We start from the raw sequence: 53,785 nt of genomic DNA, 5'->3' as shown, positions 1-53,785 counted from the left end.
CGCCCCAACCAGCGGGTTGTAGCCCGCATTATGTGTAATGATCGTGCCCATCTGGTCAGCCTCAAGCTCAAAATCCTTCACATAAGCCTGAACACCAACCTGCGCCCCAACTTTCTGGGCCTCTTCTATGTCGGCGGCGTCGCCCCCGCGCAGCTTTTCCGCCTTTCCGAACTCAGTTGCGCTTGCGCTGGCATTTTCGCTTTGCCGTGCGATGTGCCCCAGCACGTGATGGGCCGCCTCGTGCCCCATGACAAAAGCCAGTTCGTCTGCATTTTGTGTGGAGCGGATCATCGCAAGTGTAAAGATTATGGTGGGTTGCTTCTGGTCGTCCAATGTCTGAAACGCATTGGCCGGCGCACGTGGGTTCAGATCAACGAGAATCCGGAAATCGCATTTCTGAAGCCTTGATTGTTTCAAACACTGGCTGCGAGCCTCGGCCCCAATGTTCTGGCTGACTTCGCGAAAGGTCTGAGCCATGGTTTCGGACTCCGGCCCTTCACCCAGCCAATCCGCGGCGGGTTGCACGCGCAATGCACCTTCCGCACAGGCCGCAAGCAGCAGGGGAAGCACCAAAACAAAGCGTCTGCGCATGTTACATCCTTCGGCTCGGTCTGACCGTGATTTCAACATAGTACGTGCTGTTCAGAGTGACCACACAATGCTTTGAAACGAACGTCTTGCATTGCGCGTCGACGGCTTGCACTCTGTCCTTATGTTTTCGATTGAGCATGAATTCGACTCGACGGTCATAACGCTTGTGGACGAAGGTGAAAAACCTTTGCAAGAGGATGTTGTGATCAACAATTTCGCCGAATGCGTCACGCTGGAACAGTTTGATCCGCGAACCGATCAGGTGCAAAAGATCACCTTGTCGCCCGAACAGGTCCGCGATCTGGCCGCAGCGCTGGACCTGCCCGAGGGGGTTTACCAGATCCGTGAAACGGGGCCTTAGGGCACATAGACAAACACCTTGTTGCGCGCGGTTTGCCCCTGCTTGAGTGTCAGTGTCGAAGGGGCAACGCCAAGACATTTCGCAAGGATCACCTGAACCGCATGGTTGGCTTTGCCGCTGTCAGGCGGTGCCGTGACAAATACCCTGATCTGCCCGTCTTTCACGACCACCCGGTCGCACGCGGCCTTGGGTGTAACTTTCAGATGAAACGTTGCCCCGGCGTGCGCCTGCGCGCTGAGATCCGGCAGATCTCGTAGTTTGGATTTCGCCATTGTCGCCCTTTCCCTCAATAGTCTTGCATGATGGGCGGTGGAATGAAATTGATCCACGCGATCCGTCGCCGCGCCCTTGAAACCCTCGGCATGCCGACCAAGATACAGAGACGTGATGTAAAGGAAGTTAACATATGTCCATGAAAAACCCCGCTGCTCTGGAGTTTTTGCAGTCGCGCCGGTCCCGACCCGCCAAGACACTGGTTGCCCCGGCTCCGACACGGGACGAATTGCGCCCCCTGCTGACCGCCGCCGCACGCAGCCCCGATCACGGAAAACTGGAACCCTGGCGATTTATCGTTCTGGAACAGGGGGCCATGGCACGGTTGGCAACCCTGACCGAGGCCTGCGGGCAACGGCTGAACAAAAGTCCGGAAGACATTGCAAAAGCGCGCAGCCAGTTCGACATGGGGCATCTGGCCGTAGCCGTGATCGAAGTACAAAAACCGTCCGAGAAAATACCCGCGATCGAACAAACCTATTCTGCGGGCGCGGTCTGTCTGGCCCTGCTGAATGCCGCGCTGGCCGCAGGCTGGGGCGCAAACTGGCTATCGGGTTGGCAAACCCATGACCACGACTTCTGCGTTGACGCCTTTGGGCTTGCCGACAACGAACGTGTCGCCGGGCTGATACATATCGCCACCGAGGGAACAGCACCACCCGAACGCCCGCGGCCCAATGTGGCAGCCTTGACGGAATGGATCACAGAATGATCATCCTGAACGCCTTTTTCAGCGCGCTCGGCCAGATCGGAGACCCCAAATTCCGCGCCGTTCTGCTGCGCGGTGTAGGTTTGACCATCCTGTTGCTGGGTCTCGCCTGTGCGGGTGCGATCAGGTTGATCAACTGGTTGTCGGGCAGTGAAATCTCGCTGCCATTTGTCGGAGCTGTCCCGTGGCTGAACGACGTTCTGAACTATTCAGGTATCGTTCTCGTCCTGATCCTGCCTGTTTTCCTGATGGTACCGGTGGCGTCAGCCATCACATCGATCTTTCTGGACGAGGTGGCACAGGCGGTCGAGGACAAGCACTTTCCAGACTTGCCACCTGCACGACGCATCCCGGTGTCAGAAGCCCTGTTGGACGGCCTCAGCTTTCTTGGCGTGCTGATTGTCGCAAACCTGCTGGCGCTGATCCTTTATGCGATCTTCACTCCGTTTGCGCCCTTCATCTTCTGGGCCATGAACGGGTTCATGTTGGGGCGGGAATACTTCACGCTGGCTGCAATGCGCCGGATCGGGCGGGATGGCGCACGCCAACTGCGGGCCAGGCATTCGACCACGATCTGGGTCGCCGGAACGCTGATGGCCATTCCGCTGTCGATACCGCTGTTGAATCTGGTGATCCCGATCCTTGGCGCGGCGACATTCACCCATATTTTTCATGCTGTGTCAGGCCAAAAGGTCTGACACAGATTAGCGCGGCTCCAGTTGGTTCAGCCAGTCGAAGTCCCGCACTGAAATCACACCAGATATGATGATCCCGGCAATGATAGCCCACAAAACCACAGCAATGGCGGTGGTGATCCACATCTTTGCCTTCAGATGATGGACTTCCGGCGCACCTGCATGGGTGCCCGGAACGATATCGTTAAGGTCACCCTGAGTTTTGATGCGAATGGGCAAAACCACTAGCAACGTCATGAACCAGATGACGGCAAACAGCACCAATGCAGCAGTAATGGTCACTTCAGCCCCTCCGGGTTTTGCGGATCATACCTGTTCCAGCTCGACAAGGCAGCCGTTGAAGTCCTTGGGATGCAAGAACAACACCGGCTTGCCATGCGCGCCGATCTTGGGCTCCCCCGACCCCAGAACACGGGCACCGGTCGCTTTCAAATGATCACGGGCGGCGATGATGTCTTCGACCTCATAGCATACGTGATGAATACCGCCTGCCGGGTTCTTTTCCAGAAACCCGTTGATCGGGCTGTCGTCGCCCAGCGGGTACAAAAGTTCGATCTTGGTGTTGGGCAGTTCGATGAACACAACCGTGACGCCATGATCCGGCTCGTCCTGCGGCGTGCCGACCTTGGCGCCCAGCGCATTGCGGTACTGTTCGGATGCCGCCTCAAGGTCGGGTACGGCGATGGCAACGTGGTTCAGACGCCCAATCATGTCTCACTCCTGATGTCCTGCGTTGCGTGGGTTATGGGGGCTGCTCTGCAAAAGGACAAGTGCGCCAAATCGCGCGTTAACGTCGTATTAGCCAGAAGTTCCTAGCGTGAAGCATCTGCTGGATAGGAGAGCTGCCATGGACGATTCGGGCCTCATTGCCACCACCGCCGCCACGCCCACCGCAACGCGGCCCTTGCTGGGACAGACAATTCTGGTTGTTGAAGACAGCCGATATGCCTGCGACGCGATCCGCCTGATGTGCCTGCATAGCGGCGCACGTATCCGACGCGCTGACTGCCTGAAATCGGCGCGGCGACACCTGCAGATCTATCGCCCCTCGGTCATTCTGGTCGATATGGGCTTGCCCGACGGGTCCGGAGCTGACCTGATCGCCGAACTGGCCGAAGCTTCACCACGGATCAGCGTGATCATGGGCCTGTCGGGCGATGACGCTACCGAAGGTCTGGCGTACGCAGCCGGAGCGGATGGATTTCTGTCCAAGCCGATAAAATCATTGTCTTATTTTCAAAAGTCCATTCTGGAGCGCCTGCCCGAAGATCGACGCCCAAGCGGGCTCCACTCGGTTCGAGACGAAGTCATCCGCCCCGACCCGATGGCTTATCAGGACGACATGGCCCATATCGCCGATGTCCTTACCGGGCCCAACGATCATCGCACATGGGATTACGCTGCCCAGTTCCTGCAAGGGGTCGCACGAGAAGCCGATGACAGACCGTTGGCAGAAGCCACCCGAAAGCTGGCGCTGTCACGGGCGAACGGCGCACCGATCACAGCGCAGGCAGCGCAGGTCGCCGGCATGGTGCAGAACCGCCTGGAACAGAGAAAGGCGATTTGACGTGATTGCAGCTTATTTCATCACTGCAACACTTCTGTGCATCTGGGCCTATCGCCAAACACGGCAGACTGCACGCTCAATTCGTGTCAACCGAGGCGATTTGAACAACCCACTGGACTGACCCGCGAATACGCACCGGCACCAAAATGAAACCGCCCGCTGAATGCGGGCGGCCGTTGTTCAGTCCTGCGGGATGAGGCGCAAGCCCAGTTCCATCAGCTGATCTGACGTCGGGTCTGACGGCGCATGCATCATCAGATCTTCGGCCCGCTGGTTCATAGGGAACATCATGACCTCGCGGATATTGGCCTCATCCGCCAACAACATCACGATCCGGTCGATCCCAGCAGCGCAGCCACCGTGCGGCGGCGCACCGTAGTGGAAGGCGTTGAACAGAGCGCCAAAGCGGGATTTCACTTCATCCTCGCCATAGCCTGCCAGTTCAAAGGCTTTCAACATGATCTCCGGCTTGTGGTTCCGGATCGCACCCGACACCAGCTCATATCCATTGCACGCCAGGTCATACTGATACCCGCGCACATCCAGCGGGTTGCCCTGTAGCGCTTCCATGCCGCCCTGCGGCATCGAGAACGGGTTGTGCTCAAAGTCGATCGCGCCGGTTTCTTCGTCTTGCTCGTAGATCGGGAAATCAACGATCCAGGCAAAGGCAAAGCGGTCTTTCTCGGTCAGGCCAAGCTCGTCGCCGATCACATCGCGCGCCTTGCCTGCAACCTTTTCAAAGGCTTTCGGCTTGCCGCCCAGGAAAAACGCCGCATCGCCGACACCCAGACCCAGTTGCTGACGGATAGCCTCGGTCCGCTCGGGGCCGATGTTCTTGGCCAGCGGGCCCGCAGCCTCCATCCCTTCGCCCTGATCGCGCCAGAAGATGTAGCCCATACCGGGCAGACCCTCTTTCTGGGCAAAGGCGTTCATGCGGTCACAGAACTTGCGGCTGCCACCGGTTGGCGCGGGGATAGCGCGAATTTCGGTGCCTTCCTGTTCGAGCAGCTTTGCGAAAATCGCAAAACCAGACCCACGGAAGTGGTCAGAGACCACCTGCATTTTGATAGGGTTCCGAAGGTCGGGCTTGTCCGTGCCGTACCACAGAGCCGAATCCTTGTAGGAAATCTGCGGCCAGTCCTGATCGACCTTGCGGCCACCGCCGAACTCTTCGAACACACCGGTCAAAACGGGCTGGATCGTGTCGAACACGTCCTGCTGCTCGACAAAGGACATCTCGAGGTCAAGCTGGTAGAAATCGGTGGGCGAGCGGTCGGCGCGTGGGTCTTCGTCGCGGAAGCAGGGCGCAATCTGGAAATACTTGTCGAAACCTGACACCATAATCAGCTGCTTGAACTGCTGTGGGGCTTGCGGCAACGCGTAAAACTTACCCGGATGCAGGCGCGACGGCACAAGGAAGTCACGCGCGCCTTCGGGCGAGGATGCGGTGATGATCGGCGTCTGGTACTCGCGGAACCCCTGATCCCACATACGCTTGCGCATGGAGGCCACCACGTCCGAGCGCAAGGTCATGTTGCGCTGCATCGCCTCGCGTCGCAGGTCGAGGTAACGATAGCGCAGGCGGGTTTCCTCGGGGTATTCCTGATCGCCGAACACCATCAGCGGCAGTTCCTCGGCGGCCCCCAGAACTTCCAGTTCGCGCACGTAAACCTCGATCTCGCCGGTGGGCAGTTTCGGGTTCACCAGTTCGGCGGCACGCGCCTTGACGGTTCCGTCGATGCGGATGCACCATTCGGAACGCACCTTTTCAAGCGCAGCAAAAGCGGCGCTGTCGCCGTCACACAGGATCTGGGTTACGCCGAAATGGTCGCGCAGGTCGATGAACAGGACGCCCCCGTGATCTCGGACCCGATGCACCCAACCGGACAGGCGAACGGTTTCACCGACATTAGCGGCGGTCAGTGCGGCGCAGGTGTGGCTGCGATAGGCGTGCATGGATCATATCCCTTCGGGCGCAGAATTCGTCGCGCCGATACACCCTGTCAGGCCCGGAAAGTCAAGGCGGGTCGCCCTGTCAAAACGGCCTTTGCACGTTGCCTGAGTAGAAATAGACACCCAGCCCGACCGCAAAGATGATATTGCCCGCAATCGCGTGCAGCAGCACCGCGTAGAAGAACGAACCGCGCTGCCTGTAGGCCCATGTAAACAGCAGCCCGCCCGCAAATGTCATGAGGGCGACAATCCAACTCCAATACATCAGATGCGCGAACGAGAAGATGGCAGCATTCAGCACATAAGCCGCGCGCCCTTCCGGCAGGATCGCGTGATAGCGACGGAAGAACAGTGGGCGGAACAGAAGTTCCTGTGGCAGTGCAGACAAAACAGGATAACCGATCCAGATAAACGCCAGCATCTCAGGGCGGTGTACCAGCAGAAAAAACGCGGCGTCGGGGCGTGTCACCTGAATCAGCCCAACGCAAAACACGGACATGAAAGCGGTAAACAGCACAACTTCGCGAAGCGACCAGTTGGCCCAATCATAGCGCAGCTCGGCCCATTGAAAGCCCTGTGTCCAATGCAGCAGCATGATCCCCAGCCCGGTCAGGGCAAACAGAGCCGGAAACATCCAGTTCGGTGGAAGCAAAACCGCGATGATCAGCGGCAGGACAACATAGAACAGGCCGAACTCAACCCTTAACCGCGGCAATGCAACTGGCGGTCCGACCATCGCGCTGTCTTTGGTCACGTGTCTATCAGCTCCACCCGGATCAGCCCGCGCAATGAATTGCCCATGTAGGCAGTTTGTGCATTTTTCAGGTCGCTCAAGGTCAGCACGGCCTCAGACACCGTTCCTTTATCCAGTAATTCTTCGCGCAATATGCCAGGCAACAGACCGCTGGACAGCGCAGGTGTTAGAATACGACCGTCCTGCTTTTCGACGAAAAGGTTGCTGATGGTGCCCTCACACAGCTCATCAAGCTCATTCAGGAATAGCACCTCGTCTATGCCATCCGTTAGCGCGGCGCGAGTATCGTCATAAAGGGCGCGGCGGCTTGTCTTGTGACGCAGCCAAAGATCATTGGAAGCCAGTCGATGATCAGACAGGGCGATGCGCCAGACCGGAGGGTTGCTGGCCAGAACCCCGGTGGTCAATTCGAATGCACCCGATGCGTCCAGTGTAAGGCGGCACCGCAAGGGGGTGTCGCCCAACGCGCCATCCAGCGCGGCGGTCGCTGAATCCGGGTAAAAGGGAAGGCCAAAGGCCGCAGCGGTTCGGGCCATGCGCGCAAGGTGACGGTCTTTTCGGACAAAGCCCTGACCTGGCCGAAACGCCAGTGTTTCGATCAGGCGGAAATCAGGCTCAGCTGGCGGGCGAAGCGGGCTTTCCATAGCGCCTCCTCATATTCTGCCGGGGCGGTGCTGTCCCAGACAAGGCCCCCGCCCACGTTCAGGGTGGCCTGATCGTCTTCCAGCATCAGCGTACGGATGGCCACGTTGAACTCGGACCGGCCATCAGGCGCGGCCCAGCCGATGGTGCCACAATAGATGTCGCGCGGCCAGGGTTCCAGCCCGGCCAGAATTTCCATGGCGCGAATTTTGGGGGCGCCCGTGATCGAGCCGCAGGGAAACAGAGCCGTCAGTATATCGCTGAGCCCTGCGCATTTGAGCAACTGGGCACGGACAAGTGAAACCATCTGATGCACTGTCGCATAGGTTTCCACCTTGAACAGTTCAGGGACATGAACGGAACCGGGCAACGCGACACGGCTGATATCGTTGCGCAGAAGATCGACGATCATCAGGTTTTCCGCCCGGTTCTTTTCGTCCGTGGTCAGAAACGCCCGGCGCCGCATATCCTCGTACGGGTCTTCGCTGCGCGGCTGGGTGCCCTTCATCGGTCGAGTCTCGATCTTTCCATCCGCGTCTGTGCGGAAGAACAACTCTGGCGAGCGGCTGAGCAAATCCGGCAACCCGACCTGCTGCACCAGCGCGCCATGCCCAACGGGCTGCCCCGCTGCCAGTGCCGCATAAAGGGTTTCACTGCTGCCCGAGACGGTCAGGTCAATCGGAAAGGTCAGGTTCGCCTGATAGATATCACCGGCACCGATGGCATCATGCACCACTTGAAAGGCTTCGCCATAGCGCGCCTCGTCCCAGCTCGGCTGAAACGCGCGCACCTCGCCTGCGGGTGTCGGTAAAGAAACCCGATCCGGCGCGCCGTAAACTCCAAAGCACAACAAGGGAAGCCGACGCGAGTCCCGCAAAAGATTGATCAGCCGAGGTTCAAGCACATATCCCAGTTCATAACTGGCATAGCCAGCCAGCCAGGCCCCGCCCGCGCGCGCCTCATCCAGCGCCGCCAGAGCCTGGGGCACGTCCTCCGCCGTATCCGCGCGGATAATCCGAGACGGGCGCTGAAACCGGGTTCCGCGACCGGCTGGTCCCTGATCAAAACGAATACGCAACTGCATCCTCTTTTGCCGTGAAGGGCGATATAGAGAATACTCTGGCAGGGGAAAGGGGGGAAAGCGGCAATTTCGCTTCTGTTTCCGATACCCCTTGAACCTTTCTGCGTGGTCCCTATAACGCACGACAATTTGGGCGCTTGGGCGGCGCCCGCGACTCGTGCAAAATCGAAGGGGCCAGGCCATGCCGAAGAGAACCGACATCAAGTCGATCATGATCATCGGGGCGGGTCCCATTGTTATCGGTCAGGCCTGCGAGTTCGACTATTCCGGCGCTCAGGCCTGCAAGGCCCTGCGCGAAGAAGGTTACCGGGTTATTCTGGTCAACTCGAACCCTGCGACAATCATGACTGACCCCGGACTTGCCGATGCCACCTATATCGAGCCGATCACGCCCGAGGTCGTCGCCAAGATCATCGAAAAGGAACGCCCTGACGCCCTGCTGCCCACAATGGGCGGGCAAACCGGTCTGAACACCTCGCTCGCGCTGGAAGAGATGGGGGTGTTGGACAAGTTCGGTGTCGAGATGATCGGTGCCAAACGCGACGCCATCGAGATGGCCGAGGATCGCAAATTGTTCCGCGAGGCGATGGATCGGCTGGGGCTGGAAAACCCCAAAGCCACCATCGTGACCGCCCCCAAGAAGGCCGACGGCTCTGCCGATCTGGAAGCAGGTGTGCAGATCGCTCTGGATGAGTTGGAGGAAATCGGCCTGCCCGCCATCATCCGCCCGGCCTTTACCTTGGGCGGCACAGGTGGCGGCGTGGCCTATAACCGCGAGGATTATATCCATTTCTGCCGCTCGGGCATGGATGCCTCGCCCGTCAACCAGATCCTCGTCGATGAAAGCCTGCTGGGCTGGAAAGAGTACGAGATGGAAGTGGTGCGCGACACTGCCGACAACGCCATCATCGTCTGTTCCATCGAAAACGTCGACCCGATGGGCGTGCACACGGGTGACTCGATCACCGTGGCCCCTGCCCTGACGCTGACCGACAAGGAATACCAGATCATGCGCAACGGCTCGATCGCCGTGCTGCGCGAGATCGGGGTGGAAACCGGCGGCTCGAACGTGCAATGGGCGATCAACCCCGATGATGGCCGCATGGTTGTGATCGAAATGAACCCGCGCGTGTCGCGTTCATCGGCGCTGGCGTCCAAGGCGACGGGTTTCCCGATTGCCAAGATCGCCGCGAAACTGGCCGTGGGCTACACGCTGGACGAGTTGGACAATGACATCACCAAGGTCACGCCTGCGTCGTTCGAACCTACCATCGACTATGTCGTCACCAAGATCCCGAAATTCGCGTTTGAAAAATTCCCCGGATCTGAACCCTACCTAACCACTGCAATGAAGTCGGTGGGTGAGGCGATGTCCATCGGGCGCACCATCCACGAATCCATGCAGAAGGCGCTGGCATCGATGGAATCCGGCCTGACCGGGTTTGATGAGATCGAAATTCCGGGGCTGAGCATCGGCCTGTGGGATGAGGTCGAAAGCAGCGATGACAATGCGCATGTCATCAAGGCGATCAGCAAGCAGACCCCCGACCGCCTGCGCACCATCGCCCAAGCCATGCGTCATGGCCTGACCGACGATGAAATCTTTGGCGTCACCAAGTTTGACCCCTGGTTCCTGGCCCGCATTCGCGAGATCATCGAAGCAGAACGCTCCGTGCGCAAGGACGGTCTGCCAGTGACCGAAGAAGGCATCCGCAAGCTCAAGATGCTGGGCTTTACCGATGCGCGTCTGGGCAATCTGTCAGGCCGCAGCGAAGATAACGTGCGCCGCGCCCGCCACAATCTGGGCGTTACCGCGGTCTTCAAACGCATCGATACCTGCGCTGCTGAGTTCGAAGCGCAAACCCCCTATATGTACTCGACCTACGAAGCCCCGATGATGGGCGATGTCGAATGCGAGGCACGCCCAAGCGACCGCAAGAAGGTCGTTATTCTTGGTGGTGGTCCGAACCGGATCGGTCAGGGGATCGAGTTCGATTATTGCTGCTGCCACGCCTGTTATGCGCTGACCGAGGCCGGGTACGAGACCATCATGGTCAATTGCAACCCCGAGACGGTTTCGACCGACTACGACACCTCGGACCGTCTGTATTTTGAGCCGCTGACCTTTGAACACGTCATGGAAATCCTGACGAAAGAACAGGAAAATGGCACGCTGCACGGCGTGATCGTTCAGTTCGGTGGTCAAACACCGTTGAAGCTGGCCAACGCGCTTGAGGCCGAGGGTATTCCGATTCTGGGTACCACGCCGGACGCAATTGACCTGGCCGAAGACCGCGAACGGTTCCAGGCGCTGGTCAATGAACTGGGCCTGAAACAGCCCAGAAACGGCATTGCCTCGACCGACGAAAAGGCGCTGGAGATTGCGGAAGAGATCGGTTTCCCGCTGGTCATCCGCCCTTCTTACGTTCTGGGCGGTCGTGCGATGGAAATCGTGCGCGATATGGATCAGCTGCGACGCTATATCAACGAGGCCGTTGTGGTCTCGGGCGACAGCCCCGTACTTCTGGACAGCTATCTGGCCGGCGCGGTCGAGCTGGACGTAGACGCCCTGTGTGACGGCACCGACGTTCACGTCGCGGGCATCATGCAGCATATCGAAGAAGCGGGCGTTCACTCGGGCGATTCCGCCTGTTCGCTGCCGCCCTATTCGCTGTCGAAAGAGATCATCGGGCAGATCAAGGATCAGGCGTTCAAGCTGGCCAAGGCGCTGAATGTTGTTGGCCTGATGAATGTGCAATTCGCGATCAAGGATGTTGAGATCTATCTGATCGAAGTGAACCCGCGCGCCTCGCGCACCGTGCCGTTTGTTGCCAAGGCCACCGACAGTGCGATTGCGTCGATTGCGGCGCGTATCATGGCGGGCGAGAAGTTGGCCGATTTCCCGATGCGCCCGCCCTATCAGGAAGGCAAGGACACCAAGATCGCGGACCAGATGACGCTGGCCGATCCGGATATGCCGTGGTTCTCGGTGAAAGAGGCCGTCATGCCCTTCGCCCGTTTCCCCGGCGTCGACACCATCCTTGGCCCGGAAATGCGCTCGACAGGCGAGGTGATGGGCTGGGACCGTGACTTCCCACGCGCGTTCCTCAAGGCGCAGATGGGCGCGGGCATGGTGCTGCCGTCCTCTGGCCGTGCATTCATTTCGATCAAGGATGCCGACAAGGGCAAAGCCATGCTGGAAGCGGCACAGGTTCTGGTTGATCAGGGTTTCACTCTTGTGGCCACACGCGGTACCCAAAGCTGGCTGGACGAACAGGGTGTTGCCTGTGACGTGGTGAACAAGGTGTACGAAGGCCGCCCGGATGTGGTGGACATGCTGAAAGACGGTCAGGTGCAGCTGGTGATGAACACCACCGAAGGTGCGCAGGCGGTTGAGGACAGCAAGGCCATCCGCTCGATCGCGCTGTATGACAAGATCCCATATTTCACCACCGCTGCAGGAGCCAATGCCGCAGCACTGGCGATCAAGGCACAAGCTGAGGGCGACGTCGAGGTGAAATCGCTACAGGGGTAAAGACCCCAAAACCAAATGAAAAAGCCCCAGGGAAAACTCTGGGGCTTTTATTTATTTTCAATGCCTTACGCAGGCGCCTCCGTCGTTTTCTTTCGTTCGTCACGGGCGAAGAACAGCAGATAGAACACCGGTGCCGCGACCATTGTCAGCACGGTGGCAAATGCCAGACCGCCCATGATCGTCACTGCCATCGAGACGAAGAACGCATCCGTCAGCAGCGGCGCCATGCCCAGAATGGTCGTGACAGCCGCCAGCATGACGGGCCGCAAACGCGACACGGATGCTTCGATGATTGCCTCGCGCAGGGGCTTGCCGGTGGCGCGGACCAGATCGATTTCCTCGACCAGAACAATGCCGTTCTTGATCAGCATACCCGACAGGCTGAGCAGGCCCAGAAGTGCCGTAAAGGTGAAGGGCAGGCCTGTTCCCAGCAGGCCGATCACCACGCCGTTCACGGACATCGGCACCAGCAGCCATATGATGATCGGCTGGCGGATTGCGTTGAACAACAGGACCGAAATCAACACCATGATCAGCAGGCTCAGCGGCAATTGTCTGCCCAGGCTTGCCTGCGCTTTGCGCGAGTTTTCGAACTCTCCACCCCATTCCATCTTGTAGCCGGGTGGCAGGTCGATGGCCTCGATGGCGTCGCGCACTTCGGCGTGGACCTGCGCCGCAGTCAGGTCGGGCGGGATGTCCGCGCCGACGGTGATAGTCAGAACCCGATCACGACGGTGAACCAGCGTATTGAGCGTTTTGTACTCGAATCCATCCACCATTTGTTCAATTGGTACAAATTTTTCCGACTGGTCCGAGTACACGACCTGATCAACGATCGAGTAATCTCCGTCCGCGGGTCGGCGCAGGATGATCGGGATCAGGCGGTCGCGCTCGCGGAACACACCACCTGTGATGCCGTCGGTCGAGAATTGCAGGGTGGCGGCGATGTCTTCGCGTGTGACACCGGCTGTCTGCGCCCGTTCGGTGGCATAGATCGGTTGCAGAGCCAGTTCCTGTTCGCGCCAGTCGTGATGAACCAACAGCGCGTTCGGGGATGCGGCTGCCATGCGCTGCACCGCCTCATCAGCAAGCTGGCGCAGCACGACCGGATCGCTGCCCGAGAAGCGGGCCTGAATCGGATCACCACCGCCGGGGCCAAAGACCAGACGCTTGGTGCCGAACTCACCTTCGGGGAACTGGACGGACCCAAACGCCTCAAGGTCCGCTTGCAGCGCCGGGATGTCGTCCAGGCTTGCTGTGCGGATGACCATGTGCCCATAGCTGGGATTCGGCTTTTCGGCTGAATAGGTCAGCATGAAACGGGTAGCCCCCTGGCCGACAAAGGTCGTGACCGAGACGACGTCGTCGCGTGCCGCCAGCCACTCTTCGAACACCGCCATGTCTTCGGCGGTTCGTGCAATCGGTGTGCCCTGCGGCAGTTTGTAGTGCACGAAGAACAAAGGCGTGTTGGAGTTGGGGAAGAACTGCTGTTTCATCAGCCCAAACCCGGCATAGCACACCACGGTTACGCCGACGAGACCAGCAACAACCAGCCATCGGAAGCGCAGCGCAAAGCGCAGGATCGCACCATAGGTGCGGAACAGGAGGCCGCCGTAAGCGTCGATCTCGCCTGCTTTGCCCTGTTTGAAGAAGTAATGCCCCAACAGCGGCGTGACGGTGATCGCCAAAACCCAGCTGAGCAACAGTGAAATGCCGATCACGGCGAACAGAGAGAACAGGAATTCTCCGGTTGCATCCGGGCTGAGGCCAATGCCCGCAAAGGCCATGATGCCGATCACGGTCGCACCCAGCAGCGGGATCTGGGTTTTTGACGCCACATCCTCGGCCGCATCGCGCGAGGACTGGCCGCGCAGCATGGAGATCTGCATTCCTTCGGCCACAACGATGGCGTTGTCCACCAGCATCCCCATGGCGATGATCAGGGCACCCAATGAGATTCGCTCCATCTCGATTGAGAAGAGCGACATGAACAGAAGCGTGCCGACAACGGTCAGCAGCAGGGTCGAGCCGACAACAATGGCCGCGCGCCAGCCCATGAAGATGCCCAGGACGGCGACCACGATGGCCACCGACATGGCAAGGTTCACGAGAAAGTCGTTCGAGGCCTGTTCGACCACCACATGTTGCTGATAGATCGGCAGGATTTCGACACCGAAGGGAATGCTTGTGTTCAATTCCGCGAACTTTGCATCAGCACGTTTGCCAACTTCGACAATGTTTTCCGTGGCCAGACCCGCGATACCCAAGGTGAAGGCCTCGGTCCCGTTGTAGCGGATAATGATGTCGGGGTCGTTCTGACGGGCACGATAGACATCGGACATGTCAAAGAGGTTGATCACCTGCCCTTGTGAACCAACAGACAGGCCCGCAATGGCCGACACGCTGTCCGACCCTTCAGCCGTCAGGATGGTGGTCCGGTCATTATCAGAGCGTAAGGACCCTGAGGAATTGACCGAATCCGCATTGGCGATGGCCTGGTTGATTGCTTGCAGCGGGACATTCTGGTTCACCGAAATCGCCAGATCGGGTTCGACAAAGATCGCCTCGTCCGGCAGGCCCTGAACCTCGACATCGGCGACGCCGTCCACGGTGAGCAGTTCCCGCCGCAGGAACGTTGCCAGTTCGTGTTTTTCAGCGTCCGAGAACCCTTGGGCGGTCACCGCATAGAACAGGCCGAAAACATCGCCGAACCCGTCATTCACAAACGGCTGGCCGACGCCCGAAGGCAGGCCGCGCGCGGCGTCGCGCACCTTGGCCCTGAGCCGGGTCCAGATGGCTGGCAGTTCGGTGCCGTCATATGTCGACTTGATCTCGACCTCGATCAGGGACCGTCCGGGTTGATTGACCGAGGTGATGACATCCACCTCGCCCATCTGCTGTATGGCGGATTCCAGCGGTTCCGATACTTCCAGCGCCACCTGCTCGGCGGTGGCACCGGGGTATTGCGTAGCGATGACCGCGTTTTTGATTGTAAAGGCCGGGTCTTCCAGACGGCCAAGCGATGTGAATCCCCAGATGCCCCCAATGAGGGCAATGAGGATGACCAGCCATGTGTAAAGCGGCCGGTCGATTGAGGCGCGGGCGATGTTCATCTGTCAGCCCCTCAGTTCGCGAAACCGGCAAACCGGCGCACCGTCTGACCATCCGTCAGCACAGCGCCCCCGGCCACAACGACCTCATCCCCGTCAGACAGGCCCGTCAGCACCCGGACATCGCCGGTTTGCGTGGGCTCGATGGTCACCGGGACGCGGCGCACGGTGCCCTCATCCGCCCCGACCGGGGAAAACACCATGACGTTCAGCGCGCCGTTTGCGTCGGCGACAACAGCGGTCGCCGGTACGATGATGCCTGTGCGGTTGTCCTGCACCTGAACATTGACGGTAACGGAAGAACCGGGAAGGATTTGCAGCCCCTTGGGCGGGGTCAGGCCGAACTGGATGCGGAAGGTTTGACCAACGCTGGAGGTTTCCGCGTCGAATTCCCGGATTTCCAGCGGGAAGACTTCGTCACTGGCAGGGAATTTGGCAGTGATCGTTCTTTGATCATTCTGGCCGGAGCGTTGAAACAGGATCTCGGGCACGTCGACCACGATGCGAAGTTCGGACATGTCGTGAATGCGGACGATGGGCGTGCCTGCCGAGACGGTCGTAAACGCCTCGACCGAGCGGCTTGAGACCAGCGCGTCAAAGGGCGCGGTCAGCGTGGCGTGTTCCAGTTCATATTCCGCGTCGCGCAGGGCGATCGCGGCCAGTTGCGCCTCGGTCTCGGCATCGTCCACGGCCACCTGGCTGGCGGTTGTACCGCGCAGGCGCGACAGGCGGGCGACGGTGCGGTCGGCCTGTTCCTTTTGCAGCCGTGCCCGATCAAGGCGCAGCTCGAACGGTTCCTGATCCAGACGGGCAATCAGGCCATCCTTGGGAATCACGAAGCCTTCGTTGATGGGCATCTCGACAATCTGGCCCGCAACCTGAAAGGCAAGATCAACGGTCTGGCGCGCGGCAACGCGGCCGAAAAACTGCCGCGTGAAACCCGGCGCGGTTTCGCGCACCTGCATGAGTTTCACCGGCTTCGGAATATCTTGAGCGGCAATCGGAGTTGCCAGAACGGCCAGTGCAAGGCCCAGAGAGGTCAGGAGTTTCATTTCTTCAATCCCTCGGGAATTCCCGTTTTCAATACGTTGTCGCGGATTTTGCGCGCCAGTCGCGCGAATTCGGCAGTTTCTTGTTCGTTGAGGCCCGAGGCCCGGTGAAACAGGTCCCCTGCGGCGGCGACCAGCATGTTGCGGGCCTCTTCGCCCTGCTTTGTCAGCACCAGCAACCAGGCGCGGCGGTCTTCGGGGTCACGCCGCCGCATCAGATAGCCCGCTTTTTCGAGGGTATCCGCAGTGGCGGTGATCGTTGATGGGACGCTTAACATATCGGCGGCCAGAACGCCCATGCGCTTGGGCTGATCCAGCTTGATCAGCATGTGGCATTCCGGGTGGCTCAGGTCTGTTTCGATACAGTCGAAGGTCTCTTCCAGTTTCCAGTACAGGGCATAGACGCCCATGATCGCCTGAATCTCGGGGCTGAGGCGGCCCAGTCTGGCACTGATATCGTCGGGCATTGGGGGTCTCCGCGCGGGTTACGGGGCGATATACTTCAATTTATGAACTATTCAAGATATGAAACTGCACCCCGGAACGGATTCCCTTGGGTCAACATATCTTGATCAAATCACGCCATGACTGCATTTTGGGCGAATCCGAAACATTCAGGGCCCGCCATGTATACCCCCGCCATCACCGGTACCGGTGTCTTCACGCCGGAAAACGTCATCACCAATGCCGAGCTTGTCGAAGCGTTCAACGCCTATGCCGACAAGCAGAACGCGAAGAATGCCGAGGCCATCGCAGCCGGGCAGATGGAGGCGATGCAGCATTCCTCGGAAGAGTTCATCGTCAAGGCATCGGGCATTCATAACCGGTACGTGATGGACAAGGCCGGGGTACTGAACCCCGACGTGATGCACCCGACGCTGCGCCAACGCAGCGATGACGAGCCTGGGATCATGACCGAGATGGCAGTGGATGCCTGCAGGAAGGCGCTGGCGCAGGCGGGGCGCACGGCGGCGGATGTCGATCTGGTGATCTGCGCGGCCTCGAACCACGAGCGCGCCTATCCGGCGATTGCAATCGAGATTCAGCAGGAACTGGGCATCGACGGGTTTGGCTTTGACATGAATGTCGCCTGTTCTTCGGCCACGTTCGGCATTCAGGCGGCGGCGGACATGGTGCGGTCCGGGTCGGTGCGCGCGGCGTTGGTGGTGAACCCTGAAATCTGCTCGGGCCACCTGGAATGGCGCGACCGGGATTGTCACTTTATCTTTGGCGATGTGGCAACGGCAACGCTGATCGAGCGGATCGAAGACGCAAGGGGCCCGCATTTCGAAATCCTGTCGACCCGCTGTGCCACCGCCTTTTCAAACAATATCCGCAACAACAACGGGTTCCTGCGCCGGTCGCGCCCCGATGGCGTGATTGACCGCCGCGACATGCAGTTCATGCAGAATGGCCGGAAGGTGTTCAAGGAAGTGTTGCCGATGGTCAGCAAGCATATCAGCGACCATATGGAGGCCGAAGGGGTCAGCAATACCGACCTCAAACGCCTGTGGCTGCATCAGGCCAACAAGACGATGAACGACTTCATCGGCAAGAAGGTTCTGGGCCGCGAACCCGAGGCGGGCGAGCAACCCAATATCCTTCAGGATTATGCGAACACCTCATCCGCTGGGTCGATCATTGCGTTTTCGAAATACTCTGACGATCTGCAAGAGGGCGATCTGGGGCTGATCTGTTCTTTTGGAGCCGGGTATTCGGTTGGTTCGGTGATCGTCAAGCGTCACGCCTGATCGGCATTCCGCAAAGCGCTGACGGCCTAGAGATCGGCCGCGAGCTGAAAAACTTGAAACGCGGCCCCCTCCCCACCATCAATCCGGCTGAGATAGGCGGGGGTTTCACCCTTGGCTAGCTGGGATTGCAGACCGCGCCCCTGAGATGCCCAATCCCAGAATTCGGCACGGGGCGCGGCGGTGCAGAGCAGCACATAGCTTACACCCAGCGCGGCAAGACGCGGACCGGCCTGGGACGCATCCATACGCAAAACCGCGATCTGCGCCTGAATTCCGGCCCGGTTGCGGTGATAATTCCCCGCCAGAACCGAGTGATCGGTATAGCGCAGCACCTCTGCCGCATAATCGAAATCGACCAGAACCATTCCGGCTGGCAGGTCTTGCAGGGCCGCGTAGGCCTCGGGCGCTTTGCAGGGGGCGCTGATGTTTTGCGAATCCTGCACAACCTCGGCGACGGGTGCCGCAAGGGAGGGGCGCGCAAACCGTTCCAGCTGTTTTTCCACGCTGCTACCAATCTTTGGCGAGACGCAGACGATAAAGCCTATCATAGCCAGGCCGGAGAGCGTGCGGCCATGGGTTCTGTAACTGACGTAAAGGGCCCGCAGCATCTGAGCCTGAACAGCCACAAGAGACACGCCCAGAAACGTCATCATCCGGGACTGGTACAGAAACATGGAAAACCCGGTCACAATCAGCGCCAGAAACAGGAAGTAATCCATTTTGTCTTGCGACTGGCGGGCAAAGAACAAGGCTGCCACCGCCGTGATGACGGACATGGCGATCAGGGCCGCAGCCTCGCCCAGGTGTCGTTCCAGCACGACGGTGATATTCTGTGCTTCGGCAACCTGGCTGAGCCAGAAGTCGCGCATGTCCTGAGGCAGGTCCGCAATCGGGTTTTCAAGGCAGTAGGGCGCAAATGCGTAAGCGCAGCCAAGTGTTACAGCGCCTGTCGCAAGACACGCGCCGATGCGCCCCCAATAGGACCAGCCCGACCCGACCCAGGCTGCCGCACACAGGGACAGGGCCGCGATCCCGGCCGGCAGGGCCACACTGATCGTCAGGGCATCGCAGCTTGGGAACAGAAAGCCCTGACGCCCCGTTGTTGCAACGCTGGCCAACAACAGGGTCAGCGCCAGCCCGGTTCCAAACACCATGGTGCGGCGGTGGGCGGCTGTGCCGGTCACGATCCAGTCAATCGTGAAGAACACCGCGATAATCGCGACCTGCACGATCGATTCGGTTCCGATTGACACCGAAAGGGCCAGACAGACACCCAGCCACCCCGCAGCAGAGGGTTTGGCCTTGCGCAGGACAAAGAACATGAGGGCCGCTGCAAACAGCAGAATCTGAACATTGTGGTGGTCAAACGAGAAATAGTCGAACTTCCGATAATGTTCGAGCGTCAGCACACCGACCACCAGTGCCGAAACTGCGCCATTGCGCCCGCCCAAAGCTCCACCGGTGACAGCAAAGGCCCACAGGGTCAGCCCCGCCAGCAGCACCGGCCAGACAAACGCGGTCACTTGCAAGGCGCTGTCGGGTGGCACGACCATCGCGGACAGCGTGTAGAGCCCGGCAATCGGCGCATCGACAAGCCGGGACCAGTGCATCAGCGTGCCGTCACCCGGCCCCAGCCGATGCTGATAGGCGTCAAACCAGCCCTGCCCCGCCAGCAGGTCCTGCACCATGACCCAGCGCATCGCGTCATCGGGGCCTTCCTGATAAGCACCAAACAGCACCGTGGCCAGAAAAAGCGTATAGACAAACAGGAACGACCGCCAAACCATGCGGTCTGCGAGAACGCTGTAATTTCCCTGCATTTTCTGCATGGTTTGCTGCCCTTGACGATCTTGCCTGCGCTGCAGCTTATCGGAAAGACGTGACTGAATTGAGGCGCAGAGTCCGGTCGGTGATCATGTCACAAAGCCCACGACATCTGCGGCGATCCGGGCAGGCGGTTTTTGGCCGATAGCTGGCCGCCACCAAGCCTAGCTGACGCTTTCTTCTTCCAGGTGCAGTTTCATTTCAATCAGGACCTGCTGAAGCATACTGGTTTCTTTCAGCAGCCTTTTGGCTTCGTTCACCGTGATGATGCCATCTTCGATTGCGGCCTGATATTCCGTCATCAGCATTGCAAACCGCTGGCTGAGCGCGATGACATCCGAATTCACCCCGCCTGTGCGTGGTGCCACGGTGTTGCGTTCGCTGTAGGACAAGGTGATGTTTTTCAGATCCGCCAGTGCGGATGTCACATGCGGATAAGTTGCTGCGTTTTCAAGCCGGGCCACCGCATCCACGGGCATGAACCTGTCCGCGTGTTCGGCATTGTCCGAATAGTACCGGCCCAGGGTCGCCTTGGATTTTCCGGTGATTTCACAAGCAGCTTCTATTCCGACATCTTTGACCAGCGCTTCTGTGTGTTTCTTCAGATAGGCCCCGATATCTGCCATTGATTTACCTTTGTTACCTGCAAACGCCTGCCCGATGTCCAAACCGGGGAAAGCGTCGGGAAATTTCCCATACCTGAGTCATAATTGAAATGTCATACATTGACTATCCCTCAGATAAGCGGGGGATTTTGTGAGTGAGTGGCGGCAGTTCAAGCCGGTAAAGAGTGATTGCAGGGCGGTATTGTTGGGCCTTGCTTTGTTTTGGCCACATGTTGGCCGACGGCGTCGCTGTTGCAGACGCGGGGGTTCCATCCCCTACGAGCCCAGCTCGGCCTCTGCACACGCAACGGCGACGTCGCTTCTTACATCCCTTTGCTCTCTTGTTCCTTTTGGCCGGGCGTTTTAGACCCACGCCATGGCAAAGCTGTATTTCAACTATTCCACCATGAACGCGGGCAAGTCGACCGTGTTGCTACAGGCGTCGCACAACTATCGCGAGCGCGGGATGCAGACCTATCTGATGACCGCCGCCCTTGACGGGCGGGCGGGTGCGGGGCGGATTGCATCGCGCATCGGCATATCGGAGCAGGCTGACACGTTCACACCCGAAGATGATGTCTTCGCCATGATCCGATCCCGGCTGGACAAAGGTCCCGTGGCCTGTGTTTTCATTGATGAGGCGCAGTTCCTGTCCGAGGCGCAGGTCTGGCAACTGGCCCGTGCGGTGGACGATCTGGATGTGCCGGTGCTGGCCTATGGGCTGCGCGTGGATTTTCAAGGCAAGCTGTTCCCCGGTTCTGCCGCCCTGCTGGCCCTTGCCGACGAAATGCGCGAGGTGCGCACGATCTGTGAATGCGGCCGCAAGGCCACGATGGTGATTCGTCGCGACGAGACCGGCAAGGCCATCACCGAAGGGGCGCAGGTGCAGATCGGCGGGAACGAGACCTATGTCTCGCTCTGCCGCAAACACTGGCGTGAGGCGGTGGGCGACTAGACCGGGTTGGGCAGCGCCCTGCCCGCGACAAAGGCCGCCACGTTATCCAGCGCCATGTGCCCCATGCTGCTGCGCACCTCTTCGGTGGCAGTGCCCAGATGGGGCAGCAGGGTGACGTTTTCCATATCGCACAGGGCTAGTGGCACTTTGGGTTCGAATTCGTAGACGTCCAGCCCCGCCCCCGCGATCTGACCGGTTTGCAGCGCCGTGATCAGCGCGGCCTCGTCCACCACCTCGCCACGGGCGATGTTGACCAGAATAGCCGAGGGGTTCATCGCCTCAAGAACCTGCGCATTGATCAGGTGGCGGGTTTCCGCACCACCGGGAACCGCAAGCACAAGGAAATCGACCGAAGCGGCGAGTGTTTCAAGGTCAGGTGTGAATTCTGCCGGGAAATCCAGATCTTTTGGATTGCGGGATTGATAGGCCACCTGCATGGCAAACCCGAAATGACAGCGGCGCGCGATGGCCTGCCCGATGCGGCCCATGCCGACGATGCCCACGCGCTTGCCGGTCACGTGATGGCCCAGCATCTGCGTCGGGTGCCAGCCCTGCCACTGACCCGACCGCACCAGCCGCTCACCCTCACCGGCGCGCCGGGCTGTGGTCAGCAGCAGGGTCATGGCGATATCAGCCGTGGCATCGGTGACGGCGCCGGGGGTATTGGTTACGTCAATCCCGGCCGCGCGTGCCGCATCCACGTCGATATGGTTGAAGCCAACACCGAAATTGGCCAGCAGCTTGCAGCGCGGCTGACCGACCTCGGCAAAGATCCGAGCCGAGAACTGATCGCCCAATGTCGGCACAACAACGTCGTATCCGGCCAGAGCGGCCAGCATCTCCTGCCGCGCCATGGGCAGGGTGTTTTCCCGGATGGTTACATCGAAATCGGCGCGGGCGCGCGATTCGACTGCCGGTGTCATCGGACGCGTGATCAGCAGTTTCATTAGTGCATCCGCCCGCCGGTTGGTACCTTGCCGTCGGGGCCGATCAAAACGATCTCGCCGCTGTCATCGGGAAGACCCAGCACCAGAACCTCGGACATGAACTTGCCGATCTGGCGCGGAGGGAAGTTGACGACAGCCATGACCTGTTTGCCGACCAGAGTGGCCGGATCGTAATGCGCGGTGATCTGGGCCGAGGTCTTGCGCTCGCCAATCTCGTCCCCAAAGTCGATCCACATCTTGATCGCGGGTTTGCGGGCCTCGGGATAGGGTTCGGCGCGGATCACCTCGCCCACGCGAATATCGACCTTGAGAAAGTCGTCGAACGAAATTTCACTCACGCGAGAGCTCCTTGGATCGGTTGGTTGCGGCCTTGACGGCACGGTGCAGCAGGTCGGGAAAGCCGGTTTCCTGATGCATCAGCACCTCAAGCGCGGCCTGTGTGGTACCGTTCGGAGAGGTCACGTTGATGCGCAGCTGCGCCGGGTCTTCGTCGGACGCCATGGCCAGCGCCCCGGCACCGGCCACTGTGGACTTGGCCAGTTTCATCGCAAGCTCGGCAGGCAAGCCATGCGCCTCGCCCGCAGCGGCCAGGGTTTCGATCAGATGGAACACATAGGCCGGGCCGGACCCGCTGAGCCCGGTGACGGCGTCCATCTGTGCCTCATCCTCAAGGCGAATTGTCTGACCCACTGCCGCCAGCAGGTTTTCGGCCTGTTCCATATCGGTCTCGGAGGCGTGTGCGTTGCCGATCAGTGCCGTGATGCCCTGACGGATAGCAGCGGGTGTGTTGGGCATGGCGCGAATGATCGGGGTGTCTTGGCCCAGAACAGATTCGAAGGTGGCAATCGAGGTGCCAGCCGCAACGGAAATGAACAGGCTGGACCCACCGCCCAGCGCCTGAAGGGCAGGCAGGGCTTCGCCCATCATCTGCGGTTTGACCGCAACCAGCACCACGGCGGGGGATTCGGGCAACGGTGCGTTGATATTGACGCCCTGCGCCTTCAGCCAATCTGACGGGTAGGGATCGATGACCCAAACGGAAGCTGGCGGAAGGCCGTGTTCCAGCCATCCCGCCAGCATTGCGGACCCCATCTTTCCGCACCCCAGAAGCACAAGCCCCTGTTCGGCCACACGCGTCATGTCCATTTGCCCCTCCCGCATTACATATCGGTTCGGGGCAAAGGTTTACGCGCGGCCGTAGGCCTCTGCAATGGCCACTTGCATGGCTTCTTCTGGCCCTCTGTTGCCCCAGGTCACCAATTGGATCGCGGGGTAGTACCGCTCGGCGCTCATGACGGCGGCATTGATCATCGTGTCGATCTGGTCAGCGCTGGCCGTTTGTCCGCCCGCAAGGACCAGACCATAGCGATAGACCATCAGCTTCTGGTTTGCCCAATAGGTAAACGCGCCTGCCCAGCACTGGTCGTTCATCTTGTTGAGCAGCTCATAGAGCTGCATTTCACGCTCGGCCGGTGGTTCCATTTCGAAGCTGCACACCATGCGCAGCGTTTCGTCATAGTTGGACCAGGCCAGCGTGATCGAGTAGGTGCGCCACTGCCCTTCAACGGCCATGGCAATCTGATCGTCCCCAATGCGATCAAAATCCCAGTCGTGATGTTCGGCCAGATGCTCAACAATGTCGATCGGATGAATGTCTTCTTCGAGATACTGCTCGGAAAGGGCCATAATGCCACCTCACTAATCTCTAGCATTTCGGGGCTGGCAGCGCCCCAGCGCTAGTTGCCTGCTCTACAAGCCGGGCTTCCCCCAAAGGCCTGTACTAAATATGGTGCGATGTGGCGTAAGTTCTGGCAACCCTAATTATTGGGGATAACAGCAATAAGTTGTGGACAGACGGCAACGGCGATCAAAATATTGGCGCCAGAGTCAGCTTTGTCTTGAATAAATTCTGCGACACGTCAGAATACACAGCACCGCACAATCCGGGCTGGATTGCGCGGCGGAATGCTTTGTCCGAAAATAGTGAAAACAGGGAACGCCGGGGCGTTATTTGTCCAGTTTCGCCTCGAGCGCGGCGATGCGGGCTTCGAGTGCCGCGTTTTCTTCGCGCGCCTTCTGAGCCATGGCGCGCACGGCGTCAAATTCTTCACGGGTGACGAAATCGCGGTCGGCCAGCCAGCGGTCGATCATCGACTTCATCGCGTTTTCAGCCTCTTCCCGCGCGCCCTGCGCCACGCCCATGGCGTTGGTCATCAACTGGGACACGTCATCCAGGATTTTGTTGCGGGTCTGCATATCTGTTCTCCGATCTCGCGGTTTACCTGTATATGGGCAAAGAATGGCGCGGGCTCAAGGTTGACTTGACCTGCAAACCCCGGGCAATGAGACGCACATGCAGGCTGTTCTGAATTTCCCCGATCTGTCGCCCGAACTGTTCTCGATCCCGCTGTTCGGGATGGAGTTCGCGTTAAGGTGGTATGCGCTGGCCTATATCGCGGGCATCCTGATCGCGTGGCGGCTGGCTGTTGTGGCGTTGCGCCGCCCGGCGCTCTGGCCTGCGGATGGCCCGCCGATGAAGCCCGAACAGCTGGAGGATCTGGTTACCTGGATCATTCTGGGCGTGATTCTGGGCGGGCGGCTGGGCTTTGTGCTGTTTTATCAGCCGGGTTATTACCTGTCGCACCCGCTGGAGATCGTGAAGGTCTGGCAAGGCGGCATGGCGTTTCATGGCGGCCTGCTGGGCGTAATCCTTGCGTCGTACCTGTTTGCACGACGGCACCGGATCCCTGCCCTGTCGCTGGGGGATCTGGTTGCCTACACCGTTCCGCCCGGATTGCTGCTGGGGCGGCTGGCCAATTTCGTCAACGCCGAGCTGTGGGGCCGCCCGAGTGAGCTGCCCTGGGCTGTCATCTTTCCTGGATATGCTGCGCAGGATTGCCCCGGCGTGGTCGCAGGCATGTGCGCCCGGCACCCGTCGCAGCTGTATGAGGCCGCGCTGGAGGGGGTGTTGCTTGGGGCGGTATTGCTGTGGCTGGTCTATCGGCGCGGCGGTTTTCGCACACCGGGCCTTGTCATGGGGACGTTTCTTGCGGGCTACGGCGCATCGCGCTTTATCGTCGAGTTCTTTCGCCAGCCGGACGCACAATTCGTATCGCCCGGCAATCCGCTGGGGCTGGCCTGGCATGTGGGCGGGTACGGGCTGACCATGGGGCAGTTCCTGTCGCTGCCGATGATCGCGCTTGGATTGTGGTTTGCCCTGCGCGCGCGGCGGCGGGCGGCATGAGCCTGACCGATCATCTGGTCGCCCGCATCCGGCAGGACGGACCCATGAGCGTGGCGGATTACATGGCTGAGTGCCTGCTGCATCCGACGCTGGGCTATTACACGACCCGTGATCCGCTGGGGGCTGCGGGGGATTTCACCACAGCGCCGGAAATCAGTCAGATGTTCGGAGAGCTGGTCGGGCTGTCTCTGGCGCAGAGCTGGATGGATCAGGGACGGCCTGCACCGTTTACCCTGTGTGAGCTGGGGCCGGGGCGCGGTACCCTGATGGCCGATATTCTGCGCGCTACACGAACGATTCCCGGATTTCACAAGGCGGCGCAGGTAGTTCTGGTCGAAGCATCGCCTGTATTGAAACAGGTGCAGGCTGAAACCCTGAACGAATACGAGGCGGCCTGGATCGACATGATCGCCGACCTGCCCGACCAGCCGCTGTTGCTGGTTGCCAACGAGTTCTTTGATGCCCTGCCCATCCGCCAGTTTCAGCGTGACGGTACGGGCTGGCGCGAGCGTCTGGTGGGCGAGCGCGACGGTGGGTTGACGTTCGGACTGGGCGCGATCGGGCCGCAGGTGGCGTTGAATGACAGGCTGTCGGACACCAAGGACGGTGATCTGGTCGAACTGTGTGCTGCTGCGATTCCCGTTTTGACCGTGATCGCAGGGCGGGTCGCCAGCCATGGCGGCGCGGCATTGATTGTGGATTATGGCGACTGGCATTCGCTGGGCGATACCTTGCAGGCTCTGCAAAACCACGAACATTCCGATCCTCTGGCATCGCCCGGTCAGGCCGATTTGACCGCGCATGTGGATTTTGAGCCTTTGGCCGTTGCAACCCGCGCCTGTGGGTGCAGGCATACACGCTTGACACCGCAGGGCGTCTTCCTTGAACGGCTGGGGATCACCGCACGCGCGCAAGCCCTGTCCAAGGCACTGAGCGGTTCCGAGCTGGATGCGCTGATTGCCGCGCATCGGCGGTTGACGCATCCTGATGAAATGGGAAATCTGTTCAAGGTGATGGGCCTTTTCCCGGCCTATGCAGCCCCACCACCAGGATTGGAACCATGACGCTGGAAATTCTGACCTCGGATCTGCTGTCGCCATTTCGCCATGGGTTCTTTACCCGTCGCGGCGGCGCGTCTTCAGGAATTTTCAGCGGGTTGAACTGCGGTCAGGGGTCCTCGGATCAAACCGAGATTGTCGCGCTGAACCGGCGGCGGGTGGCCGACGCGATGGAGGTGGACCCCGAGGCAATGGTCGCGGTGCATCAGGTTCATTCCCCAACGGTTCTGACAGTCCAAGCCCCGGTTGACGGTGAAAAGCCCAAAGCGGACGCCATTGTCACAGCAACACCCGGTCTGGCCCTGACGATCCTGACGGCCGATTGCCAGCCGGTTCTGTTCGCCGATCCCGACGCGCATGTGATCGGTGCGGCCCATGCCGGGTGGCGCGGCGCGCTGGACGGTGTTCTGGAAGCGACGCTGGACGCGATGGAGGCGCTGGGAGCCGACCGCAGCAATATCTGCGCCGTGATCGGACCCAGTATTTCCCAGCGCGCTTACGAGGTGGGGCCGGAGTTTCTGGACGCGTTCCTGGCGGATTCGCCGGACAACAGCCGCTTTTTTGCCAATGGTGAAAGTGACCGCCTGCAATTTGATCTGCCCGCCTTCGGGTTGCACCGGCTGCGGCAGGCGGGAATCGGACAGGCCGAGTGGACCCGACACTGCACATATTCCGACCCTGACAGGTTCTATTCCTATCGCCGGTCAACGCACGCGAACGAGGTCGATTACGGGCGGTTGATTTCCGTCATAAGATTGTGATCTTCGTCCAGATTTAGGTGCCCTGCCACTTTTCCGCCACATTTGTTGTGTTGATTGGGCATCAGAATCGTAACGAGTTTTTGCCAGTAATCAGATCGGAATCTGACGTTCGAAAATCGGGCGCTGGCGTGTTGAGTGGGAGGTCCGTCTGACTTCATTTTTCTGTCCGCAAATCATCCCGGATAAGCCTTATCCCTGCCGCAAACCCGCGTCACAAAAGGTTTACAGAGGATGTGGGGAAATACACCCCGTTCAGAGCAGGACCAAAAAATGAAGACCAAATCACGCTTTCTGAAAGCCATGGTCGCGGCCACTCGGGACCAGAACCTGGAAATGCCGTGGAAGCGGGTAACAAGCAATTCTGTCAGGGTCGCCAGTCGCATCGCGGCACGACGCTGAGACAGAAAACCCAGAGACCAAGCTGCCGGTCTCATCTGGGTCAACGCGTATCAGGTTTGCTCCGGCCTGATGTATCGCGCGTCACGAGCGAGGGGTTCGTGACTTTTTAGGAGTTGTGTGTGTGCGGGCAATTTCGCCCGTGAAGTACGAGTTTGTCTGGGGGGTCAATGTGTTGACCATTGGAAAGCGAGATTTAGTCGCGTTGCGGGACCGTACCGGTCACCGCCCGAGGGTCACCCATTTGTTTCAAGGCAAAGAACCAGTTCGCCGGGCGGGTCTGTACGGGGGTACGCCGCGCCTGACCGAACATTTTGAGGGGACGGAATATTAATGACTATTCCTAATTCACTGGCCCGCGCGGCCAGAAATGCTATCGAAACGTCTGTTATGCTGCGGGACGCGCCGCGGCCGGTTTCCAAGCCAAAAGCCCAGCTGCGCCGCTATGAGGTCAGCAGCCTGTTGAAGAACGGAGATGTGGTTCAGACCCGCCACATCGCGCCTGCCCTGCCGATGTTTGAAGACGCGTTTTGCGCCTTCACACGTGGATCTTTGGTAGAAACGGAACATGGACCGATGGCAATCGAGGATCTGATGCCGGGGGATACGGTCCTGACGCAGGATGGCGCATCGGAAACCGTGCTATGGAAGGGATCTGTCACGTTGATCCCCGGACGCGCGGATTCACGTGGCCGGACGCGACCGCTGACGCGGATCATGGCGGATACGTTCGGGATGCAAAAGCCAATGTCGGGTGTCATTGCCGGCCCGGCGGCGCGAATCGTGGGAACACCTGCGCATTTGCGGCACCTGCATGGGGGGCAGCCGATTCTTACACCCGTGTCCGAATTTCAGGACGGGATGGGTGTCATTGAAACAATGCCGCCTACCCCCGTTGAACTGTTTCACATTTGTTTAAAACGCCATTCCGTTATTCGCGTAGATGGATTACAGTTCGAAACATATCATCCAGGTGTGAATGCGGTTCGCATGATCAGCCACTCGCTTCGGTCGATCTATCTGAACCTGTTCGCGCATATCGAGTCGCTGAACGATTTCGGCCCGCTGCTGATGCCGCGCGCCGGAGATGGTGAGATCGACGCGATGACGGCCTGAGCATGATTGTGATTACTGCATTATGGGGGGCATCATGCAGCTGGTAATAAGTTGGGTTCTATCCCTTGCGGTGGCAGCACTGTTGCCACCAATCACCGCGCAACCAAAACGTGTTGGCGTTACGCCGTCCGGTTCATACGTTCTTCCAGAACGTCGAACGGTACGCCTGGCTCGTCTTTTGCGCCGCGAATAACGAGCGATGTCTTGACGCTGGCCACGTTTGGCGTGGTCAGCAACTCGCCCGTCAGAAACTGCTGAAAGCTGCTCAGGTCAGGTGCGACGCATTTCAGGATGAAGTCCACTTCGCCGTTCAGCATGTGGCATTCGCGGACCAATGGCCATTCGCGGCAGCGGCCTTCGAACGCGCGCAGTTCGACTTCGGCCTGGCTGTCCAGACCGACCATGGCAAATACCTGAACCTCGAACCCCAACTCGCGCGAGTTGACCTCGGCGTGATAGCCGGTGATGAAGCCGGATTCTTCGAGTGTGCGCACCCGGCGCAGACAGGGCGGGGCCGAGATTCCGACCCGTTTTGCCAGCTCGACATTGGTCATACGACCGTCCGCCTGCAGTTCCGCCAGAATCTTGCGATCAATATCATCCAGCCGAGTCGTGACCATCAAATGCTCCTGATTTTTTCGGTTCTTATATCAGCACCCCACACGCGCGCAATAATGTTTCGCAGATGCGCAATTTTCTTTGTTTCCTTTTCGCCTTCTCCCCTAAAACCCAGGGCACCCCTGCCCGAGGGGGCCTGAACAGTAAGGGGCTTTAAGCCGGGCCGGTCGGTCGCTATATCGGGGCGACGGGCCGCGGGCCCAATTCAGGCAATTCGAGCGGGGGCACCATGGCCGACACAAGACACACCAAGGTTCTGATCATCGGGTCGGGGCCCGCAGGATACACCGCAGGCGTATATGCAAGCCGCGCCATGCTGGAACCCATTCTCGTACAGGGCATCGAACCCGGTGGTCAGCTGACAACGACCACCGAAGTCGAAAACTGGCCCGGCGACACCGAGGTGCAGGGCCCGGACCTGATGGTGCGGATGCAGGACCATGCCAAGGCCATGGGATGTGAGGTGATCGGCGACATCATCAGCGATCTGGACCTCAGCAAGAGCCCCTTCACCGCCAAGGGCGACAGCGGCACCACATACACGGCGGACGCCGTCATTCTGGCCACCGGCGCGCGTGCGAAATGGCTGGGTCTGCCGTCGGAAGAGAAGTTCAAGGGCTTTGGCGTCTCGGCTTGCGCCACCTGTGACGGGTTCTTCTATCGCGGGCAGGAAATCGTGGTGATTGGCGGTGGCAACACAGCGGTGGAAGAGGCCCTGTTCCTGACCAATTTCGCCAGCAAGGTGACCCTGATCCACCGCCGCGATGAGTTGCGGGCGGAAAAGATCCTTCAGGATCGCCTGTTGAAGAATGAAAAGATCGAACCGCTGTGGTTCCACCAGTTGGAAGAAGTGATCGGCACCGACGCGCCTTTGGGCGTTGAAGGTGTTCGGGTCAAACATGTCAAAACCGGCGAGATTACCGAGATCCCGTGCAAGGGCGTCTTTGTCGCCATCGGCCACGCCCCTGCGAACGAGTTGGTCAAGGACACGCTGGAAACCCATATGGGGGGCTATGTCGTCACCAAACCGGGCAGCACCGAAACCTCGATCCCCGGCGTATTCGCGGCAGGCGATCTGACCGACCATGTCTATCGTCAGGCAGTAACAAGCGCCGGGATGGGCTGTATGGCGGCACTGGATGCCGAACGGTTCCTGGCCGAACGGGACTGATACATGCTTGAATTCTCTGGCCCTGTCTGGAGAATTCTGTTTGCGTCGCAGGCAGCAGCCCCATTGCTGCCTGCCCGCGCGCCGGAGGGGCGCTTTCATCACTCCGGACAATTCGCGCTTTATGCCTCGCTCAGCGCCGAAGGCGCTTCGGTCGCCATCCGGCGCTACGTCTCGGGTGATGATCCCGACCGCGTGATACAAAGGTTTCAGGTGGAAAACGCGCAGTTGGTGGATTACCGCGGGCAGACGGCAGCGTCGGTGATCTGGCAGGATATTCGCGCGACGGGCATCCCTTCGCCCACATGGTCTTTTTCGGATAAAGCGCGGGCGCGGGGGGCGGACGGCTTGATCTACAGCTCGCGCTCGCGCCCTGACCTCAGCCATCTGGTGCTGTTTTGTGCGGACAAGATATCAATTCAATCCCAACACCCCGCGACCCACTGGCGGGCCTAGATTTACACCCGAAGCCTTGACCTGACCGCAAACGTCCTCGCAAAGTCCAACCAAGGCGAACAGCGATACAGGTGGTATTCTTGAAGAGCGCTTTGTGGCGTGGCGGTTGGGCAACCCGGCTTCGGATCGGCAGCGGGTTGGTTCTGTTTGCTTTCGCTTTCTTCCATTTCATCAACATCGGACTGGGCCTGTTTCACACCGATTATCTGCACGGGATGCAGGACGGTCGAACAGCGGTGACGCGGCACAGTTTTATGAGCCTGCTGCTTTATGCGGCGTTGTTCACACATGCCGGTCTGGCGCTAGCCTCGATCGCACAACGCCGGACCCTGCGCATGCCGTTCAGCACGGCGTTGCAGATTGTTCTGGGTCTGCTGATACCTTTGCAGCTGATCTCGCATGTCATTCAGACCCGGGTCGCGCACGAGATCTATGACGTCAACGACGAGATGGGGTACATCATCATCCTGATGTGGCCCAGTACCGTGATTTGGATGCAAAGCGCACTGTTGCTGATCGTCTGGGTGCATGGCTGTATCGGGCTGCATATGTGGTTACGGCTGACGAAATGGTGGTCCAGCGCCGTACCCTATCTGATCGGTATTGCCGTCTTCATCCCTATGTTCGCCTTGGCCGGTCTGCTGACCGAGGGCCGCCGCATTTGGTTGGAATTCGCTGATGAGTTTCTGCGGGAACAATATATCGAGCATTACAACTGGCCCTCGCCCGAGGCGTTCCAGACCATGTTCACCGTCAAGGATAATGCCCTTTTGGCGTTCTGGCTCGCCTTGGCGGCCACGGGTCTTGTGTATATCGGGCGCAAGCTGTGGCGGCGCAGGCATTCGGTGCGGGTAAGTTACAGCAACGGGCCTGAGGTGGATGCCGAAAAGGGCATGACCCTGCTTGAGATTTCGCAGGCACATAGTGTGCCCCATACGGCCTTGTGCGGCGGGAAGGGACGCTGCACTACATGCCGCGTCATCATCGAGGAAGGCGCCAACGCCCTGCCCCCGCCCGGCGATGTCGAGGCCCGCAGCCTGGCCGCTGTCGGCGCCTCACCGCAGACACGGCTGGCCTGTCAGATCCGCCCGACGGAACCGACCACCGTTTTCCGCGTTTTTCAACCGGATGGCGGGCGCGTTCGCGGGCATGCCAGTCAGGGGCAGGAACGGAAACTGGCCGTGCTGTTTCTGGACATGCGCGGATTTACCGCCCGCACGACGGGTCAGCTGCCCTATGATATCGTGTTCCTGCTGAACCGGTTCTTCGACGCCGTCGTACCTGCCATCACCAAGGACGGCGGTGTCGTGGACAAGTATATGGGAGACGGGTTGCTGGCGGTTTTCGAAAAACCCGATGCGGCCGCATCCGCCAGCGCGGGGTTGAAGGCTGCGATAGATATCAGCCATGCCCTCGACCGGTTCAACGAGCAGCTTGAGGCCGAAGGCAGCCCCGGCATTCGCATCGGAATGGGCTTACACCTTGGTGATCTGGTGCTGGGTGAGATTGGCGCGCAGGGACATGCCGCGAGAACGATCATCGGCGACGCCGTCAATGTGGCCAGCCGACTGGAAAGCGAAACCAAGGCCTTGGGGGTCGAGTTGCTGGTCTCGCAAGAGGTGTTGAAGGCTGCGGGTATGGACCTGCCGCCGGAGGGTATCCGGATGTTCCAGCTGCGCGGCGTTGCCGATCCGATTCCCGCCCTGCCAGTCACCCGCGCGTCCGGGCTTACGCCACACACGCGAAAACAGGAACAGTCATACCTTGCATGATCGGATTATCTACGCCCAGGGGAACCAGATCACCATTTTGATTTCAGAGTTGGAAATTCCTTCCAATCCGCGAGAAATCAGCGCATATCGTCCTTTGTTTCATTGACGCCAGTGGACTTCGCGCGACAGTCGGTGCAAATGCCCCGAAAACGCCCTTGAATCATTGGCAACACAACACTGCGATAAGAGTATTCAGATGACGATGTTAAGCAATCTGGCCCCCATTTCCGAACTTTATGTGTCGTATGACTCGGCCCAGAAACTGAAAGTCGAAGCCGCCGACCTGACCAGTTGGGATCTGAGCCCGCGCCAGATCTGTGATCTGGAGCTGCTGATGAACGGCGGTTTCAACCCGCTCAAAGGTTTCCTGAGCGAGGCCGATTACGACAATGTCGTCGAAAACATGCGTCTGGCTGATGGCACGCTGTGGCCGATGCCCATCACGCTGGACGTCAGCGAAGATTTTGCGGACAAGATCGAACTGGGTCAGGATATCGCGCTGCGCGATCAGGAAGGCGTGATTCTGGGCACCATGACGGTCACTGACCGCTGGACCCCGAACAAGGCCCGCGAGGCCGAGAAGGTTTTTGGTGCCGATGACGATGCCCACCCGGCTGTGAATTATCTGCACAATGTGGCGGGCAAGGTCTATCTGGGTGGCCCTGTCGTGGGTATCCAGCAGCCTGTTCACTATGACTTCCGCGGTCGCCGCGATACGCCGAACGAGCTGCGCGCCTATTTCCGCAAGCTGGGCTGGCGCCGGATCGTGGCCTTCCAAACCCGCAACCCCTTGCACCGTGCGCACCAGGAGCTGACCTTCCGCGCCGCCAAGGAAGCGCAGGCCAACCTGCTGATCCACCCGGTCGTCGGCATGACCAAGCCGGGCGATGTGGACCACTTTACCCGCGTGCGCTGCTATGAGGCGGTGCTGGACAAGTATCCCGCATCCACCACCTCGATGAGCCTGCTGAATCTGGCGATGCGCATGGCTGGCCCGCGCGAGGCGGTCTGGCACGGGCTGATCCGTGCCAACCATGGCTGCACCCATTTCATCGTGGGCCGCGATCACGCGGGCCCGGGCAAGAACTCGGCCGGTGAAGATTTCTATGGCCCCTATGACGCGCAGGACCTGTTCCGCCAGTTCCAGGACGAGATCGGCGTCGAGATGGTCGATTTCAAACACATGGTCTATGTGCAGGAACGCGCGCAATACGAGCCGAATGACGAGATTCTGGACAAGGACAATGTCACGATCCTGAACATCTCGGGCACCGAGCTGCGCCGCCGTCTGGCCGAGGGTCTGGAAATCCCCGAATGGTTCAGCTTTCCCGAAGTGGTGGCCGAGCTGCGCAAGACCAAGCCGCCACGCAGCCAGCAGGGCTTTACCGTGTTCTTCACCGGCTTCTCGGGCTCGGGCAAGTCCACCATCGCCAACGCGCTTATGGTCAAGCTGATGGAGATGGGGGGCCGTCCGGTCACGTTGCTGGATGGCGATATCGTGCGGAAAAACCTGTCATCCGAACTGGGTTTCTCGAAAGAGCATCGCGACCTGAACATCCGCCGGATCGGATATGTCGCATCCGAGATCACCAAGAACGGCGGCATCGCCATCTGCGCGCCGATCGCACCTTATGCCACCACGCGCCGCGCGGTACGCGAAGAGATCGAGCAGTTCGGTGCCTTCTGCGAAGTGCATGTCGCGACCACCATCGAAGAGTGTGAGCGGCGCGACCGCAAGGGTCTGTACAAGCTGGCCCGCGAAGGCAAGATCAAGGAATTCACCGGTATCTCGGACCCGTATGACGTGCCTCAGAACCCTGAATTGCGTGTCGAGACCGAGAATGTCGAGGTCGACAACTGCGCTCATCAGGTGCTGCTGAAGCTGGAAAGCATGGGCCTGATCGCAGCAGGCTGAACCAGATGAATGAAACACAGCGGCCTCCGGTTTTCGGGGGCCGTTTTTTGTTTTTATGGGCTGAGGCGTTCCGGGCAGTCCCTGGGGACGGGGACGGTTCGGCTACTGGGTGGCTTCTGGCAGATCAACCTGCCCGCGCATCAGGATATGCCCCTGACCGGCTACCTTGATTCCCGTCATCGCATCGGTGGGGCCAACGCGCGTGACAACGGCCTGGCCGGGGCGACCCATATCGTGCCCCTGTTCAGCAACGAAACTGTCTTTGGTCATCAGCCCGTATTTCCACAGATAAGCCGCCATGGCCCCGGTGGCAGACCCGGTAAACGGATCTTCGGGCGGGCTGGGCGGAGCCATGAGCAGGCGCGAGAACGTATCGCCCGCGTCGGTGGCCCCTTGGAGCGTCACGAGGAAAGGCTCGGCCATGTCCGAGCCGGAATACCCTGCCGTCGCAGCCACTTTGCACAGCGCGTCCTCGGACAGGCGGGCCGCGCGCAAAGCGTCATGATCGCGCAGAACGGTAATACAGAAGGGCAAGCCGGTTGAAACCATCCGGGGTGGCGAGATGATGGCTTCTTGCGGCAGGCTGATCGCCTTTGCCACCAGATCGGCAGGCACATGCGCACCAAATTGCGGGGCGACCTGCGTCATTTCAATCTGTTCGCCCTGCAATCCGATCGAAACGATGCCAGCGCCGGTTTCCAGCGTCAGGTTATCGCCGGAGATCATGCCGCGCGACCGCATCGCCGCTACGGTGGCAATCGTCGGATGACCGGCAAAGGGAATTTCACGGCTGGCCAGAAAATAACGGACGCGGATGTCGGCCACGTCGGACGGGCCGGTGAATGTGCATTCGACCAGAGAGGTTTCGCGCACATAGGCCATGCAGACCTCGGCCGAAAGACCCGCGCCGCCGTGGACCACGGCACAACCGTTGCCGCCAAATGCACGATTGGTGAAGGCGTCTACCCAGTCGAATTCAAACCAGCTCATGCAGTCGGCTCCGTTACAGGTTAAAAGCGGCAGTTTCGCCGATGCGCGTGTGTTGCGGGGAACGTTACAGCCCCACCGGGACAAAGGGGCCGTTCAGTGAACGGCCACAGGTGACAGGTCGTGCTGACGGGCCAGAACGAAGGCCAGCTTGCGGTCGGCCACAAGCGCCAGTTGCTGCCCATCGGAATCGTGCACGGCATAAAGGTGATCCAGATCACCTGCCTGATCGCGCAGATCACGCGGCAGATCGGCAACGTCGACTGTTTTCACATAGACGATACGATCGCCTTCGGTGTTGATTTCAATCGGTGTATTCATTGCTCTTACCCCTTCCGTATGTTGATTGTCTGAACCACGGTTTCCGGCACGGCGCGGGTCAGATCCACATGCAGCAGACCGTTTTCCATGATCGCCTCGCCCACCTCGACCCCGTCGGCCAGCACGAACATGCGCTGAAACTGACGCGCCGCGATACCACGGTGCAGGAAGATGCGCCCCTCGCTGTCGTCGCGCTGACGGCCCCGGATCACCAGTTGGCGATCCTCGATGGTGATCGACAGATCCTCTTCGGCGAACCCGGCCACCGCAAGGGTGATGCGGTAGGAAAAGTCCGAGGTCTGTTCGATGTTATAGGGCGGGTATCCTTCATTACCGGCCTTTGCAGACCGTTCCAGAAGGCGTTCCAGCTGCTCGAACCCCAAAAGATGCGGGTATGAGCCAAGAGTAAGTTTCGACACGTATTTTCGTCCTTTATTGTCAAAGCGACGTGGTGCGCGGTCCCGTTCCGGCAACCGCTTGTTATAGAATATGGGAAGAAAACAGGATGTCCACAAGGTCTGGCGCGATAACGTCTGACACACTATCTTGTTGGGCAAGCACCACAACAAGCCCGAGTCGCCAATGAACGCGCCCACCGACCTTTCGATGAAAACCGAAGAAGTTCTGCGGGTTGAGTTGGAGGTTTTTCGCCGCCAGCACCGCGATCTGGACGAGGCGATCGAGGCTTTGCAGGCCAAAGGCACCTCGGATCAGTTGACGATCAAACGGCTGAAAAAGCAGAAACTGCGCCTCAAAGACATAATCCGCCTGATCGAAGACCGCCTGACCCCCGATATCATCGCCTGAGGCGTGTGTACCGCATTGCCACATAAGCGGATTTGGCTATAGTGCGCGCTCTTTCCGAAGGCAGGGGCGTAAGCGGATGAGCGATGTGAAAGTGGGGATCATCATGGGCAGTCAGTCGGACTGGCCTACGATGAAAGAGGCCGCCGATATTCTGGATGAACTGGGTATCGCCTATGAGGCGCGCATCGTCTCGGCCCACCGTACGCCGGACCGCTTGTGGGACTACGGTAAAACTGCTGTATCACGGGGTCTGCAGGTGATCATCGCAGGCGCGGGTGGCGCTGCGCATTTGCCCGGCATGATGGCCTCGAAAACCCGCGTGCCGGTGATTGGTGTTCCGGTGCAGACCCGCGCGTTGTCAGGTGTGGATTCGCTTTATTCCATCGTGCAGATGCCCAAGGGCTTTCCCGTCGCGACGATGGCCATCGGTTCGGCCGGCGGGGCCAATGCGGGGCTGATGGCGGCGGGCATTCTGGCGCTACAGGATTCGGCCCTGGCGGATCGGCTGGATGCCTGGCGCGACGCACTGTCCGCCTCGATCCCGGAAGAACCTGAAGGATGAGCCGCATCGGCATCATCGGCACGGGTCACATAGCGGCACCAATCGCGCGGCTGATGGCCGCGAAAGGGCATGAGCTTCACGTCACCGAGCGCAATGCGCAGGTCTCCTCGGCCCTGCAGGCCGAGCTTGGGGTCGGCGTTGGCACCCCGCAAGAGGTGATTGACGCGTCCGATATCGTGTTCCTCTGCCTGCGTCCGCAGATTACGGCAGACGTTCTGGCCCCGCTGAATTTTCGCACAGATCAGCAGATCGTTTCGGTAATGGCAGCCGTGTCCGAGGTTCAGCTCGCCACGCTCTGCGCACCTGCATCAGATTTCGTGCAAACCATCCCGCTGGGGTTCCTGCAAACTGGCGGGTGCCCGTTGGCTGCTTATGGCAACGACCGCCTGCTGGCTGATCTGTTCGCGCCTGAAAACCCCGTTGTGAAAGTCACCGACGAGGCAGCGCTGAACGCTCATTTCGCCATTTGCGCCATGGTGCCGGGACTTCTGGACCTGTTGGCAACCGGGGCAGATTGGCTGGCCGATCAGACCGGTGACAAGGACGGGGCTGAATTCTATACCACGCAGCTTATGTCGGGCTTTCTTGCCGCCATGCACAAAGGGCAAGCGGGCCAGTTGGCGACCGAGCGTGACGCCCTTGCGACTGACGGCACGCTGAGCCTTCAGATGACAGATACCTTGCAGTCCGAGGGGGCGCATGATGCATTGCGCACCGCCCTGACCGCGATTGGCAAACGATTGGAGACTTGACGATGGCAGATATGCTCACCCCCGGTGCAACGATCGGGATTTTGGGCGGTGGCCAACTGGGCCGCATGCTGTCGGTCGCAGCAGCGCGGCTGGGGTTCAAGACCCATATCTTCGAGCCCGGCGCCAACCCGCCCGCCGGTCAGGTGGCAGACCGCGTTACAACCGCTGCCTATGACGATGAAGACGCGCTGAAGGCCTTTGCCGATACAGTGGACGTGATCACCTATGAGTTCGAAAACATCCCGACCGAAGCGCTGGATCTGCTGGAGGCACACCGCCCGATCCGCCCCGGTCGTGAGGCGCTGCGGGTCAGTCAGGACCGGCTGACCGAAAAGACGTTTCTGCAAGGGTTGGGGCTCAGTACCGCACCCTTCGCCGACATTACCGACCTGAACAGTCTGCGCGGCGCGATTGATGAGATCGGCACCCCCGCCATCCTGAAAACCCGTCGCTTTGGCTATGACGGCAAGGGTCAGGCCCGACTGCGCGCGCCCGAAGACGCCGAGACAGCCTTGGCCGACATGGCCGGTGCGCCATCCATACTGGAAGGGTTCGTGGACTTCAGCCATGAGGTCTCGGTCATCGCGGCGCGTGGTCTGGACGGTCAGGTTGCCTGCTTCGATCCGGGTGAGAATGTTCATCGCGACGGCATCCTGCACACAACCACGGTTCCGGCACGCCTGTCTCCGGCCCAGCGGACGGATGCGGTCTTGCTGGCGGCCAATATTCTGAATGCGCTGGATTATGTGGGCGTAATGGGGGTTGAGCTGTTCGTGACGCCGCAAGGTCTGATCGTCAACGAGATCGCACCGCGGGTGCATAACTCGGGCCACTGGACGCAGAATGGTTGCGCCGTGGATCAGTTCGAGCAACATATTCGCGCTGTCGCGGGCTGGCCGTTGGGCGACGGGCAGCGCCACTCGGATGTGGTGATGGAGAACCTGATTGGCGACGATATGGACCGTGTGCCCGAGCTGGCGCGCGAACGGGACGTCGCGCTGCATCTTTACGGCAAGGCCGAGGTCAAGGCCGGTCGCAAGATGGGACATTTCAACCGGATCATGCGGTAGAATATCGCGCTGCGGCGCGATGCCTTCGGCGAGAGTATTTGGAAAAAGGTGAAGCCGGTCTGGTTTCACCCCACAAAGCGCACCGCGATATCCCCTGACATATAGCTGAAGCGCCCGCCCGCCAATGTCGCGGCGACCCGGTGAGTGGTTGCATCAAGGATTACCAGATCGGCGCGTTTGCCCGCGGCAAGCGTGCCCCGGTCCTGCAAGTCCAGCACCCGCGCGGGGCCGGATGAGATCAGCGCCCAGGCCCCTGCGAGATCCAGCAGTCCGGTTTTGATCAGCATCAGCGCCGCGCGGCGTGGACTGGGATAATGGTAGTCCGAGGCCAGCGCATCACAGAGCCCCATCGCAATCAGCTCTACTGCGCTGGCATTGCCCTTATGCGAGCCGCCGCGGACCACATTGGGCGAGCCGAGAATGACGTGATCCCCAGCAGCGCGCGCGGCCTCGGCGGCTTCAAGTGTTTCGGGGAACTCGGCAATACGCACCCCTTGGCCGCGCCACCAGGTGCGCGCCTCGGCAGTTGCGTCATCGTGGCTGCCCAGACGCACGCCCATGTCCGCAAGGTCCGAACAGAGCGCTTCTAGCGCCGCCGGAACCTCAGCCTTGCGGGCGTGCATGTCGAGCAGCATCGCAAAATGCGCCTCTGGGTTGCGTCCGGCCTTCAATGCCTGCCCGGTCAGGCGCGGTGGTTTCTTGCCCTGTGCCAAACGATCATGCGGCAGGTGATCATTGAAGACCACGTATGGCACCTGCCAATCGGCGATGCGACGGGCCAGCCCGTCGTAATCCGCGAGCATATTGGTCTCGAACCGCAATTGCGGGATCAGATCGGTGACCGTGCTGCCCTTGACCGCTGCGATGGCCGCAAACACCTGCGCGGCAAAGTCCGGGCCGCGCACGCCGCCTTCCCAGCTGTAAAACTGCGCCAGAACGGCTGTGGTGATGCCGTTGGCGGCCAGTTCGGCCTCGACCGACAGAATGCCCTCATTCATCTGCTTCATCGCGCCGCGACGTGGGGCGATATGGCGTTCGAACCCATCGCCGTGCAAGTCGACAATACCTGGCAGAACAAGAAATCCGGTCAGGTCAATCCGCCGCCCGGTTGCGTCTTTCTGAATGACCCCACCTGCAATGGAAAGCTCCGCGCGTGACAGCCCTTTACCCGGCAACAGAACCTCGGCACCGGTCAATGTCAGATCCAATGTGGTCATTCTGATGGCTCCGCCCACGGTTCCGAGCAATTCTGCCCGATGCAGATCTCGTCTATTACGTCCATCACTCCGTCCAGCCAAGTGATCTGGGGATCAAACCGACCAAATTCGATGAAGTGCAGAGCCTGTGCCATGACCTGCGGGTTGTTCATCATGAAGGTGTGGGTCACCGGCAAGACGAGATGATCGGCCATGCCTTCGACTTTGGTGGATTCGACCGACACCTTGCCATCGTCAGGGCCGTCGATCAGAGATGAAAACACGAGGTTCAGGGACTGATCACCTGCGATGACCCCCAGTTCGAAATCCACGGGCGGCAGGCGGCTGGGAATACCATCCGGGCCCGTACCCAGTTGCAGTCCGGCCGGGCCGTTCAGGTATCCGAACACCTCCCACGCGCTGAGTTCATCGACCAGCTGGCTACCCTGATTGGGCGGCCCCAGCATGACGACACGGCCCATGTTTTCAGGGCTGTGGTCCTGTAACCAGTATCGCAACAGGATGCCACCCATGGAATGCGCAACGACATTGACGGTGTCACTGCCGCAGGCTGCAAATGCTTGCGGGATGGTTTGTTCGGCCAGTTCGGGGATACCGATTTCGGTCGATGGGTAACCGGGGCGCACGACGGAATAGCCATTCGCTTTGAACAGTTGCTCCATCACGCTGAATGACGCCTCGGTCCGGGCCAGACCGTGCAGCAGGACAACGCATTTCGCGCTGGCCACGGCGGGAAAAAGGCAACAAAGCAGGGCGATCAGAATTCTCATACACGCCAGATAAAGCCTGTGCGCCTGCGTTAAAAGCCCTTCCCACGTTGACGTCGCAGGACAGCCAGCGCGATACCGCCCAAAACCAGTGCCGCACCAACAAGCAGCCGCACACCCGCGCTTTCCCCCAACAGCACCACGCCGCCCACAATCGCGATCACCGGCACGCTGAGCTGGACGACCGCCGCCGTTGAAGGTGCCAGCTGGGGCAGAACGCGATACCACAAGGCGTATCCCAGACCCGAGGTCACGCCACCTGACAAGGCCGCAAGGAGATAGCCCAATCCGGTCATGTGCCACTCTGCCCCTGTGGCCATCAGGGCCAGCGCGGTCACCGGCAGCGCGACGATGAAATTTGCGGCCGTGCCCTGCAACGCATCAGGCTCGGACCGCCCGGCCAGTGAATAGGCTGCCCAGCCGATCCCGGCTGCAATCATCAAAACGGTTCCGGTTGGATCGACCTGCACTGTTCCTGTGGGCCACAGAACACAGGCCAGACCACCCAGTGCAATCGCTGCCCCGGCCAGCTGTCGCCGGGTGGGTTTGGCCCCGGCAAGGGCGGTGGCGGCGAACATGGTAATCTGCACAACGGCAAACAGGATAAGTGCGCCCAGCCCCGCATCCAACGTCAGATAGGCAATTGAAAAACCGATCATATACAGGGAAAGCGACCCGGCCCCGATGATCCGCCTGCGGTTGCGAAGGGGCAAATGTCCTCTACGCAGCAGGATCAGTGCGGCCAGAACCAACGCCCCCGCCAGAACCCGGATAATGGCAAACCCCGCAGGATCACTGGACCCGCTGTCGATAGCCAGCCGGTTCAGAATGGAGTTCGCCGCAAAGGCGCACATGGTCAGGGCGGTCAGAAGGAACAGTCGCATTTCAACCACATACCGACTTGGCGGCGCGTTGGACACTCACAATTCGGGCACACGCGGCGCAGTCTTCATCTTTTCCAAAATACTCCCGCCGGAGGCATGGCCGCATTGCGGCCATCGGTAATGAAACGGGGCCGCCAAAAGGCGACCCCGTCCGTTAGCACTTTGCTTCCCCTCTCGACAGCCTGACCTTGCAGCCAAACGCCTGTCAGGGGTCGTCAGAATTCGCTTAGGCGAATTCGACGTGCTTACATCATGCCGCCCATGCCGCCCATGTCGGGCATGCCGCCACCAGCAGGCGCATCTTTTTGCGGCTTGTCTGCAACCATCGCTTCGGTGGTGACCAGCAGGCCGGCAACCGATGCCGCATCTTCCAGAGCGGTACGGACAACTTTGGCCGGGTCGATCACGCCGAACGAGAACATGTCGCCATATTCTTCGGTCTGAGCGTTGAAACCAAAGGCCGGATCCGAAGATTCGCGCACTTTGCCAGCAACAACCGCACCGTCAACGCCTGCGTTTTCGGCGATCTGGCGCAGCGGCGCTTCGATGGCCTTGCGCACGATGTTGATGCCTGCGTCCTGATCAGCGTTCGCGCCTTTCAGCGATTCCAGTGCTTTACCGGCCTGAACCAGAGCAACACCACCGCCTACAACGACGCCTTCCTGAACGGCTGCGCGTGTTGCGTTCAGAGCATCGTCCACACGGTCCTTACGCTCTTTCACTTCAACTTCGGTCATGCCGCCGACGCGGATAACGGCAACACCGCCTGCCAGTTTGGCAACGCGTTCCTGCAGCTTCTCACGGTCGTAATCCGACGAGGTTTCTTCGATCTGGGTGCGGATCTGAGCAACACGTGCTTCGATTTCGGCTTTCTCGCCAGCACCGTCGACGATGGTGGTTTCGTCTTTGCTGATCTCGATCTTCTTGGCGGTGCCCAGCATGTCCATGGTGACATTCTCAAGCTTCATGCCCAGATCTTCGCTGATCACCTGACCGCCGGTCAGGATTGCGATGTCCTGCAGCATGGCCTTACGGCGATCGCCGAAGCCCGGTGCCTTGACAGCAGCAATTTTTAGGCCGCCGCGCAGTTTGTTGACAACCAGAGTTGCCAGCGCTTCACCTTCAACGTCTTCTGCAATGATCAGCAGCGGCTTTTGCGACTGGATCACCTGCTCGAGCAGCGGAACCATCGGCTGCAGCGAAGACAGTTTCTTTTCGTGCAGCAGGATCATGCAGTCGTCGAGTTCTGCGATCATCTTGTCTGCGTTGGTGACGAAGTAAGGCGACAGGTAGCCGCGGTCGAACTGCATACCTTCGACAACATCGGTCTCGGTTTCCAGACCTTTGTTTTCTTCGACGGTGATAACGCCTTCGTTGCCAACCTTCTGCATCGCGTCCGCGATCTGCTGGCCAATTTCAGCTTCGCCGTTGGCCGAGATGGTGCCAACCTGAGCAACTTCTGCCGAGTCTTTGACTTCGCGCGAAGCAGCACGGATGCCTTCGACAACTTTGGCGGTTGCCAGGTCGATGCCGCGCTTCAGGTCCATCGGGTTCAGGCCCGCTGCAACCTGCTTCAGGCCTTCTTTTACGATGGCCTGCGCCAGAACGGTCGCGGTGGTGGTGCCGTCGCCGGCTTCGTCATTGGTGCGGCTGGCGACTTCTTTCACCATCTGCGCGCCCATGTTTTCGAACTTGTCTTCCAGTTCGATTTCCTTGGCAACCGAAACACCGTCTTTGGTGATGCGCGGTGCGCCGAAGGATTTGTCCAGAACCACGTTGCGGCCTTTGGGGCCCAGGGTCACTTTGACAGCATCCGCCAGAATGTTGACGCCTTTCAGCATCTTGTTGCGGGCATCGGTGTCGAACTTGACGTCCTTTGCAGCCATGTCGTTTCTCCTTGAGAAAATGTGTTGAGTGGAAGATCAGAGAAAGCGCGGGCTTACTCGATGATCCCCATGATGTCGCTTTCTTTCATCATCAGCAGCTCTTCGCCGTCGACCTGGACCTCGGTGCCCGACCATTTGCCGAACAGGATCTTGTCGCCAGCCTTGACCGCCATTGCGATCAGCTCGCCGCTGTCCTTGCGCGCGCCTTCGCCGGTTGCGACGACTTCGCCTTCGCTGGGCTTTTCTTTTGCGCTGTCAGGAATGATCAGTCCGCCTGCGGTTTTTTCATCGCTTTCGGTACGGCGAACCAGCACACGGTCATGAAGCGGTTTCAATGCCATCTTTGCAGCTCCTTGGGCTCAAAGTTTTGTTTATCCTCCCCTCGCCGTTCGACGAGGCGTTAGCACTCGGTGTGTGTGAGTGATAACGACGCATAGCTAGGGAGTCTAAAACGCCGAGTCAACAAGGTGTTTGGGATTTTTTTGAGAACGGCCTAGTCGGCCTGTTCCCAGCTGTAGGCCCAGTGTTTCAAGCCGTCTGTTCCCTCAGAGGTAAGAGCGTAGACACCTTTTTCAACCTTCTCGAACCAGCCATAGTGATTTTCCCGCATCAACCGGGTGGCGACCGGGACACCCACCGATCTGGCGACCTCGGCCCCTTTGGCCGGGCCGTGTTCGGCCAGAAAGGCCGCGCATTTCAGCGCATCCTGGCGGTAGGCCGTCACGATCCCATGGCGTGTCGCGCCCCCGGAATTGGGGTCGCCCTCCAGCCGGTCGAATTCGCGCAGCAGCCGCGCCGCCCTGGCCTTGTTCTTGCGCGGCGCATAGGGCCCCGGATCGCATTGCACCTCGACCGTGCCATCGGAACGTACGGTGATCAGACCCAGACCAAGCCTGCGGCACAGCGCCAGATTGTCCCTGAGCGCCCGTCGGGCCGTACGCCCGGTGGGTTTACTGACCCCGATATAGACCTGATCCGTGAGTTTCAGGCGGGTAATTGCCTGATGGAACAGGGACAGCGTGAACCTGAGCTTGAGCTCGACAATCACAGGCGGCTCGTCTTCGCGCATCGCGACGATATCGACAGCGCCCACTTCTCCTTTGACGGTGTATCCCTGACGCTCCAAGAGCGCCTTGATCGGGGGATAGAGGTCCTGCTCGCGGTTCATGGGGCCTATGCTACGCAGATTGTTGAGGAATACCAGACGGGTTGCTTGAACATGGGTCGCAGGCATGGCTATGTCTGGAACACCTTGATGACACAACACCGGATGGGTTCATGCGCCTGCTGACATTTCTTGCTTTTCTACTGGCCCCGATCACGGCTGCGGCTGCGTGCGATGGGCAGGACCTGCGCCCGCAGCTGTCGGATGACGCGCGGGCCGAATTGCAGCGCGCGGTGGCGGACATCCCCTTTCCGGAAGGCAACCACTGGATTGCGCGCAAGGATGATACGGTTCTGCACATCATTGGCACCCTGCACACGTATGACGAACGCATGGAGAAGGTGGTTGAACGCCTGTCTCCGGACCTGAGCAAGGCTGACGCGTTCTATTTCGAAGTCACCCAGACTGACATGGACGCATTCGAAAAAAACCTGGCCGATAATCTCAGCGCTGTAATGATCACATCCGGGCCGACCCTGATCGACCTGATGGGAGATGAAGACTGGGCCGCATTCTCGACCGCGTTGAACCAGCGCGGCATTCCCGGCTGGATGGCGGCCAAAATGCGACCGTGGTTCTTGAGCATGATGCTGAGCATCCCGCCCTGCATGATGGAAGATCCGAACGGGACCTACGGCATGGACGCCCGCCTGAATGATCTGGCCGCAGAAAACGGCATTCCGCAACACTCGCTGGAACGTATCGACGACCTGATCGCCATGTTCGACAGCCACCCGTTGGAACAGCAGGTCGAGTCACTGGTGCGCCTGTCCGGGGCGATGATGGGAAGCAACGATCAACTGGCCACCATGGCCAACGGATATCTGGAAGAAAAGCACGCCGAGATCATACAACTCGCCCGCCTGCAGGGGTTTGAGGAATCCGGGCTGAGCCGGGACGTCTTCGATGAGGAATGGAACGGGTTCGAGCAGCAGATGCTGGTCCAGCGGAATGCCCTGTGGATGGAGCATATTCTGGCCATCACGGATCAGACAGCGGTGATCGCGGTCGGCGCAGGTCATCTGAGTGACGATCACGGTTTGCTGAACCAGCTGGAGCAGGCCGGATACACGCTGACACGCGCCGCTTTCTAGGCCGGTTCAGCGGTTTTCAGACCAAGCGTCGCAGACGGGCTGCTGTGGCGTGACAAGGACGTTTGTCCGCCCTATAAGGCGCGCAAATTTCCATTCCGCAGGACGCTGACATGACAACGCTCGTATTTGGCCACAAATCCCCCGACACCGATTCCACAGGCTCGCCGATCCTGTGGTCGTGGTACCTTAACGAAATCAAAGGTGTGCAGGCCGAGCCCGTGCTGTTGGGCGAACCCAACACCGAAGCGGCGTTCATGCTGGACAACTGGGACCTGCCCAAACCGCGCATCCTGGACGATCTGGCCGCGGACACTCCGGTGGTCATCGTCGACACCAACAACCCCGCCGAACTGCCCGCCAACGTCAATGACGCAGACATCCGCGCCATCATCGACCACCACAAGCTGGTCGGTGGTCTGGAAACCAAAGGCCCGATCGACATCACCGTGCGCCCGCTGGCCTGCACGGCCACCATCATGGTCGACCTGATGGGCGACGATGCGGCCAAGATGCCCGATGCCATCAAGGGCGCGGCACTGACCTGCATCCTGTCGGACACGCTGGAATTCCGCTCGCCCACCACCACGCCCCATGACCGCGAGGTTGCTGAGCGGCTGGCGGCGGAGCTGGAGCTGGATATCTCGGCTTACGCGGCAGACATGTTCGCGGCGAAATCGGATGTCTCGTCCTTCTCGGATGCCGAACTGATCCGCATGGACAGCAAGGAATACGAGGTCGATGGCACCAAATTCCGCGTTTCGGTTCTGGAAACCACTGCGCCGGGCGTCATTCTGGACCGCAAGGCAAGCCTGGCGGGTTCGATGGTGGATGTCGCCAAGGAAGACGGTGTCGATCAGGTGCTGCTGTTCGTCGTCGATATCCTGAACGAGGAAGCCACTCTGCTGGTGCCCAACGATCTGGTCAAAACCGTTGCCGAGAAAAGCTTTGGCGCATCCGTCGATGGCGACGCCGTGGTTCTGCCGGGCATCATGAGCCGTAAGAAGCAGATCATTCCGAACCTGAAGGTCTGAAGAAACACGCGGGGTCTGTCGTTCTGAGTAAAACAGGCCTCGCATTATTAGTCCTGAGTCTGCGCCTTCGGCATTGCGCCTGGGCAGACCTGTACCCGACAGATGAAATACAGGGCGGCCACCGATCGATTGGTGGCCAATCCCTTGCCAATCGGTCATAAGGCTCGTGCAGTTTCAGCTTGAGGCCACATATGACCCAGATCGTTCACGCGCTGTCCGAAATCTCTGCCCGCTACAAAGCGTTGTTTGTCGATCTGTGGGGGTGCGTTCACAACGGGATCACGGCCTATCCCGAAGCTGTCGCAGCCCTTCAAGCCTATCGCGCGGACGGGGGGCTTGTCGTGCTGGTCACGAACTCGCCCAAACCCCGTGCGGGTGTGGCCGAGCAACTGGTGCAGTTCAATGTTCCCGCAGATGCCTATGACACCATCGCCACCAGCGGCGATTCCGCACGGTCGGCGATGTTCCGTGGTGCAGTCGGGCACAAGGTTTACTTCATGGGGGAATGGCAGCGCGATGCGGGCTTTTTCGAGCCACTGAAACTGCTGCACCACCCGATCCATATCGAACGTGTCCCGCTGAGAGAGGCCGAGGGGATCGTCTGCTGTGGCCCCTTTGATCCGATGGCTGACCCGGACGTGAACCGCCCCGATTTCCTCTATGCCAAGCAGATGGGCATGAAGCTGCTATGCGCAAACCCCGATATTGTTGTCGATCGCGGCGAGGTACGAGAATGGTGTGCAGGCGCTTTGGCCAAGCTCTATACCGAGATGGGCGGCGAGAGCCTGTATTTCGGCAAACCGCACCCGCCGATCTACGATCTGGCGCGCCGCAGGTTGCAGGAACTGGGCCATGATATCCCGGACAGCGACATTCTGGTGATCGGCGACGGCCCCCATACGGACATTCTGGGAGGTATGGGTGAAGGCATTGATTCCCTGTTCATTTCGGGCGGGCTGGCGGCGGCCGAGACAAAAACGTCGCACCATCCGGATCACGAATCCCTAACAGCTTATATCGAAAGGGAAAAGATCAACCCGACCTACACAATCGGTCGATTGAGATAGCAAGAAAAGACTTGATTTTCTGCAACTGCGAAGTAATAAAGTTGCCAACCTAGGCCGGATAGTGGTTTTTTCTTTCTCGGTCGATTTCGAGTGAGGGCAACATGTTGGATAATCTTCCACGCGGAACGATCTGTATCGAAGACATCGAAATGGGCATGTCCCGCCACCTGCGCAAAGTGGTGACGGACGAAGATATCGAGATGTTCGCGCAGATCTCGACAGACCGGAATCCAGTACATCTGGATGATGATTATGCCCGCGATACAATCTTCGAAGGGCGCATCGCGCACGGGATGCTGACAGCTGGGCTGATTTCGGCCGTGATTGGCGAACAACTGCCGGGCCATGGCACGGTCTATATGGGGCAGTCACTGAAGTTCCTGGCCCCCGTGCGCCCCGGTGACATGGTTTACGCCGAGGTCAAAGTCATCGACATCGACTTTTCCAAGCGTCGCGTCAAACTGGATTGCCATTGCTCGGTCGAGGGCAAGAAGGTGCTGATCGGTGAAGCCATGGTACTGGCCCCGTCGCGCAAGTTCGACTGATCGGCGAACACATCCATGCAAAAGGCGCCCGACCGGCGCCTTTTTTGTTTGGACGCTGTTTTTTGCCTGTGCCTTTCAGGACGGGCGGGCGCGTTTTCGCCCTTTCAACGCACCGGATTCCAGAATGATCTCTGACACCACGTGTTCGCGCCTGTAGGCCATCACATGAACGCCAGACACCCCCGCGATATCGCGGATCTGCTGGATCAGTTCGATACAGATCTTCTTGCCCTCGTCAGCTGGCTTTTCGGCTTTCTCCATCCGCTCGATGACCTGATCGGGGATGTGAATGCCGGGAACATTGCTGCGCATCCAGCGTGCCGCACGCGCTGACGCAATGGGGCCGACGCCCGCGATGATGAACACTTTCTTGTCCAGTCCCGCATCGCGCACCCGCGCCATAAATTTCTCGAACAGCGGAATGTCGTAGATGTAATTGGTCTGAATATACTCGGCCCCGGCCTCAACCTTCTTTGCCAGACGATCAGGTCGCCAGTCATAAGGCGGGATACAGGGGTTTTCGGCAGCACCAAGGAACAGTTGCGGCGGGCGCGAGATCTTACGACCAGACAGGAACATTCCCTGATCGCGCATCGTGCGGATCGTCCGCAACAGAGTCAGGGAATCGAAATCGAAAACCGGTTTTGCCCCCGGCTGATCCCCGACGCCGACGCCGTCGCCGGTCAGGCACAGCACGTTACTGACGCCCAACGCCGCAGCCCCCAGAACATCGCCCTGAATGGCAATCCGGTTCCGGTCGCGGCAGGAAATCTGATAGACCGGAGAATAACCCGCGCGCGTCAGCAAGGCACAAATCCCAATAGACGACATATGGCAGTTCGCGCCCGAAGCATCGGTTGCATTGATCGCGTCAGCCACTTCGCCAAGCGGTTGGGCCGCCTGAAAAACATCCTCGGGGTCGGCACTGTCGGGTGGGTTCAACTCGGCGGTGACTGCGAAACGGCCTGAACGGAGTACCTTTTCCAACCGGCTGTGCGACACATATCCTTGGGGAACCGGAACATAGCCAATCGGCTCCACCTCGTTGCGATGAGTATCACTCATTTCTTCAGTTCCCGGTTTATCGCGTTGGGTGGTTCGGCGGCCAGTGGTGCCGCAGAAGGTTCATTCTCGCGCGCTTCGGGGAATGCCTCGGCCAGCGCCAATCGGGCTGCATCCCGGGTCTCGCGCTCGTGCGCTGCAATCTCGCGGCTGACCCGCAACCAGGATGAGGAGCCTTTCAACGTGTGCTCCACCGGTGGCAGAACTTCTTTTATCTTGTCGGCTCCGTCCCGCATGCGGCTGGCTCCGTTCCAGGCCAGGGCCCAGACGCACTTCATATCCGGCTTTACCTCGCAGAACTCGCCGGGACGTACGCCGCCACATGGGCCATTGCGCAATTGCTTTGGGCAGTTCATCGGGCAGGACATGCCGGTCGATGACAACACGCATTGCCCGCACATCTTGCAATCGAACAACAGGGTTTTGACGCCCTTCTCGACCAGTGCGATGGGACGTTCGACGCGGTTATATCCGATCATTGCAAATAGCGGGTCCATCGCGACCATGCCGCGTTCGACACATTTATAGATCCACTCGAAAGTGCGGGCATGACGAATCGCGAACAGTCGCATTCGGTACATGGGTCTGCCTCCTGTGCTGGGTTCGTTCGAACCTGGCCGGGCTTTGATCCGGTGCGCCTTAATCCAGGGGACCGGATTTTCAGTCTAAACCCAGAGTTTTTTTTGAATCAAGCGGTTGGAGGCGGCTGACCTGAAATACTTGGATTGGCCTCGTGCATTTTCCCGGCCAAGCGAAATGTTCAAGGCTCATTCGCAGGATCGCATTCTTGGAATTCAAACTGCCGCTTGAACAAATTGACTCGCGCCGCTACGCAATCGTTTATGCACATCATCCGGGATATCCAGTTCGTCCAGCCAGAAGATCGCGGCGCCAGCGTGGCAATCGGGAATTTCGACGGCGTTCATTTGGGGCATCAGTCGGTCATTGAACTGGCCCGTAATGCTGCGCCAGACGCGCCGCTGGGTGTGTTGACCTTCGAGCCGCATCCGCGGGAGTATTTTGCGCCGGACACGCCTCCGTTCCGCCTGATGCGGGGCAATGCGCGGGCGCACCGGCTGGAAAAGCTGGGCGTAGAGAAGCTGTATGAACTGCCGTTCAACGCCGCGCTGGCAGGGCTATCGCCGGAAGAGTTTGCACGCAACGTGATCTGCGACGGGCTGGGCCTGTCGCATGTCGTGGTGGGGGCCGATTTCTGCTTTGGCAAGGGCCGCAGCGGCACGGCGCAGGATCTGGTGCGGTTCGGGCGGGACATGGGGTTCGGCGTGACGATTGCACCTTTGATGGAACGGTCGGAAAACGTTGTGTCCTCAACCGCCATTCGCACCGCGCTGAGCGACGGCCGACCACGGGACGCAGCCGCGATGCTGGGACACTGGCACCGGATCGAAGGCGAAGTGATCGGGGGCGAGCAGCGCGGGCGCGAGCTGGGCTTTCCCACCGCGAACATGTCCATCGAAGGGTTGCACCCGCCAAAGTTCGGTGTCTACGCCGTATTGGTGGACGTGTTGGATGGGCCGCATAAAGGCAGCTATCACGGCGCGGCCTCGATCGGGGTACGTCCGATGTTTAACGGCCAGGTGCCCAATATCGAAACCTTCCTGTTCGACTTTTCGGGCGATCTGTACGGGGCGACGCTGTCGGTGGGTCTGATCGACTTTTTGCGCCCCGAGATGACATTTGACGGGCTGGAGAGTCTGATCACGCAGATGGATGCCGACTGCAAACAGGCCCGCGGTATATTGACCACCCTATGAGTGTTGATCCGATTGAACGCACGGGCCTGCCTGCCCGGTTTTGGGAGCGCAAACCCCTGTGCCAAATGAACCAGCGCGAGTGGGAGGCGTTGTGTGATGGCTGCGGCAAATGCTGCCTGAACAAGCTGGAAGATGAAGACACGGGCGAGGTTGCCCTGACCTGCGTCGCGTGCCGCCTGTTGGATGACGAAAGCTGCCGCTGCGTACAATACGACATCCGGCATCAATTCGTGCCCGAATGCATCGTCATGACCCCCGACAATATCGACGAACATGCCTATTGGTTGCCACAAACCTGCGCGTATCGGTTGCTGTGGGAAGGCAAACCGCTTTACGACTGGCACCCGTTGATATCTGGTACAGCGGACAGTGTGCATGCCGCCGGGGTCTCGGTTCAGGGGCGCACAGTGTCCGAGTTTGAGACACCCATGGAAGAGTGGGAAGATTACATAATCGAGGAGCCAAGCTGATGCATTTCGCGTCTGACAATTCCGGGCCGGTTCATCCGCAGGTCATGGCCAGGCTGGCCGAGGTCAATCAGGGCTATCAGATGGCCTATGGTGCGGATACGCTGATGAACGAGGTGCGCGACCGTATCCGCAGCATCTTCGAGGCTCCGGGTGCTGCGGTCTATCTGGTGGCGACGGGGACAGCGGCGAATTCGCTGGCCCTTGCAACATTGTCAAAGCCCTGGGAAACGGTCTTCTGTTCCCCTGTCGCACATATCCACGAGGATGAATGCAACGCACCGGAGTTTTACAGCGGCGCCAAGCTGACCCTGGTTCCGGGCGGAGACAAGATGACCCCTGAGGCGCTGCGCGGGTCAATTCTGGGTGAAGAAACACGCGGCGTACATGGGCCGCAGCGCGGACCCGTGTCGATCACACAAGTGACCGAGCGCGGATCGGTCTATTCGCTGGCAGAGTTGCAGGCCCTGTGCGAGGTCGCCAAGACGTACGGCCTGCCCGTGCATCTGGACGGCGCGCGCTTTACCAACGCGTTGGTTACGCTGAACTGTTCCCCCGCGGATATGACCTGGAAAGCAGGTGTGGATGCTGTCAGTTTTGGCGGCACCAAGAATGGTCTGATGGGTGTCGAGGCGGTGGTGTTCTTTGATGAAAGCAAAGCCTGGGAGTTTGAGCTGCGGCGCAAGCGCGGGGCGCATCTGTTTTCCAAACACCGCTATCTCTCCGCTCAGATGGCCGCCTATCTGGAAGACGACCTGTGGCTGAAGATGGCACGTCAGGCCAATGACAATTGCGCCCGCTTGGCCGAGGGTTTGCGCGCCAAGGGGGCCGCGTTTCTGCACGAACCGCAGGCCAATATGATCTTTGCCTCATTCCCACGCGCGAAGCACAAGCAGCTGCATGAGGCCGGCGCGGTTTATCACCTTTGGGGGGCAGAGCTGGACGGCGAGGATGAAAACGAAAACCTCGCGTGCAGGCTGGTTTGCGACTGGTCCATCGGAGCGGCGGAGATCGATCAGTTTCTCAATCTGCTATAACGCCTGTCGGGGCGTTGGCCTGCCAGAACGCCCGCAGCAAAGCGCCGGTTTCGTCAGGGTGTGAAATCGGCAGCATGTGCCCTGCTCCGTTGACGCGTTCATGGCGCGCATCAGGCAGGCGCCGTTTCAGCCCTGCGCATATCGCGTGGATCACCGGCGGCGTCTCTGACCCGCTCAGCAGCAGGGTCGGCATCGATGCGCGCCGGAGCCGATCGGCGTCAAGCAACCCTGCCTGATCGTCATAGAGCACAGGCTGCACAGCCGGAACCGCATCGATTCCACGCACCATATTTGCCCGCGTGCGCTCGGGCAGATCAGGCCATTTGGGGCTGATCTTCGTGCTCCACGCCCTGTTGAACAGGCGCGCGGCCAAAACCTTGTCA

At 59.7% G+C, this 53,785-nt stretch carries 58 protein-coding genes (2 of these 58 running past the window's edge); 27 read left to right on the top strand and 31 right to left on the bottom strand.

The features are described 5' to 3' along the window. Positions 1 to 591 carry the 5' portion of a M48 family metallopeptidase gene (locus tag AC2FPW_RS21570; RefSeq protein ID WP_496815331.1) on the bottom strand. Its footprint begins 117 nt before the window's first position, so the window shows 591 of its 708 coding nt (coding positions 1–591); it begins with the start codon at positions 589 to 591; its stop codon lies beyond the left edge, outside the window. 121 nt (positions 592 to 712) lie between these two features. Here AC2FPW_RS21570 and AC2FPW_RS21565 point away from each other — a divergent pair, with 121 nt between their 5' ends. After that, complete coding sequence (locus AC2FPW_RS21565) at positions 713 to 952, top strand: DUF8831 family protein (RefSeq protein WP_267364243.1); 240 nt, start codon at positions 713 to 715, stop codon at positions 950 to 952. On the opposite strand, the gene AC2FPW_RS21560 is transcribed toward AC2FPW_RS21565, so the two are convergent. Beyond that, on the bottom strand, positions 949 to 1,224 hold the full coding sequence (locus AC2FPW_RS21560; RefSeq protein WP_480553946.1) for a DUF167 domain-containing protein: 276 nt from the start codon (positions 1,222 to 1,224) through the stop codon (positions 949 to 951). The two genes, AC2FPW_RS21565 and AC2FPW_RS21560, sit on opposite strands and share 4 nt — an antisense overlap. A 134-nt stretch (positions 1,225 to 1,358) precedes the next feature. Here AC2FPW_RS21560 and AC2FPW_RS21555 point away from each other — a divergent pair, with 134 nt between their 5' ends. Together AC2FPW_RS21555 and AC2FPW_RS21550 are read left to right on the top strand one after the other, a co-directional pair. Then, entirely contained in the window at positions 1,359 to 1,937 is a 579-nt protein-coding gene (locus tag AC2FPW_RS21555) for a nitroreductase family protein (RefSeq protein ID WP_496815329.1), read from the top strand. Continuing rightward, positions 1,934 to 2,632: an EI24 domain-containing protein gene (locus AC2FPW_RS21550; protein ID WP_496815327.1), complete on the top strand. Its 699-nt coding sequence runs from the start codon at positions 1,934 to 1,936 to the stop codon at positions 2,630 to 2,632. The genes AC2FPW_RS21555 and AC2FPW_RS21550 overlap by 4 nt, the downstream gene beginning before the upstream one ends. A 6-nt stretch (positions 2,633 to 2,638) precedes the next feature. Here AC2FPW_RS21550 and AC2FPW_RS21545 read toward each other — a convergent pair whose 3' ends face one another. Together AC2FPW_RS21545 and mce are read right to left on the bottom strand one after the other, a co-directional pair. Further along, positions 2,639 to 2,911, bottom strand: a complete 273-nt coding sequence (locus AC2FPW_RS21545) for a DUF1467 family protein (protein ID WP_267364249.1) — start codon at positions 2,909 to 2,911, stop codon at positions 2,639 to 2,641. Positions 2,912 to 2,935: 24 nt separating this feature from the next. Beyond that, positions 2,936 to 3,340: a methylmalonyl-CoA epimerase gene (gene mce / locus AC2FPW_RS21540; protein WP_496815325.1), complete on the bottom strand. Its 405-nt coding sequence runs from the start codon at positions 3,338 to 3,340 to the stop codon at positions 2,936 to 2,938. A 136-nt stretch (positions 3,341 to 3,476) separates the two neighbouring features. On the opposite strand from mce, the gene AC2FPW_RS21535 reads away from it, so the two are divergent. Continuing rightward, on the top strand, positions 3,477 to 4,196 hold the full coding sequence (locus tag AC2FPW_RS21535; RefSeq protein WP_496815324.1) for a response regulator: 720 nt from the start codon (positions 3,477 to 3,479) through the stop codon (positions 4,194 to 4,196). 180 nt (positions 4,197 to 4,376) lie between these two features. On the opposite strand, the gene aspS is transcribed toward AC2FPW_RS21535, so the two are convergent. The 4 genes from aspS to AC2FPW_RS21515 form a co-directional block, all read right to left on the bottom strand. Then, a complete protein-coding gene (aspS, locus tag AC2FPW_RS21530) occupies positions 4,377 to 6,152 on the bottom strand; it encodes an aspartate--tRNA ligase (RefSeq protein WP_480546128.1) in 1,776 nt (591 codons plus the stop codon). Positions 6,153 to 6,231: 79 nt separating this feature from the next. After that, entirely contained in the window at positions 6,232 to 6,903 is a 672-nt protein-coding gene (locus AC2FPW_RS21525) for a CPBP family intramembrane glutamic endopeptidase (protein WP_496815323.1), read from the bottom strand. Further along, the gene (locus AC2FPW_RS21520; protein ID WP_496815322.1) at positions 6,900 to 7,547 is read right to left on the bottom strand and encodes an aminotransferase class IV family protein; all 648 of its coding nucleotides are present in this window, start codon (positions 7,545 to 7,547) and stop codon (positions 6,900 to 6,902) included. Before AC2FPW_RS21520 ends, AC2FPW_RS21525 begins: the two co-directional genes overlap by 4 nt. Next, positions 7,502 to 8,629, bottom strand: a complete 1,128-nt coding sequence (locus AC2FPW_RS21515; protein ID WP_496815320.1) for an aminodeoxychorismate synthase component I — start codon at positions 8,627 to 8,629, stop codon at positions 7,502 to 7,504. The genes AC2FPW_RS21520 and AC2FPW_RS21515 overlap by 46 nt, the downstream gene beginning before the upstream one ends. Before the next feature lie 178 nt (positions 8,630 to 8,807). Between AC2FPW_RS21515 and carB the strand changes: the two genes are divergently transcribed. After that, complete coding sequence (carB, locus tag AC2FPW_RS21510; RefSeq protein WP_496815319.1) at positions 8,808 to 12,161, top strand: carbamoyl-phosphate synthase large subunit; 3,354 nt, start codon at positions 8,808 to 8,810, stop codon at positions 12,159 to 12,161. A 65-nt stretch (positions 12,162 to 12,226) separates the two neighbouring features. Here carB and AC2FPW_RS21505 read toward each other — a convergent pair whose 3' ends face one another. From AC2FPW_RS21505 to AC2FPW_RS21495, 3 genes are read right to left on the bottom strand one after another with little or no spacing between them, the layout of a single operon-like run. Then, positions 12,227 to 15,274, bottom strand: a complete 3,048-nt coding sequence (locus tag AC2FPW_RS21505; protein WP_496815317.1) for an efflux RND transporter permease subunit — start codon at positions 15,272 to 15,274, stop codon at positions 12,227 to 12,229. Between the two features lie 11 nt (positions 15,275 to 15,285). After that, the gene (locus AC2FPW_RS21500) at positions 15,286 to 16,323 is read right to left on the bottom strand and encodes an efflux RND transporter periplasmic adaptor subunit (protein ID WP_496815315.1); all 1,038 of its coding nucleotides are present in this window, start codon (positions 16,321 to 16,323) and stop codon (positions 15,286 to 15,288) included. After that, on the bottom strand, positions 16,320 to 16,787 hold the full coding sequence (locus AC2FPW_RS21495; protein ID WP_496815314.1) for a MarR family winged helix-turn-helix transcriptional regulator: 468 nt from the start codon (positions 16,785 to 16,787) through the stop codon (positions 16,320 to 16,322). Before AC2FPW_RS21495 ends, AC2FPW_RS21500 begins: the two co-directional genes overlap by 4 nt. 159 nt (positions 16,788 to 16,946) lie before the next feature. On the opposite strand from AC2FPW_RS21495, the gene AC2FPW_RS21490 reads away from it, so the two are divergent. Beyond that, positions 16,947 to 18,071, top strand: a complete 1,125-nt coding sequence (locus tag AC2FPW_RS21490) for a beta-ketoacyl-ACP synthase III (protein ID WP_496815312.1) — start codon at positions 16,947 to 16,949, stop codon at positions 18,069 to 18,071. 26 nt (positions 18,072 to 18,097) lie between these two features. Here the strand turns inward: AC2FPW_RS21490 and AC2FPW_RS21485 are convergent, their stop codons facing one another. Then, a complete protein-coding gene (locus tag AC2FPW_RS21485) occupies positions 18,098 to 19,900 on the bottom strand; it encodes a hypothetical protein (protein WP_496815310.1) in 1,803 nt (600 codons plus the stop codon). Between the two features lie 159 nt (positions 19,901 to 20,059). Then, positions 20,060 to 20,521 (bottom strand): hypothetical protein, encoded by a 462-nt coding sequence (locus AC2FPW_RS21480; RefSeq protein WP_480587906.1) that lies wholly within the window; start codon positions 20,519 to 20,521, stop codon positions 20,060 to 20,062. A gap of 355 nt (positions 20,522 to 20,876) precedes the next feature. On the opposite strand from AC2FPW_RS21480, the gene AC2FPW_RS21475 reads away from it, so the two are divergent. Next, positions 20,877 to 21,455 (top strand): thymidine kinase, encoded by a 579-nt coding sequence (locus AC2FPW_RS21475; RefSeq protein ID WP_496815308.1) that lies wholly within the window; start codon positions 20,877 to 20,879, stop codon positions 21,453 to 21,455. Here the strand turns inward: AC2FPW_RS21475 and AC2FPW_RS21470 are convergent. The 5 genes from AC2FPW_RS21470 to AC2FPW_RS21450 form a co-directional block, all read right to left on the bottom strand. Next, positions 21,452 to 22,402, bottom strand: a complete 951-nt coding sequence (locus AC2FPW_RS21470; protein WP_496815307.1) for a 2-hydroxyacid dehydrogenase — start codon at positions 22,400 to 22,402, stop codon at positions 21,452 to 21,454. The two genes, AC2FPW_RS21475 and AC2FPW_RS21470, sit on opposite strands and share 4 nt — an antisense overlap. After that, positions 22,402 to 22,740, bottom strand: coding sequence for a tRNA-binding protein (locus AC2FPW_RS21465; RefSeq protein WP_267362951.1), 339 nt, complete (start codon positions 22,738 to 22,740; stop codon positions 22,402 to 22,404). Before AC2FPW_RS21465 ends, AC2FPW_RS21470 begins: the two co-directional genes overlap by 1 nt. Then, positions 22,733 to 23,548: a pyrroline-5-carboxylate reductase gene (gene proC, locus AC2FPW_RS21460; RefSeq protein ID WP_496815306.1), complete on the bottom strand. Its 816-nt coding sequence runs from the start codon at positions 23,546 to 23,548 to the stop codon at positions 22,733 to 22,735. The genes AC2FPW_RS21465 and proC overlap by 8 nt, the downstream gene beginning before the upstream one ends. Before the next feature lie 39 nt (positions 23,549 to 23,587). Next, positions 23,588 to 24,088, bottom strand: coding sequence for a type III secretion system chaperone family protein (locus AC2FPW_RS21455; protein WP_209598027.1), 501 nt, complete (start codon positions 24,086 to 24,088; stop codon positions 23,588 to 23,590). A 321-nt stretch (positions 24,089 to 24,409) separates the two neighbouring features. Further along, positions 24,410 to 24,658, bottom strand: coding sequence for an accessory factor UbiK family protein (locus AC2FPW_RS21450; protein ID WP_050604795.1), 249 nt, complete (start codon positions 24,656 to 24,658; stop codon positions 24,410 to 24,412). Between the two features lie 97 nt (positions 24,659 to 24,755). On the opposite strand from AC2FPW_RS21450, the gene lgt reads away from it, so the two are divergent. From lgt to AC2FPW_RS21425, 5 genes are all read left to right on the top strand, one after another. Next, positions 24,756 to 25,646, top strand: a complete 891-nt coding sequence (lgt, locus tag AC2FPW_RS21445) for a prolipoprotein diacylglyceryl transferase (protein ID WP_480505931.1) — start codon at positions 24,756 to 24,758, stop codon at positions 25,644 to 25,646. Then, positions 25,643 to 26,710, top strand: coding sequence for a class I SAM-dependent methyltransferase (locus tag AC2FPW_RS21440; RefSeq protein ID WP_496815305.1), 1,068 nt, complete (start codon positions 25,643 to 25,645; stop codon positions 26,708 to 26,710). The genes lgt and AC2FPW_RS21440 overlap by 4 nt, the downstream gene beginning before the upstream one ends. After that, positions 26,707 to 27,465, top strand: a complete 759-nt coding sequence (pgeF, locus tag AC2FPW_RS21435) for a peptidoglycan editing factor PgeF (protein WP_267362960.1) — start codon at positions 26,707 to 26,709, stop codon at positions 27,463 to 27,465. The genes AC2FPW_RS21440 and pgeF overlap by 4 nt, the downstream gene beginning before the upstream one ends. Before the next feature lie 270 nt (positions 27,466 to 27,735). Then, complete coding sequence (locus AC2FPW_RS21430; protein WP_496753552.1) at positions 27,736 to 27,864, top strand: hypothetical protein; 129 nt, start codon at positions 27,736 to 27,738, stop codon at positions 27,862 to 27,864. Between the two features lie 330 nt (positions 27,865 to 28,194). Next, positions 28,195 to 28,977, top strand: coding sequence for a Hint domain-containing protein (locus AC2FPW_RS21425; RefSeq protein WP_267362963.1), 783 nt, complete (start codon positions 28,195 to 28,197; stop codon positions 28,975 to 28,977). A gap of 119 nt (positions 28,978 to 29,096) precedes the next feature. On the opposite strand, the gene AC2FPW_RS21420 is transcribed toward AC2FPW_RS21425, so the two are convergent. Next, positions 29,097 to 29,597 carry an Lrp/AsnC family transcriptional regulator gene (locus AC2FPW_RS21420; protein ID WP_209504770.1) on the bottom strand — a complete coding sequence of 167 codons (501 nt, stop codon included), beginning with the start codon at positions 29,595 to 29,597 and terminating at the stop codon, positions 29,097 to 29,099. A gap of 227 nt (positions 29,598 to 29,824) precedes the next feature. Here AC2FPW_RS21420 and trxB point away from each other — a divergent pair, with 227 nt between their 5' ends. The 4 genes from trxB (at position 29,825) to AC2FPW_RS21400 (ending at position 34,906) form a co-directional block, all read left to right on the top strand. Next, the gene (gene trxB / locus AC2FPW_RS21415; protein WP_496815304.1) at positions 29,825 to 30,766 is read left to right on the top strand and encodes a thioredoxin-disulfide reductase; all 942 of its coding nucleotides are present in this window, start codon (positions 29,825 to 29,827) and stop codon (positions 30,764 to 30,766) included. Positions 30,767 to 30,769: 3 nt separating this feature from the next. Next, positions 30,770 to 31,219 carry an RES family NAD+ phosphorylase gene (locus AC2FPW_RS21410; RefSeq protein ID WP_496815303.1) on the top strand — a complete coding sequence of 150 codons (450 nt, stop codon included), beginning with the start codon at positions 30,770 to 30,772 and terminating at the stop codon, positions 31,217 to 31,219. 80 nt (positions 31,220 to 31,299) lie between these two features. Next, positions 31,300 to 32,991, top strand: a complete 1,692-nt coding sequence (locus AC2FPW_RS21405; RefSeq protein WP_496815302.1) for an adenylate/guanylate cyclase domain-containing protein — start codon at positions 31,300 to 31,302, stop codon at positions 32,989 to 32,991. A gap of 196 nt (positions 32,992 to 33,187) precedes the next feature. Beyond that, a complete protein-coding gene (locus AC2FPW_RS21400; protein WP_496815300.1) occupies positions 33,188 to 34,906 on the top strand; it encodes a bifunctional sulfate adenylyltransferase/adenylylsulfate kinase in 1,719 nt (572 codons plus the stop codon). 102 nt (positions 34,907 to 35,008) lie between these two features. Here AC2FPW_RS21400 and AC2FPW_RS21395 read toward each other — a convergent pair whose 3' ends face one another. The 3 genes from AC2FPW_RS21395 to AC2FPW_RS21385 form a co-directional block, all read right to left on the bottom strand. Beyond that, positions 35,009 to 35,896, bottom strand: a complete 888-nt coding sequence (locus AC2FPW_RS21395; RefSeq protein ID WP_496815299.1) for a PhzF family phenazine biosynthesis protein — start codon at positions 35,894 to 35,896, stop codon at positions 35,009 to 35,011. A gap of 93 nt (positions 35,897 to 35,989) precedes the next feature. Then, positions 35,990 to 36,214: a DUF1150 family protein gene (locus AC2FPW_RS21390; RefSeq protein ID WP_209504776.1), complete on the bottom strand. Its 225-nt coding sequence runs from the start codon at positions 36,212 to 36,214 to the stop codon at positions 35,990 to 35,992. A gap of 5 nt (positions 36,215 to 36,219) precedes the next feature. Continuing rightward, positions 36,220 to 36,633: an Hsp20 family protein gene (locus AC2FPW_RS21385; protein ID WP_058275530.1), complete on the bottom strand. Its 414-nt coding sequence runs from the start codon at positions 36,631 to 36,633 to the stop codon at positions 36,220 to 36,222. Between the two features lie 163 nt (positions 36,634 to 36,796). On the opposite strand from AC2FPW_RS21385, the gene AC2FPW_RS21380 reads away from it, so the two are divergent. From AC2FPW_RS21380 to AC2FPW_RS21365, 4 genes are all read left to right on the top strand, one after another. Continuing rightward, positions 36,797 to 37,021, top strand: a complete 225-nt coding sequence (locus AC2FPW_RS21380; RefSeq protein ID WP_496815298.1) for a YdcH family protein — start codon at positions 36,797 to 36,799, stop codon at positions 37,019 to 37,021. 76 nt (positions 37,022 to 37,097) lie between these two features. Beyond that, positions 37,098 to 37,583 (top strand): 5-(carboxyamino)imidazole ribonucleotide mutase, encoded by a 486-nt coding sequence (gene purE, locus AC2FPW_RS21375; protein ID WP_480530381.1) that lies wholly within the window; start codon positions 37,098 to 37,100, stop codon positions 37,581 to 37,583. Continuing rightward, on the top strand, positions 37,580 to 38,335 hold the full coding sequence (locus AC2FPW_RS21370) for an NAD(P)-binding domain-containing protein (RefSeq protein WP_496815297.1): 756 nt from the start codon (positions 37,580 to 37,582) through the stop codon (positions 38,333 to 38,335). The genes purE and AC2FPW_RS21370 overlap by 4 nt, the downstream gene beginning before the upstream one ends. A gap of 2 nt (positions 38,336 to 38,337) precedes the next feature. Further along, positions 38,338 to 39,405 (top strand): 5-(carboxyamino)imidazole ribonucleotide synthase, encoded by a 1,068-nt coding sequence (locus AC2FPW_RS21365; protein WP_496815296.1) that lies wholly within the window; start codon positions 38,338 to 38,340, stop codon positions 39,403 to 39,405. A gap of 65 nt (positions 39,406 to 39,470) precedes the next feature. Here AC2FPW_RS21365 and AC2FPW_RS21360 read toward each other — a convergent pair whose 3' ends face one another. The 6 genes from AC2FPW_RS21360 to AC2FPW_RS21335 all read right to left on the bottom strand — a co-directional run bounded on the left by AC2FPW_RS21360 (position 39,471) and on the right by AC2FPW_RS21335 (position 45,327). Next, positions 39,471 to 40,622: an alpha-D-ribose 1-methylphosphonate 5-triphosphate diphosphatase gene (locus tag AC2FPW_RS21360; protein WP_496815295.1), complete on the bottom strand. Its 1,152-nt coding sequence runs from the start codon at positions 40,620 to 40,622 to the stop codon at positions 39,471 to 39,473. Then, positions 40,619 to 41,392: an alpha/beta fold hydrolase gene (locus AC2FPW_RS21355; RefSeq protein ID WP_496815293.1), complete on the bottom strand. Its 774-nt coding sequence runs from the start codon at positions 41,390 to 41,392 to the stop codon at positions 40,619 to 40,621. The genes AC2FPW_RS21360 and AC2FPW_RS21355 overlap by 4 nt, the downstream gene beginning before the upstream one ends. 29 nt (positions 41,393 to 41,421) lie before the next feature. Then, positions 41,422 to 42,273, bottom strand: coding sequence for a DMT family transporter (locus AC2FPW_RS21350; protein WP_496815292.1), 852 nt, complete (start codon positions 42,271 to 42,273; stop codon positions 41,422 to 41,424). A gap of 245 nt (positions 42,274 to 42,518) precedes the next feature. Next, complete coding sequence (groL, locus tag AC2FPW_RS21345; RefSeq protein WP_480587939.1) at positions 42,519 to 44,159, bottom strand: chaperonin GroEL; 1,641 nt, start codon at positions 44,157 to 44,159, stop codon at positions 42,519 to 42,521. Positions 44,160 to 44,212: 53 nt separating this feature from the next. After that, a complete protein-coding gene (gene groES, locus AC2FPW_RS21340; RefSeq protein ID WP_170536247.1) occupies positions 44,213 to 44,500 on the bottom strand; it encodes a co-chaperone GroES in 288 nt (95 codons plus the stop codon). A gap of 152 nt (positions 44,501 to 44,652) precedes the next feature. Beyond that, positions 44,653 to 45,327 (bottom strand): DUF2161 domain-containing phosphodiesterase, encoded by a 675-nt coding sequence (locus tag AC2FPW_RS21335; RefSeq protein WP_496815291.1) that lies wholly within the window; start codon positions 45,325 to 45,327, stop codon positions 44,653 to 44,655. A gap of 110 nt (positions 45,328 to 45,437) precedes the next feature. Here AC2FPW_RS21335 and AC2FPW_RS21330 point away from each other — a divergent pair, with 110 nt between their 5' ends. The 4 genes from AC2FPW_RS21330 (at position 45,438) to AC2FPW_RS21315 (ending at position 49,061) form a co-directional block, all read left to right on the top strand. Beyond that, complete coding sequence (locus tag AC2FPW_RS21330) at positions 45,438 to 46,418, top strand: TraB/GumN family protein (protein ID WP_496815289.1); 981 nt, start codon at positions 45,438 to 45,440, stop codon at positions 46,416 to 46,418. Positions 46,419 to 46,528: 110 nt separating this feature from the next. Next, complete coding sequence (locus AC2FPW_RS21325) at positions 46,529 to 47,449, top strand: manganese-dependent inorganic pyrophosphatase (protein WP_480475459.1); 921 nt, start codon at positions 46,529 to 46,531, stop codon at positions 47,447 to 47,449. Positions 47,450 to 47,640: 191 nt separating this feature from the next. Beyond that, positions 47,641 to 48,516, top strand: a complete 876-nt coding sequence (locus AC2FPW_RS21320; RefSeq protein WP_267362988.1) for a TIGR01459 family HAD-type hydrolase — start codon at positions 47,641 to 47,643, stop codon at positions 48,514 to 48,516. Positions 48,517 to 48,617: 101 nt separating this feature from the next. Continuing rightward, positions 48,618 to 49,061: a MaoC family dehydratase gene (locus AC2FPW_RS21315; protein ID WP_267362989.1), complete on the top strand. Its 444-nt coding sequence runs from the start codon at positions 48,618 to 48,620 to the stop codon at positions 49,059 to 49,061. A 75-nt stretch (positions 49,062 to 49,136) separates the two neighbouring features. Here the strand turns inward: AC2FPW_RS21315 and AC2FPW_RS21310 are convergent, their stop codons facing one another. Then, positions 49,137 to 50,126, bottom strand: a complete 990-nt coding sequence (locus AC2FPW_RS21310) for a methylenetetrahydrofolate reductase (RefSeq protein ID WP_496815288.1) — start codon at positions 50,124 to 50,126, stop codon at positions 49,137 to 49,139. Further along, entirely contained in the window at positions 50,123 to 50,704 is a 582-nt protein-coding gene (locus AC2FPW_RS21305) for a methylenetetrahydrofolate reductase C-terminal domain-containing protein (protein ID WP_267362992.1), read from the bottom strand. Before AC2FPW_RS21305 ends, AC2FPW_RS21310 begins: the two co-directional genes overlap by 4 nt. A 261-nt stretch (positions 50,705 to 50,965) precedes the next feature. Here AC2FPW_RS21305 and AC2FPW_RS21300 point away from each other — a divergent pair, with 261 nt between their 5' ends. The 3 genes from AC2FPW_RS21300 to AC2FPW_RS21290 are packed head-to-tail and all read left to right on the top strand — an operon-like array spanning position 50,966 to position 53,402. Then, positions 50,966 to 51,898, top strand: a complete 933-nt coding sequence (locus AC2FPW_RS21300; protein ID WP_480475451.1) for a bifunctional riboflavin kinase/FAD synthetase — start codon at positions 50,966 to 50,968, stop codon at positions 51,896 to 51,898. Beyond that, the gene (locus tag AC2FPW_RS21295; RefSeq protein ID WP_496815286.1) at positions 51,895 to 52,368 is read left to right on the top strand and encodes a YcgN family cysteine cluster protein; all 474 of its coding nucleotides are present in this window, start codon (positions 51,895 to 51,897) and stop codon (positions 52,366 to 52,368) included. Before AC2FPW_RS21300 ends, AC2FPW_RS21295 begins: the two co-directional genes overlap by 4 nt. After that, positions 52,368 to 53,402 (top strand): threonine aldolase family protein, encoded by a 1,035-nt coding sequence (locus AC2FPW_RS21290; protein ID WP_496815284.1) that lies wholly within the window; start codon positions 52,368 to 52,370, stop codon positions 53,400 to 53,402. The genes AC2FPW_RS21295 and AC2FPW_RS21290 overlap by 1 nt, the downstream gene beginning before the upstream one ends. On the opposite strand, the gene AC2FPW_RS21285 is transcribed toward AC2FPW_RS21290, so the two are convergent. Continuing rightward, on the bottom strand, positions 53,389 to 53,785 hold the 3' portion of the coding sequence (locus AC2FPW_RS21285; RefSeq protein WP_496815283.1) for an alpha/beta fold hydrolase. It continues 374 nt past the right edge of the window; 397 of the gene's 771 nt are visible here — the last part of the coding sequence; its start codon lies off the right edge, out of view; it ends in the stop codon at positions 53,389 to 53,391. The two genes, AC2FPW_RS21290 and AC2FPW_RS21285, sit on opposite strands and share 14 nt — an antisense overlap.

The organism is Ruegeria sp. SATB027 (assembly GCF_059613825.1).
Note: the sequence above shows the minus strand (reverse complement) of the source record. Positions and strands in the feature narration are given on the sequence as shown.

What these genes read in the sequence shown, in the direction of transcription:
- AC2FPW_RS21305 (WP_267362992.1), bottom strand. Translation starts at nt 50,704, where the DNA reads ATGTACCGAATGCGACTGTTCGCGATTCGTCATGCCCGCACTTTCGAG.
- trxB (WP_496815304.1), top strand. Translation starts at nt 29,825, where the DNA reads ATGGCCGACACAAGACACACCAAGGTTCTGATCATCGGGTCGGGGCCC.
- AC2FPW_RS21555 (WP_496815329.1), top strand. Translation starts at nt 1,359, where the DNA reads ATGTCCATGAAAAACCCCGCTGCTCTGGAGTTTTTGCAGTCGCGCCGG.
- AC2FPW_RS21560 (WP_480553946.1), bottom strand. Translation starts at nt 1,224, where the DNA reads ATGGCGAAATCCAAACTACGAGATCTGCCGGATCTCAGCGCGCAGGCG.
- AC2FPW_RS21315 (WP_267362989.1), top strand. Translation starts at nt 48,618, where the DNA reads ATGTTGGATAATCTTCCACGCGGAACGATCTGTATCGAAGACATCGAA.
- AC2FPW_RS21550 (WP_496815327.1), top strand. Translation starts at nt 1,934, where the DNA reads ATGATCATCCTGAACGCCTTTTTCAGCGCGCTCGGCCAGATCGGAGAC.
- AC2FPW_RS21455 (WP_209598027.1), bottom strand. Translation starts at nt 24,088, where the DNA reads ATGGCCCTTTCCGAGCAGTATCTCGAAGAAGACATTCATCCGATCGAC.
- AC2FPW_RS21500 (WP_496815315.1), bottom strand. Translation starts at nt 16,323, where the DNA reads ATGAAACTCCTGACCTCTCTGGGCCTTGCACTGGCCGTTCTGGCAACT.
- groL (WP_480587939.1), bottom strand. Translation starts at nt 44,159, where the DNA reads ATGGCTGCAAAGGACGTCAAGTTCGACACCGATGCCCGCAACAAGATG.
- AC2FPW_RS21360 (WP_496815295.1), bottom strand. Translation starts at nt 40,622, where the DNA reads ATGACCACATTGGATCTGACATTGACCGGTGCCGAGGTTCTGTTGCCG.
- AC2FPW_RS21320 (WP_267362988.1), top strand. Translation starts at nt 47,641, where the DNA reads ATGACCCAGATCGTTCACGCGCTGTCCGAAATCTCTGCCCGCTACAAA.
- AC2FPW_RS21495 (WP_496815314.1), bottom strand. Translation starts at nt 16,787, where the DNA reads ATGCCCGACGATATCAGTGCCAGACTGGGCCGCCTCAGCCCCGAGATT.
- AC2FPW_RS21310 (WP_496815288.1), bottom strand. Translation starts at nt 50,126, where the DNA reads ATGAGTGATACTCATCGCAACGAGGTGGAGCCGATTGGCTATGTTCCG.
- AC2FPW_RS21380 (WP_496815298.1), top strand. Translation starts at nt 36,797, where the DNA reads ATGAACGCGCCCACCGACCTTTCGATGAAAACCGAAGAAGTTCTGCGG.
- lgt (WP_480505931.1), top strand. Translation starts at nt 24,756, where the DNA reads ATGCAGGCTGTTCTGAATTTCCCCGATCTGTCGCCCGAACTGTTCTCG.
- AC2FPW_RS21485 (WP_496815310.1), bottom strand. Translation starts at nt 19,900, where the DNA reads ATGCAGAAAATGCAGGGAAATTACAGCGTTCTCGCAGACCGCATGGTT.
- AC2FPW_RS21440 (WP_496815305.1), top strand. Translation starts at nt 25,643, where the DNA reads ATGAGCCTGACCGATCATCTGGTCGCCCGCATCCGGCAGGACGGACCC.
- AC2FPW_RS21390 (WP_209504776.1), bottom strand. Translation starts at nt 36,214, where the DNA reads ATGAATACACCGATTGAAATCAACACCGAAGGCGATCGTATCGTCTAT.
- proC (WP_496815306.1), bottom strand. Translation starts at nt 23,548, where the DNA reads ATGGACATGACGCGTGTGGCCGAACAGGGGCTTGTGCTTCTGGGGTGC.
- AC2FPW_RS21450 (WP_050604795.1), bottom strand. Translation starts at nt 24,658, where the DNA reads ATGCAGACCCGCAACAAAATCCTGGATGACGTGTCCCAGTTGATGACC.
- AC2FPW_RS21325 (WP_480475459.1), top strand. Translation starts at nt 46,529, where the DNA reads ATGACAACGCTCGTATTTGGCCACAAATCCCCCGACACCGATTCCACA.
- AC2FPW_RS21330 (WP_496815289.1), top strand. Translation starts at nt 45,438, where the DNA reads ATGCGCCTGCTGACATTTCTTGCTTTTCTACTGGCCCCGATCACGGCT.
- AC2FPW_RS21410 (WP_496815303.1), top strand. Translation starts at nt 30,770, where the DNA reads ATGCTTGAATTCTCTGGCCCTGTCTGGAGAATTCTGTTTGCGTCGCAG.
- AC2FPW_RS21295 (WP_496815286.1), top strand. Translation starts at nt 51,895, where the DNA reads ATGAGTGTTGATCCGATTGAACGCACGGGCCTGCCTGCCCGGTTTTGG.
- AC2FPW_RS21480 (WP_480587906.1), bottom strand. Translation starts at nt 20,521, where the DNA reads ATGGCAGATATCGGGGCCTATCTGAAGAAACACACAGAAGCGCTGGTC.
- AC2FPW_RS21300 (WP_480475451.1), top strand. Translation starts at nt 50,966, where the DNA reads ATGCACATCATCCGGGATATCCAGTTCGTCCAGCCAGAAGATCGCGGC.
- AC2FPW_RS21335 (WP_496815291.1), bottom strand. Translation starts at nt 45,327, where the DNA reads ATGAACCGCGAGCAGGACCTCTATCCCCCGATCAAGGCGCTCTTGGAG.
- AC2FPW_RS21365 (WP_496815296.1), top strand. Translation starts at nt 38,338, where the DNA reads ATGGCAGATATGCTCACCCCCGGTGCAACGATCGGGATTTTGGGCGGT.
- AC2FPW_RS21355 (WP_496815293.1), bottom strand. Translation starts at nt 41,392, where the DNA reads ATGAGAATTCTGATCGCCCTGCTTTGTTGCCTTTTTCCCGCCGTGGCC.
- AC2FPW_RS21515 (WP_496815320.1), bottom strand. Translation starts at nt 8,629, where the DNA reads ATGCAGTTGCGTATTCGTTTTGATCAGGGACCAGCCGGTCGCGGAACC.
- aspS (WP_480546128.1), bottom strand. Translation starts at nt 6,152, where the DNA reads ATGCACGCCTATCGCAGCCACACCTGCGCCGCACTGACCGCCGCTAAT.
- pgeF (WP_267362960.1), top strand. Translation starts at nt 26,707, where the DNA reads ATGACGCTGGAAATTCTGACCTCGGATCTGCTGTCGCCATTTCGCCAT.
- AC2FPW_RS21400 (WP_496815300.1), top strand. Translation starts at nt 33,188, where the DNA reads ATGACGATGTTAAGCAATCTGGCCCCCATTTCCGAACTTTATGTGTCG.
- AC2FPW_RS21535 (WP_496815324.1), top strand. Translation starts at nt 3,477, where the DNA reads ATGGACGATTCGGGCCTCATTGCCACCACCGCCGCCACGCCCACCGCA.
- AC2FPW_RS21420 (WP_209504770.1), bottom strand. Translation starts at nt 29,597, where the DNA reads ATGGTCACGACTCGGCTGGATGATATTGATCGCAAGATTCTGGCGGAA.
- AC2FPW_RS21350 (WP_496815292.1), bottom strand. Translation starts at nt 42,273, where the DNA reads ATGCGACTGTTCCTTCTGACCGCCCTGACCATGTGCGCCTTTGCGGCG.
- AC2FPW_RS21370 (WP_496815297.1), top strand. Translation starts at nt 37,580, where the DNA reads ATGAGCCGCATCGGCATCATCGGCACGGGTCACATAGCGGCACCAATC.
- AC2FPW_RS21520 (WP_496815322.1), bottom strand. Translation starts at nt 7,547, where the DNA reads ATGGAAAGCCCGCTTCGCCCGCCAGCTGAGCCTGATTTCCGCCTGATC.
- AC2FPW_RS21425 (WP_267362963.1), top strand. Translation starts at nt 28,195, where the DNA reads ATGACTATTCCTAATTCACTGGCCCGCGCGGCCAGAAATGCTATCGAA.
- AC2FPW_RS21565 (WP_267364243.1), top strand. Translation starts at nt 713, where the DNA reads ATGTTTTCGATTGAGCATGAATTCGACTCGACGGTCATAACGCTTGTG.
- mce (WP_496815325.1), bottom strand. Translation starts at nt 3,340, where the DNA reads ATGATTGGGCGTCTGAACCACGTTGCCATCGCCGTACCCGACCTTGAG.
- AC2FPW_RS21475 (WP_496815308.1), top strand. Translation starts at nt 20,877, where the DNA reads ATGGCAAAGCTGTATTTCAACTATTCCACCATGAACGCGGGCAAGTCG.
- groES (WP_170536247.1), bottom strand. Translation starts at nt 44,500, where the DNA reads ATGGCATTGAAACCGCTTCATGACCGTGTGCTGGTTCGCCGTACCGAA.
- AC2FPW_RS21505 (WP_496815317.1), bottom strand. Translation starts at nt 15,274, where the DNA reads ATGAACATCGCCCGCGCCTCAATCGACCGGCCGCTTTACACATGGCTG.
- AC2FPW_RS21395 (WP_496815299.1), bottom strand. Translation starts at nt 35,896, where the DNA reads ATGAGCTGGTTTGAATTCGACTGGGTAGACGCCTTCACCAATCGTGCA.
- AC2FPW_RS21290 (WP_496815284.1), top strand. Translation starts at nt 52,368, where the DNA reads ATGCATTTCGCGTCTGACAATTCCGGGCCGGTTCATCCGCAGGTCATG.
- carB (WP_496815319.1), top strand. Translation starts at nt 8,808, where the DNA reads ATGCCGAAGAGAACCGACATCAAGTCGATCATGATCATCGGGGCGGGT.
- AC2FPW_RS21430 (WP_496753552.1), top strand. Translation starts at nt 27,736, where the DNA reads ATGAAGACCAAATCACGCTTTCTGAAAGCCATGGTCGCGGCCACTCGG.
- AC2FPW_RS21470 (WP_496815307.1), bottom strand. Translation starts at nt 22,402, where the DNA reads ATGAAACTGCTGATCACGCGTCCGATGACACCGGCAGTCGAATCGCGC.
- AC2FPW_RS21490 (WP_496815312.1), top strand. Translation starts at nt 16,947, where the DNA reads ATGTATACCCCCGCCATCACCGGTACCGGTGTCTTCACGCCGGAAAAC.
- purE (WP_480530381.1), top strand. Translation starts at nt 37,098, where the DNA reads ATGAGCGATGTGAAAGTGGGGATCATCATGGGCAGTCAGTCGGACTGG.